This is a genomic window from Variovorax sp. OV329 (genome assembly GCF_900114785.1).
Lineage (GTDB): Bacteria > Pseudomonadota > Gammaproteobacteria > Burkholderiales > Burkholderiaceae_C > Variovorax.
Window position 1 is genome coordinate 282405 of record NZ_FOUG01000003.1, and the last position, 53153, is coordinate 335557.

The 53153-nt window shown below is 67.4% G+C and carries 65 protein-coding genes (1 of these 65 only partly in view); 47 read left to right on the forward strand and 18 right to left on the reverse strand.

From position 1 onward, the window contains the following. From BM345_RS06430 to hisA, 17 genes are all read left to right on the forward strand, one after another. Positions 1-656, forward strand: the 3' portion of a protein-coding gene (locus BM345_RS06430) for an ABC transporter ATP-binding protein (protein WP_093376806.1). 169 nt of this gene lie to the left of the window's left edge; the window shows 656 of its 825 coding nt (coding positions 170-825); the start codon falls outside the window, past its left edge; the stop codon is at positions 654-656. Positions 657-717: 61 nt separating this feature from the next. Then, on the forward strand, positions 718-1500 hold the full coding sequence (mlaE, locus tag BM345_RS06435; protein WP_093376809.1) for a lipid asymmetry maintenance ABC transporter permease subunit MlaE: 783 nt from the start codon (positions 718-720) through the stop codon (positions 1498-1500). 20 nt (positions 1501-1520) lie between these two features. Further along, a complete protein-coding gene (mlaD, locus tag BM345_RS06440) occupies positions 1521-2009 on the forward strand; it encodes an outer membrane lipid asymmetry maintenance protein MlaD (RefSeq protein WP_093376812.1) in 489 nt (162 codons plus the stop codon). Continuing rightward, positions 2006-2755 (forward strand): MlaA family lipoprotein, encoded by a 750-nt coding sequence (locus tag BM345_RS06445; protein WP_093376814.1) that lies wholly within the window; start codon positions 2006-2008, stop codon positions 2753-2755. The genes mlaD and BM345_RS06445 overlap by 4 nt, the downstream gene beginning before the upstream one ends. Positions 2756-2863: 108 nt before the next feature. Continuing rightward, entirely contained in the window at positions 2864-3541 is a 678-nt protein-coding gene (locus BM345_RS06450; RefSeq protein ID WP_093376817.1) for an MlaC/ttg2D family ABC transporter substrate-binding protein, read from the forward strand. Between the two features lie 17 nt (positions 3542-3558). After that, entirely contained in the window at positions 3559-3831 is a 273-nt protein-coding gene (locus BM345_RS06455) for an STAS domain-containing protein (protein ID WP_093377337.1), read from the forward strand. A 73-nt stretch (positions 3832-3904) separates the two neighbouring features. Then, positions 3905-4852, forward strand: a complete 948-nt coding sequence (locus tag BM345_RS06460) for an ABC transporter ATP-binding protein (protein ID WP_093376819.1) — start codon at positions 3905-3907, stop codon at positions 4850-4852. Further along, a complete protein-coding gene (locus tag BM345_RS06465) occupies positions 4852-5616 on the forward strand; it encodes an ABC transporter permease (RefSeq protein WP_093377340.1) in 765 nt (254 codons plus the stop codon). Before BM345_RS06460 ends, BM345_RS06465 begins: the two co-directional genes overlap by 1 nt. Before the next feature lie 118 nt (positions 5617-5734). Then, complete coding sequence (locus tag BM345_RS06470; RefSeq protein WP_093376822.1) at positions 5735-5980, forward strand: BolA family protein; 246 nt, start codon at positions 5735-5737, stop codon at positions 5978-5980. Between the two features lie 8 nt (positions 5981-5988). Continuing rightward, positions 5989-7266: a UDP-N-acetylglucosamine 1-carboxyvinyltransferase gene (gene murA, locus BM345_RS06475; RefSeq protein WP_093377343.1), complete on the forward strand. Its 1278-nt coding sequence runs from the start codon at positions 5989-5991 to the stop codon at positions 7264-7266. Next, a complete protein-coding gene (hisG, locus tag BM345_RS06480) occupies positions 7263-7913 on the forward strand; it encodes an ATP phosphoribosyltransferase (RefSeq protein WP_093376824.1) in 651 nt (216 codons plus the stop codon). Before murA ends, hisG begins: the two co-directional genes overlap by 4 nt. Next, complete coding sequence (gene hisD / locus BM345_RS06485; protein WP_093376827.1) at positions 7910-9235, forward strand: histidinol dehydrogenase; 1326 nt, start codon at positions 7910-7912, stop codon at positions 9233-9235. Before hisG ends, hisD begins: the two co-directional genes overlap by 4 nt. After that, a complete protein-coding gene (locus BM345_RS06490) occupies positions 9232-9591 on the forward strand; it encodes a hypothetical protein (protein WP_254789607.1) in 360 nt (119 codons plus the stop codon). Before hisD ends, BM345_RS06490 begins: the two co-directional genes overlap by 4 nt. A gap of 11 nt (positions 9592-9602) precedes the next feature. Next, positions 9603-10700 (forward strand): histidinol-phosphate transaminase, encoded by a 1098-nt coding sequence (gene hisC, locus BM345_RS06495; protein WP_093376832.1) that lies wholly within the window; start codon positions 9603-9605, stop codon positions 10698-10700. After that, the gene (hisB, locus tag BM345_RS06500) at positions 10697-11335 is read left to right on the forward strand and encodes an imidazoleglycerol-phosphate dehydratase HisB (RefSeq protein ID WP_093376835.1); all 639 of its coding nucleotides are present in this window, start codon (positions 10697-10699) and stop codon (positions 11333-11335) included. The genes hisC and hisB overlap by 4 nt, the downstream gene beginning before the upstream one ends. A 48-nt stretch (positions 11336-11383) precedes the next feature. After that, positions 11384-12031, forward strand: a complete 648-nt coding sequence (hisH, locus tag BM345_RS06505; protein ID WP_093376837.1) for an imidazole glycerol phosphate synthase subunit HisH — start codon at positions 11384-11386, stop codon at positions 12029-12031. Between the two features lie 33 nt (positions 12032-12064). After that, on the forward strand, positions 12065-12805 hold the full coding sequence (gene hisA / locus BM345_RS06510; protein WP_093376840.1) for a 1-(5-phosphoribosyl)-5-[(5-phosphoribosylamino)methylideneamino]imidazole-4-carboxamide isomerase: 741 nt from the start codon (positions 12065-12067) through the stop codon (positions 12803-12805). Positions 12806-12819: 14 nt separating this feature from the next. On the opposite strand, the gene BM345_RS06515 is transcribed toward hisA, so the two are convergent. Both BM345_RS06515 and BM345_RS06520 read right to left on the reverse strand, forming a co-directional pair. Then, positions 12820-13776, reverse strand: coding sequence for an amino acid ABC transporter substrate-binding protein (locus BM345_RS06515; protein ID WP_093376842.1), 957 nt, complete (start codon positions 13774-13776; stop codon positions 12820-12822). Between the two features lie 12 nt (positions 13777-13788). Continuing rightward, on the reverse strand, positions 13789-15093 hold the full coding sequence (locus BM345_RS06520) for a dicarboxylate/amino acid:cation symporter (RefSeq protein WP_093376845.1): 1305 nt from the start codon (positions 15091-15093) through the stop codon (positions 13789-13791). Between the two features lie 126 nt (positions 15094-15219). Here BM345_RS06520 and BM345_RS06525 point away from each other — a divergent pair, with 126 nt between their 5' ends. The 9 genes from BM345_RS06525 (at position 15220) to tatC (ending at position 20108) form a co-directional block, all read left to right on the forward strand. Further along, positions 15220-16056 carry a D-hexose-6-phosphate mutarotase gene (locus tag BM345_RS06525; protein ID WP_093376847.1) on the forward strand — a complete coding sequence of 279 codons (837 nt, stop codon included), beginning with the start codon at positions 15220-15222 and terminating at the stop codon, positions 16054-16056. A gap of 22 nt (positions 16057-16078) precedes the next feature. After that, positions 16079-16879 carry an imidazole glycerol phosphate synthase subunit HisF gene (gene hisF / locus BM345_RS06530; RefSeq protein ID WP_093376849.1) on the forward strand — a complete coding sequence of 267 codons (801 nt, stop codon included), beginning with the start codon at positions 16079-16081 and terminating at the stop codon, positions 16877-16879. Between the two features lie 46 nt (positions 16880-16925). Further along, complete coding sequence (gene hisI, locus BM345_RS06535; protein ID WP_093376852.1) at positions 16926-17315, forward strand: phosphoribosyl-AMP cyclohydrolase; 390 nt, start codon at positions 16926-16928, stop codon at positions 17313-17315. Next, on the forward strand, positions 17315-17695 hold the full coding sequence (locus BM345_RS06540; RefSeq protein WP_139237475.1) for a phosphoribosyl-ATP diphosphatase: 381 nt from the start codon (positions 17315-17317) through the stop codon (positions 17693-17695). The genes hisI and BM345_RS06540 overlap by 1 nt, the downstream gene beginning before the upstream one ends. A gap of 20 nt (positions 17696-17715) precedes the next feature. Next, positions 17716-18105 (forward strand): DUF4870 family protein, encoded by a 390-nt coding sequence (locus BM345_RS06545; RefSeq protein ID WP_093376857.1) that lies wholly within the window; start codon positions 17716-17718, stop codon positions 18103-18105. Continuing rightward, complete coding sequence (locus BM345_RS06550; RefSeq protein ID WP_093376859.1) at positions 18095-18454, forward strand: histidine triad nucleotide-binding protein; 360 nt, start codon at positions 18095-18097, stop codon at positions 18452-18454. The genes BM345_RS06545 and BM345_RS06550 overlap by 11 nt, the downstream gene beginning before the upstream one ends. A 45-nt stretch (positions 18455-18499) precedes the next feature. After that, a complete protein-coding gene (gene tatA / locus BM345_RS06555; protein ID WP_093376861.1) occupies positions 18500-18742 on the forward strand; it encodes a Sec-independent protein translocase subunit TatA in 243 nt (80 codons plus the stop codon). A 19-nt stretch (positions 18743-18761) separates the two neighbouring features. After that, entirely contained in the window at positions 18762-19229 is a 468-nt protein-coding gene (gene tatB, locus BM345_RS06560; protein WP_093376864.1) for a Sec-independent protein translocase protein TatB, read from the forward strand. Positions 19230-19301: 72 nt separating this feature from the next. Beyond that, positions 19302-20108 (forward strand): twin-arginine translocase subunit TatC, encoded by an 807-nt coding sequence (gene tatC / locus BM345_RS06565; RefSeq protein ID WP_093376867.1) that lies wholly within the window; start codon positions 19302-19304, stop codon positions 20106-20108. 42 nt (positions 20109-20150) lie between these two features. Here tatC and BM345_RS06570 read toward each other — a convergent pair whose 3' ends face one another. Continuing rightward, the gene (locus tag BM345_RS06570) at positions 20151-21308 is read right to left on the reverse strand and encodes a S1C family serine protease (RefSeq protein ID WP_093376869.1); all 1158 of its coding nucleotides are present in this window, start codon (positions 21306-21308) and stop codon (positions 20151-20153) included. 266 nt (positions 21309-21574) lie between these two features. Here BM345_RS06570 and BM345_RS06575 point away from each other — a divergent pair, with 266 nt between their 5' ends. From BM345_RS06575 to pdxA, 3 genes are read left to right on the forward strand one after another with little or no spacing between them, the layout of a single operon-like run. Then, a complete protein-coding gene (locus tag BM345_RS06575) occupies positions 21575-22912 on the forward strand; it encodes an MFS transporter (protein WP_093376872.1) in 1338 nt (445 codons plus the stop codon). Further along, positions 22909-23679: a Nif3-like dinuclear metal center hexameric protein gene (locus BM345_RS06580; RefSeq protein ID WP_093376875.1), complete on the forward strand. Its 771-nt coding sequence runs from the start codon at positions 22909-22911 to the stop codon at positions 23677-23679. The genes BM345_RS06575 and BM345_RS06580 overlap by 4 nt, the downstream gene beginning before the upstream one ends. 26 nt (positions 23680-23705) lie before the next feature. Continuing rightward, entirely contained in the window at positions 23706-24722 is a 1017-nt protein-coding gene (gene pdxA / locus BM345_RS06585) for a 4-hydroxythreonine-4-phosphate dehydrogenase PdxA (RefSeq protein WP_093377346.1), read from the forward strand. On the opposite strand, the gene mscL is transcribed toward pdxA, so the two are convergent. Further along, the gene (gene mscL, locus BM345_RS06590; RefSeq protein WP_093376879.1) at positions 24709-25131 is read right to left on the reverse strand and encodes a large conductance mechanosensitive channel protein MscL; all 423 of its coding nucleotides are present in this window, start codon (positions 25129-25131) and stop codon (positions 24709-24711) included. The two genes, pdxA and mscL, sit on opposite strands and share 14 nt — an antisense overlap. A gap of 171 nt (positions 25132-25302) precedes the next feature. Between mscL and petA the strand changes: the two genes are divergently transcribed. The 6 genes from petA to BM345_RS06620 all read left to right on the forward strand — a co-directional run bounded on the left by petA (position 25303) and on the right by BM345_RS06620 (position 30572). Beyond that, positions 25303-25917: a ubiquinol-cytochrome c reductase iron-sulfur subunit gene (petA, locus tag BM345_RS06595; RefSeq protein ID WP_093376881.1), complete on the forward strand. Its 615-nt coding sequence runs from the start codon at positions 25303-25305 to the stop codon at positions 25915-25917. Between the two features lie 10 nt (positions 25918-25927). Further along, entirely contained in the window at positions 25928-27325 is a 1398-nt protein-coding gene (locus BM345_RS06600; protein ID WP_093376884.1) for a cytochrome b, read from the forward strand. Positions 27326-27343: 18 nt separating this feature from the next. Beyond that, entirely contained in the window at positions 27344-28099 is a 756-nt protein-coding gene (locus BM345_RS06605) for a cytochrome c1 (RefSeq protein WP_093376887.1), read from the forward strand. Positions 28100-28196: 97 nt separating this feature from the next. Then, positions 28197-28808, forward strand: coding sequence for a glutathione S-transferase N-terminal domain-containing protein (locus BM345_RS06610; RefSeq protein ID WP_057596959.1), 612 nt, complete (start codon positions 28197-28199; stop codon positions 28806-28808). Positions 28809-28851: 43 nt separating this feature from the next. Continuing rightward, a complete protein-coding gene (locus tag BM345_RS06615; protein WP_093376889.1) occupies positions 28852-29418 on the forward strand; it encodes a ClpXP protease specificity-enhancing factor in 567 nt (188 codons plus the stop codon). A gap of 734 nt (positions 29419-30152) precedes the next feature. Next, positions 30153-30572, forward strand: a complete 420-nt coding sequence (locus BM345_RS06620; RefSeq protein ID WP_093376892.1) for a hypothetical protein — start codon at positions 30153-30155, stop codon at positions 30570-30572. 1 nt (position 30573) lies between these two features. On the opposite strand, the gene BM345_RS06625 is transcribed toward BM345_RS06620, so the two are convergent. After that, complete coding sequence (locus BM345_RS06625; RefSeq protein WP_093376895.1) at positions 30574-31707, reverse strand: thiolase family protein; 1134 nt, start codon at positions 31705-31707, stop codon at positions 30574-30576. Positions 31708-31856: 149 nt separating this feature from the next. Between BM345_RS06625 and BM345_RS06630 the strand changes: the two genes are divergently transcribed. Both BM345_RS06630 and BM345_RS06635 read left to right on the forward strand, forming a co-directional pair. Beyond that, positions 31857-32807 (forward strand): GlxA family transcriptional regulator, encoded by a 951-nt coding sequence (locus tag BM345_RS06630; RefSeq protein ID WP_093376899.1) that lies wholly within the window; start codon positions 31857-31859, stop codon positions 32805-32807. 128 nt (positions 32808-32935) lie between these two features. Then, positions 32936-33769 (forward strand): alpha/beta fold hydrolase, encoded by an 834-nt coding sequence (locus BM345_RS06635; protein WP_093376901.1) that lies wholly within the window; start codon positions 32936-32938, stop codon positions 33767-33769. Here the strand turns inward: BM345_RS06635 and BM345_RS29635 are convergent. The 3 genes from BM345_RS29635 to BM345_RS06645 all read right to left on the reverse strand — a co-directional run bounded on the left by BM345_RS29635 (position 33744) and on the right by BM345_RS06645 (position 34962). Beyond that, positions 33744-33968, reverse strand: a complete 225-nt coding sequence (locus BM345_RS29635; protein WP_139237473.1) for a hypothetical protein — start codon at positions 33966-33968, stop codon at positions 33744-33746. The two genes, BM345_RS06635 and BM345_RS29635, sit on opposite strands and share 26 nt — an antisense overlap. Before the next feature lie 168 nt (positions 33969-34136). Next, positions 34137-34733: a GNAT family N-acetyltransferase gene (locus tag BM345_RS06640; protein WP_175544923.1), complete on the reverse strand. Its 597-nt coding sequence runs from the start codon at positions 34731-34733 to the stop codon at positions 34137-34139. Positions 34734-34752: 19 nt separating this feature from the next. Next, a complete protein-coding gene (locus tag BM345_RS06645) occupies positions 34753-34962 on the reverse strand; it encodes a hypothetical protein (protein WP_093376906.1) in 210 nt (69 codons plus the stop codon). 243 nt (positions 34963-35205) lie between these two features. On the opposite strand from BM345_RS06645, the gene BM345_RS06650 reads away from it, so the two are divergent. From BM345_RS06650 to BM345_RS06660, 3 genes are read left to right on the forward strand one after another with little or no spacing between them, the layout of a single operon-like run. Further along, positions 35206-35661 carry a MaoC family dehydratase gene (locus BM345_RS06650; protein WP_093376909.1) on the forward strand — a complete coding sequence of 152 codons (456 nt, stop codon included), beginning with the start codon at positions 35206-35208 and terminating at the stop codon, positions 35659-35661. 28 nt (positions 35662-35689) lie between these two features. Beyond that, positions 35690-36583, forward strand: a complete 894-nt coding sequence (locus BM345_RS06655; RefSeq protein WP_093376911.1) for an alpha/beta hydrolase — start codon at positions 35690-35692, stop codon at positions 36581-36583. A 48-nt stretch (positions 36584-36631) separates the two neighbouring features. Beyond that, positions 36632-37543, forward strand: coding sequence for a LysR family transcriptional regulator (locus BM345_RS06660; RefSeq protein ID WP_093376914.1), 912 nt, complete (start codon positions 36632-36634; stop codon positions 37541-37543). A 2-nt stretch (positions 37544-37545) separates the two neighbouring features. Here the strand turns inward: BM345_RS06660 and BM345_RS06665 are convergent, their stop codons facing one another. From BM345_RS06665 to BM345_RS06680, 4 genes are all read right to left on the reverse strand, one after another. Further along, positions 37546-38259 (reverse strand): gamma-glutamylcyclotransferase, encoded by a 714-nt coding sequence (locus BM345_RS06665; protein WP_093376917.1) that lies wholly within the window; start codon positions 38257-38259, stop codon positions 37546-37548. A gap of 20 nt (positions 38260-38279) precedes the next feature. Next, positions 38280-39626, reverse strand: a complete 1347-nt coding sequence (locus BM345_RS06670; protein ID WP_093376920.1) for an epoxide hydrolase family protein — start codon at positions 39624-39626, stop codon at positions 38280-38282. 29 nt (positions 39627-39655) lie between these two features. Next, positions 39656-40456, reverse strand: coding sequence for an SDR family NAD(P)-dependent oxidoreductase (locus BM345_RS06675; protein ID WP_093376922.1), 801 nt, complete (start codon positions 40454-40456; stop codon positions 39656-39658). Positions 40457-40530: 74 nt separating this feature from the next. Then, on the reverse strand, positions 40531-40908 hold the full coding sequence (locus tag BM345_RS06680; protein ID WP_093376925.1) for a hypothetical protein: 378 nt from the start codon (positions 40906-40908) through the stop codon (positions 40531-40533). A 280-nt stretch (positions 40909-41188) separates the two neighbouring features. Between BM345_RS06680 and BM345_RS06685 the strand changes: the two genes are divergently transcribed. After that, positions 41189-41443 carry a hypothetical protein gene (locus BM345_RS06685; RefSeq protein ID WP_093376927.1) on the forward strand — a complete coding sequence of 85 codons (255 nt, stop codon included), beginning with the start codon at positions 41189-41191 and terminating at the stop codon, positions 41441-41443. Between the two features lie 62 nt (positions 41444-41505). Here the strand turns inward: BM345_RS06685 and BM345_RS06690 are convergent, their stop codons facing one another. Genes BM345_RS06690 through BM345_RS06705 form a run of 4 tightly spaced genes read right to left on the reverse strand, consistent with a single transcriptional unit; the run spans position 41506 to position 46141 of the window. Next, complete coding sequence (locus BM345_RS06690; RefSeq protein WP_093376929.1) at positions 41506-42951, reverse strand: TolC family protein; 1446 nt, start codon at positions 42949-42951, stop codon at positions 41506-41508. Then, positions 42948-43853, reverse strand: a complete 906-nt coding sequence (locus BM345_RS06695) for an efflux RND transporter periplasmic adaptor subunit (protein ID WP_093376932.1) — start codon at positions 43851-43853, stop codon at positions 42948-42950. The genes BM345_RS06690 and BM345_RS06695 overlap by 4 nt, the downstream gene beginning before the upstream one ends. A gap of 6 nt (positions 43854-43859) precedes the next feature. Next, on the reverse strand, positions 43860-44090 hold the full coding sequence (locus BM345_RS06700; RefSeq protein WP_093376934.1) for a DUF1656 domain-containing protein: 231 nt from the start codon (positions 44088-44090) through the stop codon (positions 43860-43862). Next, entirely contained in the window at positions 44087-46141 is a 2055-nt protein-coding gene (locus BM345_RS06705) for an FUSC family protein (RefSeq protein ID WP_093376937.1), read from the reverse strand. Before BM345_RS06705 ends, BM345_RS06700 begins: the two co-directional genes overlap by 4 nt. A 211-nt stretch (positions 46142-46352) precedes the next feature. On the opposite strand from BM345_RS06705, the gene BM345_RS06710 reads away from it, so the two are divergent. The 5 genes from BM345_RS06710 to BM345_RS06730 all read left to right on the forward strand — a co-directional run bounded on the left by BM345_RS06710 (position 46353) and on the right by BM345_RS06730 (position 50197). Next, complete coding sequence (locus tag BM345_RS06710) at positions 46353-47075, forward strand: hypothetical protein (protein WP_093376940.1); 723 nt, start codon at positions 46353-46355, stop codon at positions 47073-47075. A 126-nt stretch (positions 47076-47201) separates the two neighbouring features. Then, positions 47202-47726 carry a hypothetical protein gene (locus tag BM345_RS06715; protein ID WP_093376942.1) on the forward strand — a complete coding sequence of 175 codons (525 nt, stop codon included), beginning with the start codon at positions 47202-47204 and terminating at the stop codon, positions 47724-47726. A gap of 45 nt (positions 47727-47771) precedes the next feature. Next, complete coding sequence (locus BM345_RS06720; RefSeq protein WP_093376945.1) at positions 47772-48461, forward strand: response regulator transcription factor; 690 nt, start codon at positions 47772-47774, stop codon at positions 48459-48461. A gap of 203 nt (positions 48462-48664) precedes the next feature. Beyond that, entirely contained in the window at positions 48665-49093 is a 429-nt protein-coding gene (locus BM345_RS06725; protein WP_093376947.1) for an Ohr family peroxiredoxin, read from the forward strand. Positions 49094-49117: 24 nt separating this feature from the next. Continuing rightward, positions 49118-50197, forward strand: coding sequence for an alpha/beta fold hydrolase (locus BM345_RS06730; RefSeq protein WP_254789609.1), 1080 nt, complete (start codon positions 49118-49120; stop codon positions 50195-50197). Between the two features lie 14 nt (positions 50198-50211). Here the strand turns inward: BM345_RS06730 and BM345_RS06735 are convergent, their stop codons facing one another. Beyond that, positions 50212-51546, reverse strand: coding sequence for an aminotransferase-like domain-containing protein (locus BM345_RS06735; RefSeq protein WP_093376953.1), 1335 nt, complete (start codon positions 51544-51546; stop codon positions 50212-50214). Between the two features lie 95 nt (positions 51547-51641). On the opposite strand from BM345_RS06735, the gene BM345_RS06740 reads away from it, so the two are divergent. Further along, the gene (locus BM345_RS06740; protein WP_093376955.1) at positions 51642-52259 is read left to right on the forward strand and encodes a DJ-1/PfpI family protein; all 618 of its coding nucleotides are present in this window, start codon (positions 51642-51644) and stop codon (positions 52257-52259) included. 91 nt (positions 52260-52350) lie between these two features. Here the strand turns inward: BM345_RS06740 and BM345_RS06745 are convergent, their stop codons facing one another. Continuing rightward, positions 52351-53088 carry an MgtC/SapB family protein gene (locus BM345_RS06745; RefSeq protein ID WP_139237474.1) on the reverse strand — a complete coding sequence of 246 codons (738 nt, stop codon included), beginning with the start codon at positions 53086-53088 and terminating at the stop codon, positions 52351-52353. Between the last annotated feature and the right edge of the window lie 65 nt (positions 53089-53153).

Below are 53153 nucleotides of genomic sequence, written 5' to 3' on the forward strand. Positions count from 1 at the left end.
GCCAGCTGCGCGCTTCGGGCGGCGAGGTGCTGTTCGACGGCCAGGACGTGGCCCGGCTCGACCAGGCCCAGCTCTACAAGGCGCGCCGGCGCATGGGCATGCTGTTCCAGTTCGGCGCCCTCTTCACCGACATGAGCGTGTTCGACAACGTGGCCTTTCCCTTGCGCGAGCACACGGAACTGCCCGAGGTGCTGGTGCGCGACATCGTGCTGATGAAGCTGGAAGCCGTGGGCCTGCGCGGTGCACGCGCGCTCATGCCCAGCGAGGTGTCCGGCGGCATGGCCCGCCGCATCGCATTGGCGCGCGCCATCGCGCTGGACCCCGAACTGGTGATGTACGACGAGCCCTTCGCCGGGCTGGACCCGATCTCGCTCGGCACCGCCGCGCAGCTGATCCGGCGCCTGAACGATTCGCTGGGCCTGACCAGCATCGTGGTCTCGCACGACCTGGAGGAAACCTTCGGCATCGCCGACCACGTGGTGATCCTGGCCAACGGCAAGGTCGCGGCCGAAGGCCCGCCGGACCAGGTGCACCAGAGTGCCGATCCGCTGGTGCACCAGTTCGTGAACGCGCTGGCCGACGGGCCGGTGCATTTCCACTATCCGGGTGTCAGCGTCACCGACGACTTCGGCAACTCCGCCGGGGGGCGCGCATGAATTCCCGTCCGCTCGGCCTGAAGGATGCTCCCGCCGCAGCAACAAGGGCGGAGGTCCTTCGATGAGTTGGTGGCGTCCGTCCGACGTGGGCTTCGCCGTGCGCACCAAGCTGGCCGGCGTGGGCTGGGGCGCCAAGCTCTTCCTGCGCCTGCTGGCCCATGCGGCAAGCAGCTTCCGCCGCTTCGCCCTGGTGCGCGACCAGATCCATTTCCTGGGCAACTACTCGCTGGCCATCATCGCGGTGTCAGGCCTGTTCGTGGGCTTCGTGCTCGGGCTGCAGGGCTATTACACGCTGCAGCGCTACGGTTCGGCCGATGCGCTGGGCCTGCTGGTGGCGCTGAGCCTGGTGCGTGAACTGGGCCCGGTTGTTGCTGCGCTTCTCTTCGCGGGCCGCGCGGGCACCTCGCTCACGGCCGAGATCGGCCTGATGAAGGCGGGGGAACAGCTCAGCGCCATGGAGATGATGGCCGTTGACCCGGTGCAGCGCATCCTGGCACCGCGCTTCTGGGCCGGCGTCATCACCATGCCGCTGCTGGCTGCGGTGTTCAGCGCCGTCGGCGTGATCGGCGGCTACGTGGTGGGCGTGGTCATGCTGGGCGTGGACCCGGGCGCCTTCTGGGGCCAGATGCAGGGCGGCGTCGACGTGTGGCGCGACGTGGGCAATGGCGTGATCAAGAGCCTGGTGTTCGGCTTCACGGTCACCTTCATCGCGCTGCTGCAGGGCTACGAGGCGCAGCCCACGCCCGAAGGCGTGTCGCGTGCCACCACGCGCACCGTGGTCATGGCATCGCTGGCGGTGCTGGGGCTGGACTTCATGCTCACCGCCATGATGTTCAGCATCTGAAGAAGTAAAGGGATCGAGAGATGCAACGCTCCAAGAACGATGTGTGGGTGGGCCTGTTCGTGCTGATCGGCGCGGCGGCGCTGCTCTTCCTGGCGCTCCAGTCGGCCAACCTGCTGAGCCTGAGTTTCCAGAGCAGCTACAAGGTGACGGCACGCTTCGACAACATCGGCGGGCTCAAGCCCCAGACGGCGGTCAAGAGCGCGGGCGTGGTGGTCGGTCGTGTGGAGTCCATCACCTTTGACGACAAGAGCTTTCAGGCGGACGTAACATTGGCACTGCAAAGCCGTTACAGTTTTCCCAAGGACAGCTCGCTCAAGATCCTGACCAGTGGCCTGCTCGGCGAGCAGTACATCGGCATCGAGGCCGGCGCCGACGACAAGAATCTGCAAGCAGGCGACACCATCTCCGCCACACAATCCGCGGTGGTGCTGGAAAACCTCATCAGCCAGTTCCTCTACAGCAAGGCCGCCGAAGGCAGCCAGGCTGCGGGGGCCAACAACAAGAAATGAAGCTCTTTTCGATTCGCTCCACGCTGAGCCGCGAATCCCGCAAGCCCGCCCGGCGCCTCCTGGCGGCCGCCGCGGTTGCAGCCTGCCTGGGCGGCTGCGCATCGGCCCAGCCGGCCAACAATCCGGCCGACCCGTGGGAATCCTTCAACCGCGGTGTCTTCCGCTTCAACGACGTGGTCGACGACGCAGTGATGCGCCCTGTGGCGGTGGCCTACGAGACCGTGGTGCCGCAACTGATGCGCACCGGAGTCACCAATTTCTTCAACAACCTGGTCGACGTCTGGAGCTTTGCCAACAGCGTGATGCAGCTGCGCGGCGAACAGAGCGCGCAGACCTTCATGCGCGTGAACGTCAACACCTTCTTCGGTCTTGGCGGACTGCTCGACGTGGCCTCGGAAGCCGGCATCGAGCGCCACCGCGAGGACTTCGGCCAGACCCTGGGGCGCTGGGGTGCCGGCCCGGGTCCTTACGTCATGCTGCCGATCCTCGGGCCTTCGACCTTGCGCGACACCGTGGCGCTGCCGGTGGACTACTACGGTGGCCTGATCTCCAACGTCGGCGACATCCCGGTGCGCAACTCGCTCTATGCGATGCGCCTGGTGGATGCGCGGGCCCAGCTTCTGCCGGTGGACCGCTTGCTGCGCGACGCCGCACTGGACCGCTACACGCTCACGCGCGACGTGTTTCTGCAGCGCAGGCGTAACGACGTGTTCGACGGCAATCCGCCGGACGACGAGCAACAATAGCCCTCCCGGCGAGGCCTGGGCCTACGCCGCCAGGGGAACCTGGCGCCAGATGCCGACCCCAAGGGGGACCGGAACATCTTGCGACCGCATCGAACAAGGGAATATCTGATGATGAACAAACAGCCGACCGCTCTTCTCCAACGCCGCGGATTCGCCCGCGTGCTGCTGGCCGGGGCGCTGCTGGTGGGCTCCGCCATCGGGCTGGCGCCGCTGGCCCGTGCGGCCGACGAGGCGCCCGATGCGCTGGTCAAGCGCCTCACCACCGACGTGCTGCAGACGCTCAAGTCGGACAAGTCGATCAAGGCCGGCGACATCCCGAAGATCATGCAGCTGGTCGACACCAAGGTCATGCCCAACGTCAACTTCCAGCGCATGACCGCCTCGGCTGTCGGCCCGAAGTGGCGTGAAGCCACGCCCGAGCAGCAGAAGCGCCTGCAGGACGCCTTCAAGCTGCTGCTGGTGCGCACCTACGCCGGCGCGCTGGACCAGGTCACCGACCAGGAAGTGACCGTGCGTCCCTTCCGCGGCTCGGCCGACGACAAGGAAGTGCTGGTGCGCACCGAAGTGCGGGGCAGCGGCGAGCCGGTGCAGCTGGACTACCGCCTGGAAAAAACGCCGGGTGAAGCCGGCGGCTGGAAGATCTACAACCTGAACGTGCTGGGCATCTGGCTGGTCGACACCTACCGCAGCCAGTTCACGCAGGAAATCAACTCCAAGGGCATCGACGGCCTGATCGCCGCCCTGGAGGCGCGCAACAAGTCCAGCGCCGGCGGCGCCAAGACCTGAGCGGCCGCCTGGCGATGATGCTGGTCCTGCCTGCCCGCCTCACCCACGACGAGGCGCCTGCCTGCATGCGCATGCTGCAGCAGGGCGTGGCGGCCCACACGGGCTCGTCCATCGTGGTGGATGCCGGCGGTCTGCAGCATTTCGATTCCTCCGCGCTGGCCATCCTGCTGGAGTGCCGGCGCGAGGCCACGGCCCTGGGGCGTGGCTTCTCGGTCAAGGGCCTCCCCGTGCGGCTGCGCGAGCTGGGTTCGCTCTACGGCGTGGCCTCGCTGCTGCCCGCAGCGCCCTGAGCGCCGGCCGGGCGGGGCGGCGTTGGCCGCCGCGGGCGGGGAAATTGCCAGCCCCGTAAAATCCCGGGCTCCCATGCCCGCGATCTCCTTCCAATCGGTCTCCAAGACTTTCCCCCCATCTCGCCAGCAGCGGGCCCAAGGCAAGACCGGCCTGCGGGCCCTGGATGGCGTTACGTTCGACATCCAGGAAGGCGAGTTCTTCGGCCTCCTGGGCCCCAACGGTGCTGGCAAGACCACGCTGATCAGCATCCTGGCCGGGCTTTCGCGCCCTACGGCCGGCGCGGTGCACGTCAACGGCTTCGACGTGCAGGCCCAGTTCTCCGACGCCCGCCGCCAGCTGGGTGTGGTGCCGCAGGAGCTGGTCTTCGACCCTTTCTTCAACGTGCGTGAGGCGCTGCGCATCCAGTCGGGCTACTTCGGCATCCGCAACAACGACGACTGGATCGACGAGCTGCTCTCCAGCCTGGGCCTGGCCGACAAGGCCACCGCCAACATGCGCCAGCTCTCGGGCGGCATGAAGCGGCGGGTTCTGGTGGCGCAGGCCCTGGTGCACAAGCCGCCGGTCATCGTGCTGGACGAGCCCACCGCCGGCGTGGACGTCGAGCTTCGCCAGACGCTGTGGCAGTTCGTGGCGCGGCTCAACAAGGAAGGCAGCACCGTGCTGCTCACGACCCACTACCTGGAAGAGGCGGAGGCCCTGTGCAACCGCATCGCCATGCTCAAGCAGGGCCGCGTGATCGCGCTGGACCGCACCAGCGAGCTGCTGCGTTCGGCCGCCAGCAACGTGCTGCGCTTCAAGACCGACGGCCAGCTGCCCTGGGAGATCGCCCGCAACGCCCGCATCACCGGACGCATCGTCCAGCTGCCTGCTCAGAACGCGCACGAGGTCGAGCAGCTGCTGGCCGCCATCCGCCAAGCTGGCTTGGCGGTGGAAGACGTGGAGATGCGCAAGGCCGACCTGGAGGACGTGTTCATCGACCTCATGGCCGGCGAACAGACCCCGTTGGAGGTGGCGCGATGATGATCACGGCCACCGGCTGGCGGGCGCTCCTGTACAAGGAGGTGCTGCGTTTCTGGAAGGTCGGCTTCCAGACCGTGGGCGCCCCCGTGCTCACCGCCGTGCTCTACCTGATGGTCTTCGGCCACGTGCTGGAAGACCACGTGAAGGTGTACGGCAGCGTCAGCTACACCGCCTTCCTCATCCCCGGCCTGGTGATGATGAGCGTGCTGCAGAACGCCTTCGCCAACAGTTCCTCGTCCATCATCCAGAGCAAGATCATGGGCAGCCTGGTCTTCGTGCTGCTCACGCCGCTGTCGCACTGGGGCTGGTTCTTCGCCTACGTGGGCTCGTCCATCGTGCGCGGACTGGTCGTGGGCCTGGGCGTGTTGACCGTGTGCCTGTTCTTCGCCGTGCCCGGCTTGAACGAGCCGCTGTGGGTGCTGGCTTTCGCCTTCCTGGGTGCGGCCATGCTGGGCACGCTGGGCCTGATCGCCGGGCTCTGGTCCGAGAAGTTCGACCAGATGGCGGTGTTCCAGAACTTCCTGATCATGCCCATGACCTTCCTGTCGGGCGTGTTCTATTCCATCCATTCGCTCCCGCCCTTCTGGCAGAAGGTGAGCCACCTCAATCCCTTCTTCTACATGATCGACGGCTTCCGCTACGGCTTCTTCGGCGTGAGCGATGCCTCGCCCTGGCTGAGCCTGGGCATCGTAGGCGGGGCCTGGCTTGCAGTGAGCGCACTGGCCGTACATCTCTTGCGCATCGGCTACAAGATTAGAGGCTAGAAATGTCTGCCCCCCGGCTTTTCACTCGTTTCGCTCCTGTAACGCCACCCCCCGCGGGGGAGGCGCGGCCGGCTTCGGGCGGCCCGGCGCTCGGCCGCAAACTTTCGCTTCGCTCAACATGACCGCCGAAGAACTCCAATCCATCATCGCCGCGGGCCTGCCCTGCGAGCACATCTTGCTCGAGGGCGACGGCCGTCATTGGTACGCGACCATCGTCTCGGCCGAATTCGAGGGCAAGCGCGCCATCGCGCGGCACCAGCGGGTCTACAAGACGCTGGGTGCGAAAATGCACACCGACGAGGTGCACGCGCTCTCGATGAAAACCTTCACGCCGGCCGAGTGGGCCGCCCAACCCAAGGCCTGACCTCCATCATGGACAAACTTCTGATTCGCGGCGGGCGCCAGCTCCGCGGCGAAGTACCCGTTTCCGGCGCCAAGAACGCCGCCCTGCCCGAGCTGTGCGCCGCGCTGCTCACCGACGCCCCCGTGGTGCTGCACAACGTGCCGCGCCTGCAGGACGTGGCCACCATGCTCAAGCTGGTGCGCAACATGGGCGTCAAGGCCGATCGCGACGACAACGGCACCGTGCGCCTGGATGCGCGCGACCTGACCAACCCCGAGGCACCCTACGAGCTGGTGAAGACCATGCGCGCGTCGGTGCTGGCCCTGGGGCCGCTGATCGCGCGATTCGGCCATGCAAAGGTGTCGCTGCCCGGCGGCTGCGCCATCGGATCGCGCCCGGTGGACCAGCACATCAAGGGCCTGCAGGCCATGGGCGCCGAGATCAGCGTCGAGCACGGCTACATGGTGGCGACGCTGCAGCAGGGCAAGAAGCGACTGCACGGCGCGCGCATCACCACCGACATGGTCACCGTCACCGGCACCGAGAACTTCCTCATGGCCGCCGCGCTGGCCGAGGGCGAGACCGTGCTGGAGAACGCCGCACAAGAGCCCGAGATCACCGACCTGGCCGAGATGCTGATCGCCATGGGCGCGAAGATCGAGGGCCAGGGCACCAGCCGCATCCGCATCCAGGGCGTGGAGCGCCTGCACGGCTGCGAGCACAAGGTGGTGGCCGACCGCATCGAGGCCGGCACCTTCCTGTGCGCCGTCGCTGCCGCAGGCGGCGACGTGATGCTGCGCCATGGCCGCGCCGACCATCTCGACGCCGTCATCGAGAAGCTGCGCGAAGCCGGCGCCGAGATCACGCCGGCGCCCGAGGGCATCCACGTGCGCGCGACCGGCCGCCTGAAGGCCCAGAGCTTCCGCACCACCGAATACCCGGGCTTTCCCACCGACATGCAGGCGCAGTTCATGGCGCTCAACGTGATCGCCGAGGGCACCTCGACCGTCACCGAGACCATCTTCGAGAACCGCTTCATGCACGTGAACGAGATGGTGCGCCTGGGCGCCAGGATCCAGACGGACGGCAAGGTCGCGGTCATCAACGGCGTGTCGCAGCTTTCGGGCGCCACCGTGATGGCCACCGACCTGCGCGCCTCCGCCAGCCTGGTCATCGCCGGCCTGGTGGCCGAGGGCGAGACGCTGGTGGACCGCATCTACCACCTGGACCGCGGCTACGACCGCATGGAAAGCAAGCTGCGCGGCATCGGCGCCGACATCGAGCGTGTGACGGGAGCCGCCTCGTGATCACGCTTGCCCTGTCCAAGGGCCGCATCTTCGAGGAGACCCTGCCGCTGCTGGCCGCGGCCGGCATCGAGGTCACCGAGGACCCGGAGAAATCGCGCAAGCTGATCCTGGGCACCACCCGCCCCGACGTGCGCGTGGTGCTGGTGCGCGCTTCCGACGTGCCGACCTACGTGCAGTACGGCGGCGCCGACCTGGGCGTGACCGGCCTGGACGTGCTGCTCGAGCACGGCAACCAGGGCCTGTACCAGCCACTGGACCTGAAGATCGCCGCCTGCCGCCTCAGTGTGGCGGTGCGCGCCGACTATGACTACGCCAACGCCGTGCGCCAGGGTGCGCGCATCAAGGTCGCCACCAAGTACGTGGGCCTCGCGCGCGACTTCTTCGCCAGCAAGGGCGTGCACGTGGACCTGATCAAGCTCTACGGCAGCATGGAGTTGGCGCCGCTGACCGGCCTGGCCGATGCCATCGTCGACCTGGTGTCCACCGGCAACACGCTGCGCGCCAACCAGTTGGTGGAAGTGGAGCGCATCATGGACATCAGCGCGCGACTGGTGGTGAACCAGGCGGCGCTCAAGCTCAAGCGCGAACCCATCCGCCACATCATCGACGCCTTCGCGTCGGCCATCCCCGCGACGACTTCCAAATGACCCTGAAAGCAGCCCCTGCCCGTCTGTCCACGACCTCGGCTTCCTTCGAAGCCGACTTCAAGGCGCGGCTGCATTGGTCCGAGGACGCGGATGCAGCCATCGAGAAGACAGTGGCCGACATCCTGGCCGATGTGCAAAAGCGTGGCGATGCTGCGGTGCTGGAGTACACCAACCGCTTCGACCGGCTGGACGCGAAGTCGATGGCCGGCCTGGAACTCACGAAGGACGAGCTGAAGGCCGCCTTCGAGTCGCTGCCCGCCGTGCAGCGCGAGGCGCTGGAATCCGCCGCCCGCCGTGTGCGCAGCTACCACGAGGCGCAGAAGAAGGCCAGCGGCGAGAGCTGGAGCTACCGCGACGCGGACGGCACGCTGCTGGGCCAGAAGGTCACGCCGCTGGACCGCGTGGGCATCTACGTGCCCGGTGGCAAGGCAGCCTATCCGTCCAGCGTGCTGATGAACGCCATTCCGGCGCACGTGGCTGGCGTGGGCGAGATCATCATGGTGGTGCCCACCCCCGGCGGCGAGAAGAACGCCCTGGTGCTGGCCGCCGCCTTCGTGGCCGGCGTGACGCGCGCCTTCACCATCGGCGGCGCGCAGGCCGTGGCCGCGCTGGCCTACGGCACCGCCACGGTGCCGGCGGTGGACAAGATCACCGGCCCCGGCAACGCCTACGTGGCCGCCGCCAAGCGCCGCGTCTTCGGCACGGTGGGCATCGACATGATCGCCGGCCCCAGCGAGATCCTGGTGCTGGCCGACGGCAGCACGCCGCCGGACTGGGTGGCCATGGACCTGTTCAGCCAGGCCGAGCACGACGAGCTGGCGCAGAGCATCCTGCTGTGCCCCGACGCCGCCTACATCGACAAGGTGCAGGCCGGGATCGACCGCCTGCTGCCCACCATGCCGCGCGCCGGAATCATCGCCGCCTCCCTCAACGGCCGCGGCGCGCTGATCCACACGAAGAACATGGAAGAGGCCTGCGAGATCAGCAACCGCATCGCCCCCGAGCACCTGGAGGTGAGCAGCCGCGAGCCGCAGCGCTGGGAGCCCCTGCTGCGCCACGCGGGCGCGATCTTCCTGGGCGCCTTCACCAGCGAGAGCCTGGGCGACTACTGCGCGGGCCCCAACCACGTGCTGCCCACCAGCGGCACCGCGCGCTTCTCCAGCCCACTGGGCGTGTACGACTTCCAGAAGCGCAGCAGCCTCATCGAGGTGAGCCAGGCCGGCGCGCAGGTGCTGGGTCCCATCGCGGTCACGCTGGCCGAGGGTGAAGGCCTGCAGGCCCACGCCGAGGCGGCGCGCATGCGCCTGGACGGCGGGAAATGAGCATGCGCAAGGCACGCGCCGCGGCAGCTCTCCTTCTTCTGGCTGCCGCAGGTGCGGCCCAGGCCATGAGCATCCGCGAGATGCGCACCCTGGAAGCCAACGAGAAGGACGGGAAGATCTACGCCAGCTACTACCTGGTCGGCGTGATGGAAGGCCTGAAGGAGTCCAGCGACACCGCGCTGCGCAACGGACAGAAGCCGCCTTTCTGCATCGAGGGCCGTCGCTTCGAGCCCGCCATGGCCCGCTCCCTCTACCAGAGCGAACTCAGCCGCAACGCCAGCAGCTACGAGGCCGACATGCCCGTGCAGATGGTGGTGAAGGCGGCGCTGGAAAGCAGCTTCCGCTGCACCCACTGACAGCAACACACATGAACGCCATCGTCGACAACAAGACTTCCTCGCCGCTCCAGCGCATCCGCGCCGACGTGCAGGGCATGCATGCCTACGCGGTGCAGGACTCGCGCGGCATGGTCAAGCTGGACGCCATGGAAAATCCCTTCGGCCTGCCGCCCGAGCTGCAGGCGGAGCTGGGCAAGCGCCTGGGCGCAGTCGCCATCAACCGCTACCCGGGCGAGCGCGTGGCCGAGCTGCAGCGCGCGCTGGCAAGCTACGCCGGCCTGCCGCAGGGCTACGGGCTGATGCTGGGCAACGGCTCGGACGAACTCATCTCGCTGCTGGCCATGGGCTGCGACCTGCCGGGCGCCAGCATCCTGGCGCCCGTGCCGGGCTTCGTGATGTACGCCATGAGCGCGCAGTTGCAGGGCCTGGAATTCGTGGGCGTGCCGCTGACCGCCGACTTCGAGCTGGACGAGGCCGCCATGCTGGCCGCCATTGCGCAGAAGCGCCCGGCCATCGTGTACCTGGCCTATCCGAACAACCCCACCGCCAATCTCTGGGACGACGCCGTCATCGAGCGGATCGTCCAGGCCCAGGGCGAGCAGGGCGGCCTGGTCGTGATGGACGAGGCCTACCAGCCCTTCGCCGCGCGCAGCTACATCGACCGCATCACCCGCCACGGCCACGTGCTGCTGATGCGTACCCTCAGCAAGTTCGGCCTGGCCGGCGCCCGCCTGGGCTACCTGATGGGTCCCGCGGCGATCATCGGCGAGATCGACAAGCTGCGCCCGCCCTACAACATCAGCGTGCTCAACTGCGAGTGCGCGCTGTTCGCGCTGGAACATGCCGAGGTGTTCGCCGGGCAGGCCCGCCAGATCCGTGAGCAGCGCGAGTGGATCATCGAGGCGCTGGCCAGCTTGCCCGGCGTGAAAAGCTGGCCCAGCCAGGCCAACATGATCCTGATCCGCGTGCCCGATGCCAGCAAGGCCTTCGAGGGCATGAAGTCCCGCGGTGTGCTGGTGAAGAACATTTCTAAAATGCACCCATTGCTGGCCAATTGCCTGCGCCTCACGGTCGGAACGCCCGACGAGAACAAGCAGATGCTGGCAGCCCTCGAACAATCGCTATGAACACCCCCACGGCTCCCGAAGCAGTCACCAGCGTCGCCACGGCCGGCGCGCGCACGGCCGAGGTCGAGCGCAACACCGCCGAGACGAAGATCAAGGTCCGCGTGAACCTGGACGGCACCGGCAAGGCGCAGCTGTCCACCGGCATCGGCTTCTTCGACCACATGCTTGACCAGATCGCCCGCCACGGGCTGATCGACCTGGTCATCGACTGCCAGGGCGACCTGCACATCGACGGCCACCACACGGTGGAAGACGTTGGTATTACTTTGGGCCAAGCCGTGGCCAAGGCCGTGGGCGACAAGAAGGGCATCCGCCGCTACGGACATGCCTACGTGCCGCTGGATGAAGCCCTGTCGCGCGTGGTCATCGATTTCTCGGGCCGCCCGGGCCTGGTGATGGACGTGCCCTTCACCAGTGGCATGATCGGCACCTTCGACAGCCAGCTCACCTACGAGTTCTTCCAGGGCTTCGTGAACCACGCCTTCGTCACGCTGCACATCGACAACCTCAAGGGCGTCAATGCGCACCACCAGTGCGAGACCGTCTTCAAGGCCTTCGCGCGGGCGCTGCGTGGCGCGCTCGAGCTCGACCCCCGTTCGGCGGGCGTCATTCCTTCCACCAAGGGATCGCTGTAGTCCTTTCTCGCCTTCCCCTGATGTTCCAGACTTTCGCTAGCAGCACGCATGGCTAATACCGTCGCGGTCGTCGATTACGGCATGGGCAACCTGCGCTCCGTGTCGCAAGCCGTCCAGCACGCCGCCGACGAGGTCGGCGTGCAGGTCTTCGTCACCTCCGACCCGCAGGTGGTGCGCGATGCCACCCGCGTGGTGCTGCCGGGGCAGGGTGCCATGCCCGACTGCATGCGCGAACTGCGCGAGTCGGGCCTGCTCGAATCCGTGCTCGAGGCGGCGGCCAGCAAGCCGCTCTTCGGCGTTTGCGTGGGCATGCAGATGCTGCTTTCCCACAGCGACGAAGGGGGCACCGACGGGCTCGGCCTCATCCCCGGTCGCGTGGTGAAGTTCGAGCTGGAAGGCCGCCTGCAGCCCGACGGCAGCCGCTTCAAGGTGCCGCAGATGGGCTGGAACCAGGTGCAGCAGGCGCAGCCGCATGCCCTGTGGGCAAAGGTGCCCGACCAGGCCTGGTTCTATTTCGTGCACAGCTTCTACGCCCGGCCGACGGATGCGCGCCACAGTGTGGGCGAGGCCGACTACGGGGATCGCTTTACCGCCGCCGTGGCCCGCGATAATATTTTTGCAACCCAGTTCCACCCAGAAAAAAGTGCGGACTTCGGGTTGCAGCTCTATCGAAACTTTCTCCACTGGAACCCCTGAGCTCCCCACCCGGGAGCCTTTTCCTTGCCTGCCATGCTGTTGATTCCCGCAATCGATCTCAAAGACGGCCGCTGCGTTCGCCTCAAACAGGGCGACATGGACCAATCCACCATCTTCAGCGAAGACCCGGCGGCCATGGCACGCAAATGGGCCGACGCCGGCGCGCGGCGCCTGCACCTGGTCGACCTGAACGGCGCCTTTGCCGGCAAGCCGCAGAACCACGCGGCCATCAAGGCCATCCTGCGCGAAGTGGGCGATGACATCCCGGTGCAGCTGGGTGGCGGCATCCGCGACCTGGACACCATCGAGCGCTACATCGACGACGGCCTGCGCTACGTCATCATCGGCACCGCCGCGGTCAAGAACCCGGGCTTCCTCAAGGATGCCTGCAGCGCCTTCGGCGGCCACATCATCGTCGGCCTGGACGCCAAGGACGGCAAGGTCGCCACGGACGGCTGGAGCAAGCTCACCGGCCACGAAGTCGCCGACCTGGGCAAGAAGTTCGAGGACTACGGCGTCGAGTCCATCATCTACACCGACATCGGCCGCGACGGCATGCTCTCGGGCATCAACATCGAGGCGACGGTGAAGCTGGCGCAGGCGCTCACCATTCCGGTGATTGCATCGGGCGGCCTGGCGGGCATCGCCGACATCGAGCAGCTCTGCGCGGTCGAGAAGGACGGCGTGGAAGGCGTGATCTGCGGGCGCGCCATCTACACGGGTGATCTCGACTTCACCTCGGCGCAGGCGCGCGCCGACCAGCTCGCGGCCTGATCTTTCCGGCTGGCCTACTCGGCCGGCTTCACCGCCATCGCCTCGATGATGCTGGTGAGCTGCGCGCTCATCGGCAGATCGATGCTTTCGCCATTGGGCAGCTTGCGCAGGAACCAGCGCTTGTACTGGCGCTCCATCTCGCCGTCCTCGGCCAGGATCTGGAAGGCGTCCTTCACCACCTTGGCCAACTGCGGATCGTTCTTGCGGAACATGATGCCGTAGGGGTCGTAGGACAGCTCGTCCCCCAGCACCGTGAATTCGCTTTTCGCGCCGCGCTGCGCGATCAGGCCGGCGAGCAGCACGTCGTCGGTGGCGAAGGCATCGGCCTGGCCCTTGGCCACCATCTCGAAGGACTGCGAATGCTCGGGCGACACGATGATGGCCATGCCCAGCTTGAAGCGCGCATCCAGGTCGCGCAGCGCCTTTTCGTTGGTGGTGCCGGCCGTCACCACCACCTTCTTGCCCGCCAGGTCGCGGAAGGAGGTGACGGGCGAGCCCTTCCTGACCATGAGCCGCGTGCCCGAGACGAAGATGGTGGGCGAGAAGGCCACGCGCTTCTGGCGTTCCAGGTTGCTGGTGGTCGAGCCGCACTCCAGGTCGACCTGCCCGCTTTCCACCGCGTCGATGCGCGAGGCCGCTGTGACGGGCACCCAGCGCATCGTCAGGCTCTTGTTGATCGCGTCCTCGATCGAGGCCACCAAGGCCCTGCACAGCTCCACCGAGTAGCCGATGGGCTCCTTGCGCGGCGAGAGGAAGGAGAAGGGCACGGAGGACTCGCGGTAGCCGAGCGTGACGGTGCCGCTGTTGCGCAGCTTTGCCAGCGTGCCCGACAGCTGGGCGGGCGCGGATGACACGGTCGGTGCGGTCGCATCTTGTGCCCGCCCCGCGGACGCCGCCAGCAGCAGCGCGACCGTCACGAACGCGACCCGGCTTACGCGGCCGGCCAACGGTGGATGCGCCTGAACCTTCATGCCTGCACCTGTTCAACCGTGCGCCGGCTGTGCCAGCGTTGCGGCCGCTTCCTTGTCCAGCTGCCGCGCGTTGGCATCGGCTTCGCTTTCGGGCAGCAGCTCGCCTTCCCACTTGGCGACCACCGCGGTGGCGATGGAGTTGCCCACCGCGTTGGTGGCCGAGCGGCCCATGTCCAGGAAGGTGTCCACGCCCAGGATCAGCAGCAGGCCCGCCTCGGGGATGTTGAACTGGTTGAGCGTGGCCGCAATCACCACCAGCGAGGCGCGCGGCACGCCGGCCATGCCCTTGGAGGTGAGCATGAGGATCAGCAGCATGGTGATCTGCGTGCCGATCGACAGCTCGATGCCGTAGGCCTGCGCGATGAAGAGCACGGCGAAGGTGCAATACATCATCGAGCCGTCCAGGTTGAAGGAGTAGCCCATGGGCATCACGAAGCTGGAGATCTTGCGCTTGACGCCGAAGCGGTCCAGCGCGTCCAGGATCTTCGGATAGGCCGCCTCCGAGCTGGCCGTGGCGAAGGAAAGCAGGAAGGCCTCCTTGATGAGCACCAGCAGCTTGAACACGCGCCGCCCCAGGAATGCGAAGCCGGCCAGCACCAGCAGGCCCCACAGCAGGAACAGGCTCAGGTAGAAGTCGCCCATGAACACGGCGAACTTCAGCAGGATGCCCAGGCCGTTCACCGCCACCGTGGCGGCCATGGCGGCCAGCACGGCCAGGGGCGCCAGCTTCATCACGTAGCCGGTGATCTTGAGCATGGCGTGCGAGAGCTCGTCGATGGCGCTGATGAGCGTGCGGGCCTTCTCGCCCAGCGAGGCCAGGGCCACGCCGAAGAACATCGAGAACACGACGATCTGCAGGATCTCGTTGTTGGCCATGGACTCGGCGAAGGACCGGGGCACCAGGTGGCTGACGAAGTCCTTCAGCGTGAACTTGGAGGTGGCCAGGTTCGCCGAGCTGCCGATGTCGGGCAGCGGCAGGCCCAGGTTGTGGCCGGGCTGCAGCAGGTTGGCCATGATCATGCCCAGGATCAGCGAAACCAGCGAAGCCGTGATGAACCACCCCAGCGCCTTGCCGAACACGCGGCCCACCGAGGCCGCGTCGCCCATGTGCGCAATGCCCACCACCAGCGTGGAGAACACCAGCGGGCCGATCAGCATCTTGATCAGCCGCAGGAACACGTCGGAGAACAGCGAGATGTAGCCGGCGATCTGGGCCGCGACCTTGGGGTCGGGAAAGCTGATGTTGACCAGATGGCCCAGGATGATCCCGATCACCATGGCGATCAGGATCCAGCCCGCGGGTGGCAGCTTCTTCATGAGTCGATTCCTCGTCGAGTTGCTTCTTTTCGAGCCTGCGCGCCGCGCCTGGCCGGCGGGCCACCGCATTTCATGCCATTTTTCAGCCGGCCGCAATGGCGAGCCGCGCATCCATAGAATCGAGGCATGTCGATCCAAGCCCTTGAATTCCGCGGCCTGCCGGCGCTTCGCCTGGCGCTGCCGGAAGGCGACGCCGTGGTGGTGGCGCTGCATGGCGCGCAGGTGCTGTCCTGGACCAGCGGCGGCGCCGAGCGGCTTTACCTGAGCCCGCAGGCGCTGATGGACGGGCACAGCGCCATCCGCGGCGGCGTGCCCATCTGCTTTCCCCAGTTCAACCAGCGCGGGTTGCTGCCCAAGCACGGCTTCGTGCGCAACCTGGCCTGGCAGCCAGAGAAAGGCCGCGAACCGGCGCCCAACGAGCTGGCGCTGGTGCTGCACGACGGCGACGCCACCCGCGCCGTCTGGCCCCATGCCTTCCGCGCCGAACTGCGGGTGGCGCTCAAGCCGCGCAGCCTGCGCATGAGCTTCACCGTCGACAACACCGGCTCCGCCCCCTGGGCCTTCGCCGCCGCGCTGCACACCTACCTGCGCGTGGACGAGATCGCCGATGTGCGACTGGAGGGGCTGCAGGGCGCCAACCGCTGGGACGCGGTGCGCGACGACCGGCACGTGGAGATGGCGCCGGCCCTGCGCTTCGACAGCGAGTTCGACAGCGTCTACGCCGCGCCCGCCCACGGCCTGCGCCTGGTGCAGCCATCCGGCACGCTGGGCATCACGCAAAGCGCCAGCTGCACCGAGACCGTGGTGTGGAACCCCGGTGCGCAACTGAGCGCCAAGCTGGCCGACCTGCCCGACGACGGCTATCGCCACATGCTGTGCGTGGAAGCCGCCCGCATCGACGAGCCGGTGCAACTGCAGGGCGGCGCCCAGTGGAAGTGCTGGCAAGAACTCAGCCTCGCCTGAACCCGATTTCCTTCAACTCATCATGCTTGCCAAGCGAATCATTCCCTGCCTGGACGTCACCGGTGGCCGTGTCGTCAAGGGCGTCAACTTCGTCGAACTGCGCGACGCCGGCGATCCGGTCGAGATCGCGGCCCGCTACAACGGGCAGGGCGCGGACGAACTCACCTTCCTGGACATCACCGCCACCAGCGACGGCCGCGACCTGATCCTGCCGATCATCGAGGCGGTGGCCTCGCAGGTCTTCATTCCCCTCACCGTGGGCGGCGGCGTGCGCACCGTGGCCGACGTGCGGCGGCTGCTCAACGCGGGGGCCGACAAGACCAGCTTCAATTCGGCGGCCATTGCCGACCCGCAGGTCATCTCCGATGCCTCGGCCAAGTACGGCGCGCAGTGCATCGTGGTGGCCATCGACGCCAAGCGCCGCAAGACCGAGGATGAACAGCGCCCCGGCGCCGACGGCCAGCCCGTGGGCCCCGGCTGGGACGTCTACAGCCACGGTGGGCGCAAGAACACCGGCCTGGATGCGGTGAAATGGGCGGTGGAGATGGCGCGGCGCGGCGCCGGCGAGATCCTGCTCACCAGCATGGACCGCGACGGCACCAAGAGCGGCTTCGACCTGGCCTTGACCCGCGCCGTGAGCGACGCGGTCAGCGTGCCGGTGATCGCCTCCGGCGGCGTGGGCAACTTGGACCACCTGGCCGACGGCGTGCAGCAGGGCGGGGCGGATGCGGTGCTGGCCGCCAGCATCTTCCACTACGGCGAATACACCGTCGGCCAGGCCAAGGAATGCATGGCCGGCCGCGGCATTCCGATCCGCCGGTGAAATCCCCGCGGCGGGCCGTGGCGCCCGCGGATGGGACAATGGCGCCATGACCTGGCTCGATGATGTGAAGTGGGACGCGAACGGCCTGGTGCCGGTGATCGCGCAGGAAGCGGGCAGCGGCGACGTGCTGATGTTCGCCTGGATGAACCGCGAGGCCCTGGCCAAGACGGCCGAGCTCGGCCGCGCCGTGTACTTCAGCCGCTCGCGGAGCAAGCTGTGGTTCAAGGGCGAGGAATCGGGCCACGTGCAGACGGTGCACGAGATCCGCATCGACTGCGACAACGACGTGGTGCTGCTCAAGGTGACCCAGCTGGGCCACGAGCCCGGCATCGCCTGCCACACCGGCCGCCACAGCTGCTTCTTCAGCAAGTACGAGAATGGCCAGTGGGTCGCGACCGAGCCGGTCCTCAAAGACCCCGAAAGCATCTACAAGTAATCAAGCATCGAATGAGCAGCAACGATTCCCTGGCCCGCCTGGCCGCCGTCATCGAAAGCCGCCTGCCCGCGCAGGGCGGCGACCCCGACAAGAGCTATGTCGCCCGCCTGCTGCACAAGGGCCCCGACGCCTTCCTCAAGAAGATCGGCGAGGAAGCCACCGAGGTGGTCATGGCCGCCAAGGACGCGGACCACGGCGGCGACCGCCAGAAGGTGGTCAACGAGGTGGCCGACCTGTGGTTCCACAGCATGATCGCGCTGGCCCACTACGGCCTGGCGCCGGCCGACGTGCTGGCCGAGCTGGAGCGCCGCGCCGGCACCAGCGGCATCGAGGAAAAGGCCCTGCGCAAGGCGCAGAACCGCGAAGCTTCCAACGACTGACACCGAGGAGGACGCCCACCATGGCCAACGAGATCGTTCCCGTGCCCGCCGACGGATCCCTCAAGACCTGGGGCTGGGTGAGCTACGTGATGCACCTGGTGGTGGCCGTGGGTGCGGTGCTGCCGGGCGCGCAGGCTTCCATCGCGCTGCTGCTGGTGGCGCTGGTGATCGACCTGGTCAAGCGCGACGACGCGGCCGGCACCTGGCAGGCCTCGCACTTCAGCTGGCGCATCCGTTCGGTGCTGTGGGCGGGCGTGGCCTACGTGCTGACTTCGCCGCTGTGGCTGCTGTTTCTCGTCCCCGGCTGGATCGCCTGGGGCATCGTCTCGCTCTGGTTTCTCTACCGCATCGTCAAGGGGATGGTGCGCATGAATGCCGGCCAACCCATGGAGCCCGCCAATGTCGTCTGACCCGAACTGCATCTTCTGCAAGATCATCGAGGGCAAGATTCCCTCGAAGAAGGTCTACGAAGACGAGGAACTTTTCGGCTTCCACGACATCGCTCCCTGGGCACCGGTTCACTTCATGCTCGTGCCCAAGCGCCATATTCCGTCCATGGCCCAGCTGACGCCGGAGGATTCGGCGCTCATGGGCAGGATCATGACCCTGGCGCCCAGGCTGGCTTTGGAGAACGGCTGCCGTCCCTATCCGGAGGGCGGCTTCCGTGTCGTGGTCAATACCGGTGCGGAAGGCGGCCAGGAAGTGCAACATCTCCATGTTCATGTCATGGGCGGTCCACGCCCCTGGGCGCGGGGCTGACATCTTCCCCCGTCTAAAATTGCAGCAAATCTTCAGGAGCTTTCCATGGGTTCGTTTTCTATCTGGCACTGGCTCATCGTGCTGCTCATCGTCGTCATGGTGTTCGGCACCAAGAAACTCAAGAACATGGGCTCCGACCTGGGCGGCGCCGTGAAGGGTTTCAAGGACGGCATGAAGGACGGTTCGGGTTCCGCGACCGACCCGGCTGCCACGCCGACCCAGCAGGTGACTTCGTCCACCGCTGCCGACAAGCCGACCATCGACGTCGAAGCGCGTCAGAAGTCCTGATTTCCAGGCTGACGCGCACGTGCTCGAACTCGGCATTTCCAAGCTGGCGCTGATCGGCGCGGTGGCGCTGGTCGTCATCGGCCCGGAAAGACTGCCACGCGTCGCCCGCACCGTCGGCACCTTGCTGGGCAAGGCGCAGCGCTACGTCAACGACGTCAAGGCCGAGGTCAACCGGTCGATGGAGTTGGACGAGCTGCGCAAGATGAAGGACACCGTCGAGAGCGCTGCCCGCGACGTGGAACAGAACATCCGCACCGGCGCCGAAGAGGTGCAGCACAACCTCGAGGGCACCGACACCTCCGCCGGCGTGCCCTTCACGCCGCTGGAGACGCCCGAGAGCTATCCGCAGTACAAGCATCCACGCAAGAACTGGCGCCTGAAGCAGGGCGCCACGCCCCAGTGGTACAAGGCGCGCAACGGCGTGCGCACCAAGGCGCTTTCCGGCGCCGCGCGGGTGGCCCGCTACCGTCCCCACAAGATCAACTAGCAACCCAGCGCGCGCCGCGCACGTCCAACTTCGCGTCCCGACGCGTTCCGGATACCGGCCGACCCACGACCCATGGCTGATTCCGACAAGAACAAAGACGACGAACTCGCCGGCACCGAGCAGCCTTTCGTCGCGCACCTCATGGAGCTGCGCGACCGGCTGCTCTACTGCGTCTACGGCCTGGCGGTGGCGGGCGTGCTGCTTTCCATCTGGCCCGGGCCGGCCGGGCTGATCGACCTGATCGCAGTGCCCATCAAGGCGCACATGCCGCCCGACGCCAAGCTGATCGCCGTGGGCGTGTTCTCTCCCTTCTTCGTGCCGCTGAAGGTGCTCCTGATGGCCGCGGTGCTGCTGGCGCTGCCCTGGCTCATGTACCAGGCCTGGATGTTCGTGGCACCCGGCCTGTACAGCCACGAGAAGCGCTTCGCGCTGCCGCTGATCTTCTTCGGCAGCTTCCTGGCCTACGCCGGCATCGCCTTCGTGCAGTTCTTCGTGCTGGACAAGATGTTCGGCTTCATCCAGCGCTTCACGCCGGCGAGCGTGGCGGCCACGCCGGACATCGCGTCCTATGTGGAGTCCATCCTTTCGCTCTACATCGCCTTCGGAGTGGCCTTCCAGGTGCCCATCGTGGTGATGCTGCTGGTGCGCTTCGAAATGGTCACGGTGGAGAAGCTGCGCAGCTTCCGCGGCTACTTCGTCGTGGCTGCCTTCGTCGTCGCCGCGGTGCTGACGCCGCCGGACGTGATCTCGCAGCTGGCGCTGGCGGTGCCCATGTGCATTCTTTACGAGGTGGGCATCGTCGCAGCGCAGTACTTCGTGAGGATCTCGAAGGCGCCCGAGGAAGAGGGCGAGGCCTCCGAGAAGGCCGACTCGGCCTGACGCCAACCGGGAAAAACGAAAGGGCCTCCACGGGCCCTTTTCTCATTCCTTCTCGGGGGCGCGCCTCAGCGGCGCCTTGGGTCGCAGGCCCGCGGTCACATCGAGCTCCATCCGGTCGCCGCCGCGCTGCAGCGAAAAGCGGGTGGCGGCGCCAGGCTTCAGGCCGGCCACCGCGGTCAGCAGCTCCTGCACGTTGTCGATCTTGTTCTCGCCCACGTTGGTGATCACGTCGCCCGGCCGGATGCCGGCGCGCGCCGCCGGTCCGTTCTGCAGCACGCCGGTGATGATCACGCCGCTCTTGGCCTTGACGCCGAAGGTCTCGGCCAACTCGGGCGAGAGGTCGTTGGGCTCCACGCCGATCCAGCCGCGCGTGACCTTGCCTTCCTTCACGATGTCCTCCAGCACCTGCTTGGCGGTGGAGACCGGGATGGCGAAGCCGATGCCCATGCTGCCGCCCGAGCGCGAGTAGATCGCGGTGTTGATGCCTTCCAGGTTGCCGTTGCCGTCCACCAGCGCGCCGCCGGAGTTGCCCGGGTTGATGGCGGCATCGGTCTGGATGAAGTTCTCGAAGGTGTTGATGCCCAGCTGGTTGCGGCCCAGCGCCGAGACGATGCCGCTGGTCACCGTCTGGCCCACGCCGAAGGGATTGCCGATGGCCAGCACCTGGTCACCCACCTGCAGCGTGTCGGAATTGCCCAGAACGATCGTGGGCAGCTTGTCCAGGTCGATCTTGAGCACCGCCAGGTCGGTGTCGGGGTCGGTGCCGATCACCTTGGCCTGGGCTTGCCGGCTGTCGTTCAGGGTCACCGCGATCTCGTCGGCACCTTCCACCACGTGGTTGTTGGTGAGGATGTAGCCCTCGGGGCTGACGATCACGCCGCTGCCCAGGCCCACCTGCGGCTGGTCGTCCTGGTCGCCGAAGAAAAAGCGGAACCAGGGGTCGTTGCTGCGCGGATGGCGCGGCGCCGCCTTGCTGGTGTTGATGCTCACGACGGCCGGTGCCGCGCGCTTCGCGGCGGCGCTGAGGCTGCCGGGCGCGACCGCCTGCGGCCCGGCCACCGGCGCCTCGATCACCGAGACCACGCCGCCCAGGCTGGTCGGCCGCTGGCGGATCCACTCGGGCTTGAGGGTGGCGATCACGAAATAGCCCGCCAGGAAGACCGTGACGGTCTGGGAAAAGAGCAGCCAGAAACGCTTCATTTGAGATGGAGGAGGTGAGGGCGAGGATTGTCCCTCAGCCTGCATGCCCGGAAATCCCGACGCGAGGGTCGAGAATGTGGGCACTCGCCAGCACGACCAAGGGATAACCCTTAGCATTTCGTTTGTGGCCCCACCCAGGCTGCGCTTTCCGGCCTGGCGAGGCGACTACCCGTCATCTTCGGCCCGGCACTCCGCCCGACGCGCCTGATCCCTCCCCGCACCCGGAGGGGCGGCAGCAGCGTGGCCCCGAGATCGACCGACACGCCATGACCACCCCAGCCCCCACCCTCACGTCGCCGGCGCCGCAGCGCCTGCTGAATTCGCGCGACTACAAGACCCTGGCGCTTTCCGCGCTCGGCGGCACGCTCGAGTTCTACGACTTCGTCATCTACGTCTTCTTCGCCACGGTGCTGGGGGGCCTGTTCTTCCCGGCCGACATGCCCGACTGGCTGCGCCAGCTGCAGACCTTCGGCATCTTCGCCGCCGGCTACCTCGCCCGTCCCCTCGGCGGCATCGTGATTGCGCACTTCGGCGACAAGCTGGGCCGCAAGCGCATGTTCAGCCTGAGCATCTTCCTGATGGCCGTGCCCACCCTGGTGATCGGCCTGCTGCCCACCTACGCCGCGATCGGCGTGGCGGCGCCGTTGCTGCTGCTGGCCATGCGCGTGCTTCAGGGTGCGGCCATCGGTGGCGAGATGCCGGGTGCCTGGGTCTTCGTGGGCGAGCACGTGCCGGCGCGGCGCTACGGCCTGGGCGTGGGCACGCTCACCGCGGGCATCACCGGCGGCATCCTGCTGGGCTCGTTGGTGGCGGTGGCCATCAACACCCACTACTCGGCGGCCGACATCCACGACTGGGCCTGGCGCGCGCCCTTCATCCTGGGCGGCGTATTCGGCCTGGTGTCGGTGTACCTGCGGCGCTTTCTGCACGAGACGCCGGTGTTCAAGGAACTGGCGCAGCGCCGCAGCCAGGACGCCGAGCTGCCCCTGAAGACCGTGCTGCGCGAGCATCGCCTGGCCTGCGTCTACGTGGCGCTGCAGACCTGGGTGCTGTCGGCCGCCATCGTCGTGGTGGTGCTCTACACGCCCACCTACTTGCAGAAGGTGCACCACGTGCCAGCCGCGCTGGCGCTGCAGGCCAACTGCCTGGCCACCCTGACCCTGACGCTGGGCTGCGTGCTCGTGGGCTGGGCCAGCGACCGCTTCGGCACGCGTGCGGTGATGCTGGTGGGGTGGACGGGCCTGTTCGCAAGCTCCTACCTCTTCTACACGAGCCTGCCGTCGGCCCCGTCGACGCTGGTGTGGCAGTACGGCCTGGTGGGCCTGTTCGTGGGCACCATCGCGACCGTGCCGATCGCCGGTGTGCGCGCCTTCCCGGCGGCGGTGCGGTTCTCGGGGCTGTCCTTCGCCTACAACATGTCCTATGCGGTCTTCGGCGGCCTGACGCCGGTGATCCTCACCCTGTGGCTGCAGCGGGATCCGCTGGCGCCGGCGCACTATGTAGGCGCGCTGGCCATCCTGGGCGTGCTGCTCGCGCTGATGCCGCTGGCCCGGCGTGGGCATGGGATGCGAGACGGCGCGGCGAGGGCGACAATGGTGCGATGAGCACCACGCGCCACGAACTCCTCACCGCCTTCGACCTGCTGCTCGCACCCGAGCGCTTCAAGGACTACGGACCCAACGGCCTGCAGGTGGAGGGCCGCACCACCATCCGCAAGATCGTCTCCGGCGTGACGGCCAGCCGCGCGTTGATCGAGGCGGCGATCCACGCCGATGCGGACGCCATCTTCGTGCACCACGGCCTGTTCTGGCGCGGGCAGGACGGCCGGGTCACCGGCTGGATGCGCCAGCGCCTGGGGCTGCTGCTGGGCGACGACGTCAATCTCTTCGCCTACCACTTGCCGCTGGATGCGCACCCTGAGCTGGGTAACAACGCGCAACTCGGCTTGCAGCTGGGTCTGGTGGCGCACGCCGGCTCGGCCGGCCGCTTCGGCGAACAGGAGATCGGCTTTCTGGGCGCGCCTGAAGACGGTGCTACCTTTACCAGCGGCAAGAAGCTGGCCGCGCACGTGGAGCGTGTGCTCAAGCGGCCGGTCACCTTGATCGAAGGTCAGCGCCCGATCAAGAACGTCGCCTGGTGCACCGGCGGTGCACAGGGCTATTTCGAAGCCGCCATCGCGGCCGGCGCCGATGCCTTCATCACCGGCGAGATCTCCGAGCCGCAGGCGCACTACGCGCGCGAGACCGGCGTGAGCTTTCTGGCTTGCGGGCACCATGCCACCGAGCGCTATGGCGCGCCGGCCGTCGCGGCGCACGTCGCCGCGCAACTGGGCCTGGCGCACGAATTCATCGACATCGACAACCCCGCGTGACGGCATCCGATTCCAAGGGTCTGCGCATGCCGCTGGCCATTACCATGGGCGATCCCGCCGGGATCGGCCCTGAAATCGTCGTCAAGGCCTTCCGCGAACAGGCGGATCTGACGCGCGGTGCCTTCGTGGCCGGCGACGTCGGCTGCATGCGGCGCGCTGCTGCCCTGCTGGCCCGGCCAGGCGAGCCGGCGATGCCTGTCGCGGTCCTCGACGCTCCCTCGGAGGCCCTGGACGCACCGCCGGGCAGCGTGCCCGTGTTGCAGGTGGTGGATGCGATGCCCGAACTGGTGCTTGGCCAGGTCAGCGCGGCCGCGGGCCGTGCGGCGGGCGATGCGGTCACGTGGGCCGCGCGCGCGGCGCTGGCGGGCGAGGTGTCGGCCATCGTCACCGCACCGCTGCACAAGGAGGCGCTCTCCGCCGCGGGCTTCGACTTTCCGGGGCACACCGAGCTCCTGCAGCACGAGGCCGCGCGCCACCTGGGTCGTCCGGTGGAGCAGGTGCCGGTGCGCATGTTGCTGGCCAACGACGAGCTTCGCACCGTGCTGGTCAGCATCCATGTCTCCTTGCGCCAGGCCATCGAGGCGGTGAGCTTCGATGGCGTGCTGCAGACGCTGCGCATCACGCATGAGGCGCTGTCCAGGGCCATCGGTCACGCGCCGCGCATCGCGGTGGCGGGGCTCAATCCGCACGCGGGGGAGGGCGGGCTCTTCGGTTCCGAGGAGCAGGCGGTCATCGTGCCCGCCATCGAGGCGGCGCTCGCCGAAGGCATCGTCTGTAGTGGCCCCTACGCGCCCGACACCGTCTTCATGCGCGCCCGCAAGGGCGAGTTCGATGCGGTGATCGCGATGTACCACGACCAGGGACTGATCCCGGTGAAGTACCTCGGGGTGGAAAAGGGCGTGAACGTCACCTTGGGGCTGCCGCTGGTGCGCACCAGTCCCGACCATGGCACCGCCTTCGACCTGGCGGGCACCGGCAGGGCCGATGCCGCCAGCCTGATCGAGGCGATCCGCGTCGCGCGCTCGCTGCTCAGGCCCGCTTGAGGCTGTCGCGGATCTCGCGCAGCAGCGCGACTTCTTCCGGCGGCGCCGGCGGCGCCGGCGGCTGCGCATTGCGCAAGCGGTTGATCTGCTTGACCATCAGGAAGATCACGAAGGCCAGGATCACGAAGTTGACGGCGATGGTGATGAAGTTGCCATAGGCCAGCACCGGTACGCCGGCCTTCTTCAGGTCCGCGAGGTTGTTGGCCACGCCCGCCGGTATCGTCCCGAGCACCACATACATGTTGGAGAAGTCCAGCTTGCCGAACACCAGGCCCACGATGGGCATGATGATGTCGCTCACCAGCGAATCAACGATCTTGCCGAAGGCCCCGCCGATGATCACGCCGACCGCCAGGTCGACCACATTGCCCTTGACCGCGAACTCCCGAAACTCGCTGATGAAGCTCATGTAGTTCCCCGCTGCCTGTTGTTGATGGAGGCACGCAGTATAGGGAGGCGTGGGCGCAACACAGGGTGCAAACCCGCCCCGTCTTCGCGTTGAGTTCGCCATTTACGCTCCGCTACAATGATTCGTTGACCCCTGCAAGCACCCCAACGAAGAAGATTGAGGACCCCATAAATGAGTGAGACCACCGTCGGCCAGCCCCGGGTCGACAGCAGCAAAAGGACCTGGTTGATCGCATCCAGTTGTGCCGGTGTGGTGGGCGGCGCAGCAGTCGCCGTCCCATTCGTGAGTACGTTCCAGCCTTCCGAGAAGGCCAAGGCTGCGGGGGCACCGGTCGAGGTGGACATCAGCGGCCTCAAGTCCGGCGAGAAGATGACCGTCGAATGGCGCGGCAAGCCGGTCTGGATCCTCAAGCGCACCCCAGAGCAGGTCGCCGAGCTTCCCAAGCTCGACCCTCAGCTGGCCGATCCGCTGTCCAAGCGCAATCCCGACGAATTCACCCCCAAGTACGCGCAGAACGAGCACCGCTCGATCAAGCCCGAACTGCTGGTGGTGGTGGGCATCTGCACCCACCTGGGCTGCTCGCCCATCGACAGGTTCCAGACCGGGCCGCAGCCATCGCTGCCCGACAACTGGGAGGGCGGCTTCCTCTGCCCCTGCCACGGCTCGACCTTCGACCTGGCCGGCCGGGTCTTCAAGAACAAGCCCGCGCCCGACAATCTTCCTGTTCCACCGCACATGTATCTTTCCGACACGCGCCTTCTGATCGGCGACGACAAGAAGGCCTGAGGAAAAGAACATGGCAGAACTCAAGGAAATCTCCCCCAACGCGGCGTACAGCGAGAAGCTTCTGAACTGGGTGGACAACCGCTTCCCCCTCAGCAAGCTCTACAACGACCACTTGGGCGACTACTACGCGCCGAAGAACTTCAACTTCTGGTACATCTTCGGCTCGCTGGCCCTGCTGGTGCTGGTGATCCAGATCGTCACCGGCATCTTCCTGGTGATGCACTACAAGCCCGACGCGAACCTGGCGTTTGCATCGGTCGAGTACATCATGCGGGACGTGCCCTGGGGCTGGCTGATCCGCTACATGCACTCCACGGGCGCGTCCGCCTTCTTCGTGGTGGTGTACCTGCACATGTTCCGCGGCCTGCTCTACGGCAGCTACCGCAAGCCGCGCGAGCTGGTGTGGGTCTTCGGCTGCGCGATCTTCCTGTGCCTGATGGCCGAGGCCTTCATGGGCTACCTGCTGCCCTGGGGCCAGATGAGCTACTGGGGCGCCCAGGTGATCGTCAACCTGTTCGCGGCCATCCCCTTCGTCGGCCCGGACCTGGCCCTGTTGATCCGCGGCGACTACGTGGTGAGCGACGCCACCCTGAACCGCTTCTTCAGCTTCCACGTCATCGCCGTGCCGCTGGTGCTGCTGGGCCTGGTGGTGGCGCACATCATCGCGCTGCACGAAGTGGGCTCCAACAACCCCGACGGCATCGAGATCAAGAGCAAGCTGGACGACAAGGGCCATCCCCTGGACGGCATTCCCTTCCACCCCTACTACACGGTGCACGACATCCTGGGCGTGGTGGTGTTCCTGCTGATCTTCTCGGCGGTGATCTTCTTCGCACCCGAGGCCGGCGGCTACTTCCTGGAGTACAACAACTTCATCCCGGCCGACTCGCTCAAGACGCCCAACCACATCGCGCCGGTCTGGTACTTCACGCCCTTCTATTCGATGCTGCGCGCCATCACCAGCGAGATGATGTATGCGCTGATCGCCTGCGTGATCGCAGGTGCCGTGTTCGGCGTGTGGAAGACGCGCCTGATCACCCCGATCAAGGCCGTCATCGTGATCGTCGCCGTGGCGGTTGCCGCCGCCATGCTGTCGATCGACGCCAAGTTCTGGGGCGTGATCGTGATGGGCGGCGCCGTGATCATCCTGTTCTTCCTGCCCTGGCTGGACCACAGCCCGGTGAAGTCGATCCGCTACCGCCCGAGCTGGCACAAGTGGGTCTACGGCGTGTTCGTCGTCAACTTCGTCGTGCTGGCCTACCTGGGTGTGCAGCCGCCGTCGCCCACGGGCGAGCGTGTCTCGCAGGTCGGCACCCTGTTCTATTTCGGATTCTTCCTGCTGATGCCCTGGTGGAGCCGGCTTGGCGAATTCAAGCAGCCGCCTGAACGCGTGACCTACGCCCACTGAGCAGGAGACAACAAGAAAATGAAGAAGATCATCCTCACGCTGATCGCCGCCCTGGGTATCGCGGCGGGTGCCCATGCCGCGGAAGGCGGCATCGTCTGGGACAAGGCGCCCAACAAGACGACCGACATGGCCTCGCTGCAGAACGGCGCCAAGCTCTTCGTCAACTACTGCCTCAACTGCCACTCGGCCGCCTTCATGCGTTACAACCGCCTGCAGGACATCGGCATCAGCGAGCAGCAGATCAAGGACAACCTGCTGTTCACCACCGACAAGGTGGGCGAGACCATGCAGGCCAACATCAATGCGCGCCAGGCCAAGGAGTGGTTCGGCACCGTCCCGCCCGACCTCACGCTGGTGGCGCGCTCGCGTGCCGGCCACGGCGGCACGGGCCCGGATTACCTCTACACCTACCTGCGTACTTTCTACCGCGACGAGAGCAAGGCCACGGGATGGGATAATCTGGCTTTCCCGAGCGTGGCCATGCCCAACGTCCTGTGGGAACTGCAGGGCGAGCGCCGCCCGGTCTACAAGGAAGTCGAGCAGCACGGGCACAAGGTGCGCGTGGTGTCCGGCTTCGAGCAGATCACTCCCGGCAGCATGACGCCCACGCAGTTCGATCAGGCCATTGGCGATCTGGTCAACTACATGCAGTGGATGGCCGAACCGGCGCAGAACACGCGGATCCGGGTCGGCGTCTGGGTGCTGCTGTTCCTGGCGCTGGCCTTTGTTTTCGTGTGGCGCTTGAACGCCGCCTATTGGAAAGACGTCAAGTAGTTCCAGATGCACAGGGGGTGGCCAGCCGCCCCTCGGTCCCGCAGAGTGGGTTGCCAGAACGCAACCCACTCTTTTTGATTTTTAGGAGTCTCTCGCCATGATGGTGCTTTATTCAGGAACCACCTGCCCCTTTTCCCACCGCTGCCGCTTCGTGCTGTTTGAAAAGGGCATGGACTTCGAGATCCGCGACGTCGATCTCTACAACAAGCCCGAAGACATCAGCGTGATGAATCCCTACGGCCAGGTGCCCATCCTGGTCGAGCGCGACCTCATCCTGTACGAGTCGAACATCATCAACGAGTACATCGACGAGCGCTTCCCGCATCCGCAGCTGATGCCCGGCGACCCGGTGGACCGCGCCCGCGTGCGCCTGTTCCTGCTCAATTTCGAGAAGGAGCTCTTCGTGCACGTCTCCACGCTGGAGAACCGCACCGCCAAGGGCAACGAGAAGGCGCTGGAAAAGGCCCGCTCGCACATCCGCGACCGCCTCACGCAGCTGGCCCCGGTGTTCCTGAAGAACAAGTACATGCTGGGCGACAACTTCTCCATGCTCGACGTCGCCATCGCCCCGCTGCTGTGGCGCCTGGACTACTACGGCATCGACCTGAGCAAGAACGCCGCGCCGCTGCTGAAGTACGCCGAGCGCATCTTCTCGCGCCCCGCCTACATCGAGGCATTGACCCCGTCCGAGAAGGTGATGCGCAAGTAAGCTGTAGAGTTGCGATCAGGCAACATTTGCAGCACGAGTACCGATGATCAGCGCGATCGAATCCTCTTCCACCCGCCCGTACCTCATCCGGGCCCTGTACGAATGGTGCACCGACAACGGCTTCACGCCCTACATCGCGGTGCAGGTCGACGATGGCGTGCAGGTGCCGCGCGAGTATGTGAAGAACGGCGAGATCGTGCTGAACATCAGCTTCGATGCCACCAGTTCGCTCAAGCTGGGCAATGACTTCATCGAGTTCAAGGCCCGCTTCGCCGGCAGCGCGCGCGAGATCATCGTGCCCGTGGGCCGCGTGATCGCCATCTACGCGCGCGAAAACGGCCAGGGCATGGCCTTCCCGGCACCTGCTGCCGGCAGCCAGGCGTCCACGCCGGCGCCTGTGCCGGTAGTTCCAGTGACGTCTTCGGGCGCCAAGAGCACGTCGCGGCAAACAGCCGAGACGGATCCGGCGCGCGTCGTGCACCTGGTCACCGGCGATGCCGAGGCCGGCGCAGCGACGCCAGTGGCTTCCGGCCCCGCCGGCGACGACGAACCGCCCAAGCCCCCGGCCAGCAGCGGTGGCGCGCGGCCCTCGCTCAAGCGGGTCAAGTAGGCCCCATTTCGCCGGCAGTGCGGCGCCCGGAGCCCTCCGGAAGCGCTCGCGCAAGGCGACTTGCGCGCCGCGACGGTTTTCGCCGACCGCATCGTCGTTGACGTGTTCGTTGGGAGCGAGGTATGTGTTTGGTGCCGAGTGTCCGAATCGAACGGACGACCTACCGCTTACCGTACCACTTCGGCTTTCGCCGCCAGTTGTTCGTGGTCTGGACTATCCCTTGACCATAGCGAAGGCGCTTTAGGTCCCCCCCGTCTAGTCTCTACACCTTCCCTTGCAAGGGCTTGGCTCGGGATCAGCTTGGCCTGGATAAGGGGCTTTAGCCTTCCCCGAATTTGAGGGGTTCTGCACCCGCCGTTTCCAACGGGGCACTCGCATCTGACGATTCAAGGCGGTTGCTCTACCAACTGAGCTAACCCGGCACTCGGGCAAGAGTATACCTAGCCGTCGTTGCTGCTGCCCCTCGGCGTCGAGGCCGTCATCCTGCCGACCGACCGCCGCCCGCAAGCCCCATCACAACAGTGGATTTCGCGGTAACGCAGGTGCCTCGCGGGCTGCCGACCTGCCGACTTCGTCTCGACGAAGCTCCATCCTGCTGCGCAAGGACCCGGGCGCACGAATGTTTCAAAAGCGCCAAAGCGGCATTGTCGCGTTGCAGCTTTTTCAAGATCGCGGCGGCTCCTAGAGTGCAGTCGTCGTCCAGTGCGACGCTTCGCAACTTCCAAGGAGTCAACATGCATCCGCTTCGAGAACTACGGGAATCCGGCAAGGCCACGGCCGAGCAGGTCGGCAAGCTGCTCGCCGACAACGTGGTGTTCAACAGTCCCATCCTCGTGCGCCCGATCGCGGGACGCGAGCACGTCGCCGCGATCTTTGCCCAGTCGAGCGCCACCCGCGGCGACGGCAGCTACACGGCCGAATTCAAGCTCGACGAGCGCACCACCTTCCTGCGCTGGGTGGGCACGGTCAACGGCCGAAAGCTGGAAAGCCTGGAGGTCATCGTGGACGACGAGCAGGGCCTGATCGTGGAACGCACGATCGCCCTGCGTCCGTACCCGGCGCTCAAGCTCTTCCGCGACGCCATGTATTCGTCGCTCAAGGACAAGCTGCCGCCCGATGTCTGGGAATACCCGGACTCGGGCGCCGCAGCCTGAATCAGAGCCGCTCCAGCACCGTTGCAATCCCTTGGCCGCCACCGATGCACTGCGTGGACAGTGCATAGCGGCCGTTTTCCCGGACCAGCACGGAAGCCGCCTTGCCGGTGATGCGCGCGCCCGTGGCGCCAAGGGGGTGGCCGATGGACAGACCGCCACCGTCGAGGTTGACCGTGGCCATGTCCAGGCCCAGGTCGCGGATGCAGGCCAGCGCCTGCGACGAGAAGGCCTCGTTGATCTCCACCACGTCCAGGTCGCCGACGGTCAGGCCGGCGCGCTTCAATGCCTTCTGCGTCGCCGGGATCGGGCCGATGCCCATGATGGCCGGATCGACGCCCACGGTGGCAAAGCTGCGGATCCGGGCCAGCGGTGCGAGGCCATGGCGGGCGGCAAATTCGTCGCTCGTGACCAGCACCACCGCCGCGCCGTCCGTGAGCGGCGAGGAGGTGCCGGCGGTCACCACGCCATCGGCACGGAAGGCGGGCTTCAGCGCAGCAAGGGCTTCCAGGGTGGTTGCGGGGCGGATGCAGCCATCGGCATCGACCACCTCGCCGCTGGCGAGCGTGATCGGCACGATCTCTCCCGCCAGGCGGCCCTGCTCGCGTGCCGCAGCCGCTTTCTGGTGAGACTGCAGGGCCAGCAGGTCCTGGTCTGCACGGCTGACATTCCAGCGCTGCGCCACGTTCTCGGCCGTCTCGCCCATGGACAGGTAGGCGGCGGTGCTGGCCTTCAACTCCGGATTGGGCGAGAAGTTGAAGCCGCCCTGCGGAACCATGCTCATCGACTCCACCCCGACGCAGAGGAAGGCCTCGCCCATGCCGGCCTCGATCTGCGCGGCGGCGATGTGCACCGCCTGCATCGAGGACCCGCAGAAGCGGTTCACGGTCATGCCGCCGACCGACTCCGGCAGGCCGGCCAACAGGCCGACGATGCGCGCCAGGTTGTTGCCCTGCGCGCCTTCCGGGTAGGCACAGCCGAGGATCACATCCTCGATCAGTGCCGGGTCGAGGTCGGTGCGCTGCAGCACGCCCTTGACCACCTGCGCGGCGAGCGTGTCGGGCCGCACCTCGGCCAGGCGGCCCTTGCGGGCGAAATGAAACGGCGAACGGGCATAGGCGCTGATCAGTGCTTTCATGGGAGGTTCTCCTTGGGTCGCGACGCACTGCGAATGAAGCACGTCCGGCGATCCTGATGTGGTGATGAGGTCAATGTTGCGCCTGCACCTCGATGGCGTAAAGGACGTATATCGTCATGGTTCAGGACATCGGACAAGCGAAACCAAGCATGCACCGCATCGGCTATGTATTCCCGGACGGCTTCCAGGTCATGGCCTTCAGCACGCAGGCCGTGTTCGAGTTCGCCAACCTGCTGGCGGGCAGGCCGGTCTACGCGATCGAGAACTACGCGCTGGGCGGCGGTGCGGTGCGCGCTTCGGTCGGATTGAGCGTGCAAGCCCGTCCGCTGACGGTGCGCAGCAGTGCCGACACCTGGATGGTGGCCGGCGTGGTCACGCCCATCGCGCAGCCGACCGATCCGGAACTTCTGCGCCTGATCGCCAGGCTGGGCGCCCGCGCGCGGCGCACTGCCGGCCTGTGCACCGGCGCCTTCCTTCTGGCGGACGCCGGCCTTCTCGATGGCCATCGCGCCACGACCCACTGGGCCTGGGCCGATGCGCTCCAGCGGCGCCATCCTGCGATCCAGGTCGAGGCAGACCGCATCTATGTCAACGACGGGCCGCTGTGGACCTCCGCGGGGATGACGGCCGAACTCGACCTGGCACTGGGACTGGTCGAGAACGACCTCGGTGCCGAGCTCGCCCGCTCGGTGGCGCACAGGCTGGTGATGAATCAGCGTCGCTCGGGCGGCCAGTCGCAGCACTCCGAGATGCTCAAGCTCGCCCCCAAGTCCGATCGCATCCAGCAGGTGCTCGAACATGCAAGGCAGCGCCTGGCCCAGTCCCTGAGCGTCGAGGAACTGGCCGAGGTTGCGCACCTGAGCCCCCGCCAGTTCAGCCGCGTGTTCATTGCCGAGACGGGCCAATCGCCGGCCAAGGCGATCGAGGGGCTGAGGCTGGAAGCGGCCCGCGTCATGCTGGAGAGCGGGCGGCATCCGCTCGAAGTGGTCGCGAGGGAAGCGGGCTTTCGCGACCGGCGTCATCTGCGCGAAGTCTTCGTTCGTGGCTTCGGCGTGCCGCCGCAGGCGGTGCGCCGGGAGGCGCGGTTGCCACGGGCCTGATTCCCGATCTTTGCGATCGCGACAAAGCACTGGTGCCGCGCGGCGGGTTTTTCCATGGCGCCGCCGACCCCAAACTTCCTCTTGACCGGCCGGTCGTTCCATCCACACCCGTCAAAGGAAACCTGCAAATGAACCCATTGAGCCCAAGCGCTTCGCGTGCCTCCAAGGCGCTGCGCATTCTCCAGTCGACCGGCGTCTCGCTGGCACTTGCCGTCCTGTCCGTGCTTCATGCGCCGGTGCATGCGGCCACTGCGGCAGCGCAGAAGCCGACCATCCTGCTGGTGCACGGCGCATTCGCCGAGTCGCTCAGCTGGGAGGCGGTCATCGAGCGCCTGCTGGCGGACGGCTATCCGGTCGTCGCGGCTGCCAATCCCCTGCGTGGGCTGACCAGCGATTCGGCGTACGTCGCGAACCTGGTGGACACGATTCCCGGACCCGTCGTCATGGTGGGCCACTCGTACGGAGGCGCCGTGATCTCGAACGCTGCGCTCGGCAAGCCCCGGGTGAAGGGGTTGGTCTTCGTGGCGGCTTTCGCGCCGGACAGCGGCGAGGCACTCGGCGAGCTGGGCGAGAAGTTTCCCGGCAGCACGCTGGGCTCCGCGCTGGCACCGCCAGTGAAATTGCCCGACGGTCATGTGGACCTCTATGTGCAGCAGGCGAAGTACCGGGACCAGATCGCCGCGGACGTGCCCGAACGCGTCGCGGCCCTGCTGGCGAGCACCCAGCGCCCGGTTGCCGCAGACGCCTTCAGCGACAAGGCAGGCAGCCCGGCGTGGAAGCAGATCCCGTCGCGATTCATCTATGGCACGGCCGACAAGGCCATCGCGCCGCCGCTGCTCGAGTTCATGGCACGGCGCGCGGGCTCGCGGCACACCGTCGCGGTCCAGGGCGCATCTCACGCGGTCCTGGCATCGCATGCCGCGGAGGTTGCCCAGCTCATCGAGGAAGCGGCGGCCAACTGAGGCCGGGCCTTGGCGACCGAACCGATGGAGCACTCGCAATGCCGGTATTGCCCATGTCCCTCGCGAAGCGTTCACGAGCGATGACAAGAGAGCGCTTGCCGATGCGCTGAACCTTGCCCTGCACGAAGCGCTCGCCACGCCCATGGACGACCGCTTCATCGTCATCAGCGAACACGGCGAAGACGAACTGTTCATCCACCCGGGCTTTCCTGGCCTGCAGCCCTCGCCGCCTCGTGCTGCGGGGGCTGCGCCTTGTGGCCTTGCGACGATGCGATGGATGCCGGTCACCGCAAGCTGACCGCATCGTGCACGGTGTATCGCGTCCGCTGCCAGGGCGGTGCGGGGCGCATGAGCGGGGCCGCAGCCCCTAGCACTCGGGTTGCAGCGAGAGGCTCAGCAGGGTGTAGATGGCGGCGCCGGGCTCCCGCGACGGCCTGAAGCCGAAGCTTCGGCCCAGCGCGATCATTCCCTTGTTCTCCGACATGGTGGTGCCGACCAGCTTCCTGACGCCGGACTGCCTGGCCAGGTCCACGAGCGCAGTCAGCAACTGCCTGCCCAGCCCCATGCCCTGCCATTCGTCGGCGACGACGATCGCGAAATCGGCCTGCGCGTCCGGCTGGTCGATGAAGTAGCGCGCCACACCCACCTGCCGTTCAAAGCCGTCGATGTCGACCGTCGCGACCACCGCCCCCTCGCGCGAGCGGTCGACGTCCGTCCAGCGCCGCAGTTCTTCGGCGCTGGGGGTCCGGGCCGACATCAGGCGCTGGTAGCGGGTGCGCGGTGACAGGCCGTGCACGAACTCGCGCTCACGCTCCAGGTCGCCGGGGGCGATCATCCGCAGGTGGACGGCCATGCCGTTCGCGACGAGGTGCACATCCGGCCATGCCGCGATGGCGCCGCTGGTTGCAGGCGGGGCGTAAGGGGTAGGGGCAGCGGTGGCCTGAAGCTGTGCCGGACGAAGCATGGTGCTCTCCTGGATGCGGTCAGACGGTGCCGATGTCCGGCAATGCGAATTCGCGGCCCACCATCGCCCGGGCGAAAAGGTAGTTGCAGCGGCCGCGCTCCGAGAGGGCATGCAGGTCGACTTGCCCGGTGGCGTCGCAAGGAAATGCAAAGCCGCGGCCGTGGTGGAACAGCGATCGGAAGCGGATCTGGAACTGGCCGCCCGACGAGACCGAAATGCGCTGGGACATGGTGGCTACCTCCGGTGGGTTGGCATGCCTCCAATCTAGCCACGCGGTGATGCCGGAGAAAGGCGTTCCACGACAACGCGCCATTGCCGCCGCCGCAACAATGCGTGGTCATCGTCCACCTGCGGCAGTGCGGTCCGCTGTTGACGAATCCGCAAAAGGCTTCTGCGGGCCAGGTGCTTACCAAGGCGGTCTGCCCTGCCTAGAGTCATGTCATCTTCTTCCCTCGCGCAAAAGGATGGCGATATGACCCAGCAGCCTCTCTACTTCGACGACCTCAGGATCGGTGACCGGTTCCAGAGCCCCACCTACGCGCTGGATGCCGAGGACATCAAGCGCTTTGCGGCCGAGTTCGATCCCCAGCCTTTCCACCTGGACGAAGAGGCCGCCCGCGGCACGATCTTCGGTGGCCTGGCCGCCAGCGGCTGGCATACCGCGGCCATCACGATGCGCCTGCTCGTCACCGGCGGCCCGAAGCTGGCCAACGGCATCGTGGGCGCCGGCGGCGACATCGAGTGGAAGACGCCCGCCCGTCCCGGCGACGTGCTGCACGTGGACAGCGAAGTGGTGGAACTGATTCCCTCGCGCTCCCGGCCGGATCGCGGCCTGGCGGTGCTGCGTGCCACCACGCTCAACCAGCGCGGCGACACGGTGCAGGTCGTGAACGCCAAGCTGATGGTGAGCAGGCAGTCCGCTGCGTGAAGCTTGCGCAACAACCCAGGAGAAGCGCATGGTCCAACGCAGGAATGTGGAGTTCGAGGTCGACGGTGGCGTGAAGCTGCGCGGCTGGCTCTTCGTGCCGACGGGCTCGGCGCCGCGGCCCGCCATCACGATGGCGCACGGCTATGCCGGTGTGAAGGAGCATGCGCTCGAGCCTTTCGCCAAGGCCTTCGCGGAGGCTGGCTTCGTGGTGCTGCTGCACGACCACCGCGGCTTCGGCGCGAGCGACGGCCTGCCTCGACATGATGTGGACCCCTGGCGGCAGGTGGCGGACTGGCGGCGGGCCATCAGCTACCTGGAGAGCCTGGACATCGTCGATCCCCTGCGCATCGGCCTGTGGGGCACCAGTTATGCGGGTGGCCATGCCATCGTGCTGGGCGCGACAGACCGGCGGCTGCGCTGCGTGGTGGCGCAGGTGCCCACCATCAGCGGCTTCGAGCAGAGCCTGCGACGCGTCGCGCCGGAGAACGTCAGGCTTTTCGAGGAACTGCTTGCAGACGACGACCGCGCACAGTTGCGCGGCGAAGCCCCGCGGCGCCAGGCGGTGGCCAGCGCCGACCCTTCCCAGCCGGCCTCCTACCGCGCCAGGGATGCCGTCGACTTCTACCTGCAGCCGCTGTCCGGTGGCGTGTGGGAGAACAGCGTGACGGTGCGCTCCACGCGAGCCGCGCGCATGTACGAGCCCGGCCACTGGATCGCCCGCGTGTCGCCGACGCCGCTGCTGATGGTGGTGGCGACGCACGACACGATCACCCTGACCGACCTGGAGCTGGCCGCCTACGAACGCGCCCTGGAACCCAAGCGCCTCGTCAGCATCGAAGGTGGCCACTTCGACCCCTACGTGAGCGGCTTCAGCCGGTCGAGCAGGGCAGCCGTCGAGTGGTTCACCCAGCATCTGGGGTGAGCGTGCCGGGTCTATGATGCCCCTCCGCATCCGAAACGGAGGAGCACCATGGACCGCATTTCGGCGATGAATGCCTTTGTCCGTGTGGTCGAGGCAGGCACCTTCACCAAGGCCGCCGATACGCTGGACGTGCCCAACGCCACCGTCACGCGCCTCATCCAGAGCCTGGAAGAAGACCTGAAGGTGCGGCTCCTGCATCGCACCACCCGCTCCGTCACCGTCACGCCCGAGGGAGCCACGTACTACGAACGCGTCGTTCGACTATTGGCCGACCTGTCGGACATCGAGTCCTCGACGCGGATGTCGCAAGGCAAGCCGGCAGGGCGGGTGCGCGTGGAGGCTGCCGCCGCCATCGGGGCCATGATCATCGTGCCCTCGCTGTCAGACTTCTATCGCCAGTATCCGGAGGTCGAGGTGGACCTCGGGGTGAGCAACCGGCGCACCGACGTGGTGGCCGATGGCATCGACTGCGCCATCCGCGCCGGCGAGGTCAGTGACCAGCAGATGGTGGCACGGCGGATCGGCGTGTTCGACTTCACCACCTGTGCATCCCCTGAATTCCTCAAGGCCTGCCGGGCGCCCCTGGCGCCCCAGGACCTGGCGAAGTGCCCGACCATCGGCCTGGCCTCGACCCGCACGGGGCGCGCCCTGACCTATCAATTCCTGGACGCAGATTCTGGGATCGAGCTGAACCTGGAGCACAAGCTGGTCGTGGACGATACGAACTCGTACGTGGCTGCCGGCGTGTCGGGCCTGGGCATCATCCAGTCGCCCAGCTACGCGGTCGCAGGCGCCATCCGGGCGGGGCAGCTGGTGCCGCTGCTGCAGGACTGGCGCACGCCCACCAAGCCCCTGAGCGTGCTCTACGCGCCCAACCGGTACCTGAGCGCGAAAGTCCGTGTCTTCATCGACTGGACCATCGCGCTCTTCGAGCGGCATCCCGACATGCGCCGGGACTGAATTCAGCCCGCGCCGAGCGCCTGCTGCGCCTGCAGGACGGCCGTGCGCAGGCGCGCCATGCCGGCGTCCCGGATGCCGTGCTGGTCCAGCGCCCGGACCATGGCGTCGTAGTAGGCGCGGGATGTGCCGATGACGCCCCGGCCGGTGCAGATCAGCCGGGCGACGTCGGCTGCCGGGTGGCCACCGATGTAGCGCTCGTGCTTGCGGTTGACCACGAAGGCCAGGGCCTTCGGCCCATGCGGCGCATCGTCGACCGCCACCCACCGCGCGTCGTAGGCGCCGGCAAACATCTCGCGCCGCCAGAGCAGCTGCAATTCCGCACGCGCCTTGCGCGCCTCGATGCGGAACAGGAGCCCGCGGCAGGCGCCGCCCCGGTCCAGGCCCAGCATGGCCCCAGGCTCCTGCGGTGTTCCCCGGCCGATGAAGGTGCGCAGGCAGAAGCTGCGATGCCAGCCGCGTACCCGGGCCGGGCGCACTTCCGCCGCGTCCATGGCCGGGTTCCACATGAGCGAGCCATAGCCGAAGACGTGGACGTCCTGCGTCGGGTCATGCTCGCTGAGCGCTTCCTCCAGCGTCTGCTGCAACTGCTCGTCGCTGCGCACCCTCACGCCCGGAGATGGGTTGGCGCGCAGCGTGTCGACCAGCGTTCCGAGGGCCAGCCGCTGGCGCGTCAGTTGCTGCTCACTGGCGTCGAAGCCGGACAGCGGGATGTCCATAGGCAAGTCCTCGGGCGCGTTCACGCCGCCGCACCTTGCGCGGAGCGCAAGGACCTGAAACTCGCGCGAAGCTCCTCCGTGAAGACCTTGGGTTGCTCCCACGCCGCGAAGTGGCCGCCCTTGGCCAGCTTGTTGAAGTGAATCAGATTGGGGTAGGCCTTCTGCGTCCAGCTGCGAGGTGCCGCGTAGATCTCGTCCGGAAAGACGCTGACCGCCACCGGGATGGTGACCTTCTTCACCGCGAAGAATTCCAGCTTGTTCTCCCAGTACAGGCGGCCGGAGGACACGGCTGTCCTGGTCAACCAGTAAAGGGTGATGTTGTCCAGGATGTCGTCACGCGTGAGCCCTTCTGTCTTGCCGTCGAACACGCGGGCGATGAGCGCCTGGCTTGCCGCGTCATGGTCGAGCATCCAGGCGGCCAGGCCGATGGGCGAATCCTCCAGCGCGTAGAGCGACTGCGGCCGGTTCGACATCTCGATGGCGTAGCCCAGGCCATGCTTGTAGAACGAATCCAGCTGGCCGTAGGCATGCAGCTCGTCGGCGGCGAGGCCCGCGGGCGCCGGCTTGCCCAGCTTGAGTGCCAGTGCAATATCGTCCGGCACGGTGGCGGGCATGTTGACGTGGATGCCCAGCAGCTCCGGCGGCGCCAGCAGCGCGAGCTGTTCCGACACGGCGTCGCCCCAGTCGCCGCCCTGCGCCACGTAGCGCGTGTAGCCAATGCGCCGCATCAGCACGGACCAGGCGCGCGCCACGCGCACGGGGTCCCAGCCGGTGCCCGTCGGCTTGCCGGAGAAGCCATGGCCAGGAATCGAGGGAATGACCACGTCGAAGGCGTCCTCCGCACGTCCGCCGTGGGCCGTCGGGTCGGTCAGCGGGCCGATCACCTTGAGCTGCTCGATGATGGAACCTGGCCAGCCATGTGTGATGATGACCGGCAGTGCATTCGCATGCCTGGAGCGCACGTGGATGAAATGGATGTCGACGCCGTCGATCTCCGTGAGGAATTGCGGCAGGGCGTTCAGTTTCGCCTCGGCCTTGCGCCAGTCGTGGTCCGAGGTCCAGTACTCGGCCAGGCGCTGCATGGTGGCCAGTTGCACGCCTTGCGATTCGTCCGTCACCGTCTCGCGCGTGGGCCAACGGGTCGAGAGAATGCGCCAGCGCAGGTCGATGAGCGCCGTTTCCGGAAAGGACACGCGAAAGGGCCGCAGCGCATCGCCGAAGCCGGCCGGCGTGCTGTTCGCAGGCAAGGCGGACGCGAGACCCGGCACGGCCATCAGCCCGAGGCCGGCGGCGCCGACACCCAGGAGGCTGCGCCGGCTGAGAAGTCGCTGCCCTTCATGCCGGGCGATGGATTCAGAGGAAGACATGACGAGTACTCCGTGTTCTTGATGCGTGTTCAGCTGCGATAGCGCGGCGCCGCATTGGCGTGCGAGAGGTTGGGAGCCAGCGCCTGCCGGGCCGCCTCGAAGCGGGCCCAGTCGCTTGCATCGGGCAGCGCGGGGATGGTGACCAGTTCCTTCTGGTCGAAGCCGGCCAGCGCCGCGTCGACCATGTCCTCGGCACTCATCACGATCTCGCCCGGCAGCGCTTCGACCGGCACGCCGGCCAGGGCCCAGAAATCGGTGCGGGTGGCGCCCGGCAGCACGGCCTGCGCCTGGATGCCGTGGGGGCCCAGTTCGCTTGCCAGCGATTGCGTGAAGGCCAGCACGAAGGCCTTGCTGCCGCCGTAGGTGCCGTTGAGCCGTTCGGGCGTGATCGCGACGATGGACGCGATGTTGATGATCGCGCCCTGGCCGCGTTGGACCATGCCAGGCGCGACCGCACGGGTCAGGCGCGTCAGGGCCGTCACGTTGAGCTGGATCATGTCGTCCAGCCGTTCGGGGTCGGAATCGACCAGGGTGCTGGTCGCCCCGAGCCCGGCGTTGTTCACGAGCACGCGGATGCGCTCGTCGGACTGCAGCACCTTCTCGACGCGCAGCACGTCGGTGCGCACGAGCAGGTCGGCAGGCAGCACCTCGACCTTTCGGCCGGTCTCGGCACGCAGGCGCTGCGCCAGGGCCTCGAGCTTGTCGGCGCTGCGCGCCACCAGGATCAGGTCGTGGCCGCGGCGTGCCAGCCGGTCGGCGTAGATGGCGCCGATGCCGGTGGATGCGCCCGTCACCAGGGCCACGCCTTTGGAGTTGTCAATCGTTGTCATGGGAAAGTTCTTTCAGTTTTGGGGGCGGTGCGGCAGCCGGAAGCTGCCGCTGAAGTGCTGTGTTTGGTGGAGGCTCAGAACGGGTCCTGCGGCGAACGTGCGGCCAGGCGGGCGTCGGCGCGCACCTTGGCGCGATCGACGAAGCCGGGCGACACGACGGCAACGCCCTGGCCGTAGCTGTCGGAGTAGCGGTCCGGGCCGTGCGAAGTGGCCACGGCTTCGTTGCGCACGCCGCCACGGTCCGCGGGCGAGGAGGGCAGCGCGGTCACCCGCGACTGGGCCAAGTCCGAGTAGGGGTCCTCGCTGTGCGCGGCGATGACGGCCTCGGCGCGCACTGCTGCGCGGGAGTTGGCCGACACGGAGGGCGTGACGCCTTCGTAGGTTTCGGCATGTGCGCCGATGGCGGCCAGGAGCGACAGGGCTGCGGCGGCGACGATCTTCGAGCTGTTCATTTCGGTTTCCTTGGATGGTTGAGTGAGCGATACAGAACGTCGAATGACTGCCCTGTGGGACCAAGTTTGTGGGCTGCCATCGCAAAGAAAAACCACCCGATCCGGAGAGGCGCGTTGTCGAGATCGCAACAATGGCTGCGCATGGCTGGCACCAGCCGATATTTGCGAAGTGCGCAACAACGCATTGACGATTGCCGTCTTTTTCCGCAGCCCGCAGCTTCCTAGAGTGCTGTCCAAGAGGTCCTCTCTTCGAGTGGCCTCGATGAAACGGAGACCCGCCATGTCCATCTCGATCAAGGCAAGCGCCACTACCTCCAGGACCCACCAGGGCCAGCGCTTCGGATGGCTCATCAAGCTCGCGCAGGCGGTGGTCATCGTCCTGGGCATCTGCAGCGGGTATTCGATGGCCGTCAGCCACCAGGAAGCGCTGAAGGCGGCCGATGCCAGGAAGCCGGCGGTCTCCAAGCCTGTGCGTGCGTTGCGGATGGCGTCGGCCGAGCAAAGCGGCCCCGTCGTGCGGCCGATCACTCACTAACGCGTCAAGACAAGAGGCCTCGCCGGAATCACTCCGGCGAGGCCTCTTGCCTTGCGTGCCCGCTACGACCGCTGCGCAACGTCGCCCCAGCCACCCCCCAGGGCCAGGAACAGACTGACCTGGTCCGCGGCGACGCGGGTCTGCGCGGCAGCCACGCTCTGCTCGACCGTCGCCAGCGTGCGAAGCGCATCCAGCACCGCGAGATAGCCGATGCGTCCGGACTCGTACAGGCGCTGCGTGTCCTGCGCGGCCTGCTGCGCCTGCGTGCGGGCGGCCTGCAGGGTGGCCCAGCGCTCCTGGTCGCGTGCATAGACCTCCAGCGCGCTCTCGGTCTCCTTGAGCGCAGACAGCACGACGCCGTCGAATCGCGCAAGGGCGGCTTCACGTTCGGCCTCGGCCGTATGGATGCGCGCATGCGCACGCGTCCTGTCCGGGAACTCCCAGGTGATCAGCGGGCCCAGCGAGAACTTGAAGCTGTCGTCGCGGAAGGCGTGCTCCAGGGTGCCGACCGAGGCGATGGATGCGCCCAGGGCCACCTTGGGATAGAGGTCTGCCTTCGCGACGCCGATCCGGTCGCCAGCGGACAAGGCTTCGAATTCGGCGCGCCGGATGTCCGGGCGGCGCTTGAGCAGGCTGGCACCATCGCCCACGGGAAGCGGCTTGCCAAGCAGCGGTTCCTGCACGCAATCCTCCAGCTGCCGGGGCAGCTCCTGCGGTGCCTTGCCGGTCAGCGCTGCCAGGCGGATCCAGGCCACGCGCTTTTGCGCGAGCAGGGTGGGGATCGTGGCGCGGATCTGTTCTTCCTGCGCGGACGAACGCGCCACGTCCACCGACGAAGCGCGGCCGTTGGTGGCGAGGCGCCGGGTGAGCCCCGTGCTCTGCGCCTGCAGGTCGACCTGGCTCCTGGCGATGAGGATCTCGCGGCCGGCGGAACACATCTCCAGGTAGGCGCGCGTGGTCTCCGCGACCACCGTGACGCGGACGGCGTCGCGCGCGCCGGTCGCGGCGCCCACGTCGGCTTCCGCCGCATCGAAGCTGCGCTGGATCTGCCCGAACAGGTCCAGCTGGTAGGACACGCCGAAGCCCGCGCCATAGACCCACTTGCTGGGCAGCGGCTTGCCAGGGTGCAGCTCTTCCTGCGCCGAGCGGCGGGCAAAGCCGGTGTTGGCGCTCAGGCTGGTGGTGGGTTCCTGGGCGGCGCCCGCCAGGTCGAGCGCTGCCTGGGCCTTCTGCAGGTTGGCGGCGGCCACGCGCAGGTCGGTGTTGGCTGCAAGCGCCTGCTGCACCAGCTCGTCGAGCGCGCGGCTGTCGTACAGGTGCCACCAGTCGTTCGGAACAGGTTCCTGTGCGACGTTCGCGTGGTGCTCGTCCATGAAGGCACCATGCGCCGCCGGCTTGTTCACGGCCGCGTCGTCCGGCATGGCCGGCGGCGCGCTGACGCTGGTACAGGCGGCCAGCAAGGCCGCGGCAACGAGGCCGAGCCACCGGAGCCAGGGACGGGATGTCATGGCTGCACTCCTTCATGTTCGTTTGCCGCAGGCCGGCTGGAAGCCACCACGTCGACGCTCACCGTGCGGCCCATGATGAGGCGCCGGTCGTCGGGCAGGGTGTCCAGGCGCACGCGAACCGGGATGCGTTGCGCGAGGCGCACCCAGTTGAAAGTCGGGTTGACGTTGGCCAGCAGGTTCGAGCTCGCGCTGCGCTCCCGGTCCTCGATGCCGGCGGCAATGCCTTCGACGTGGCCGGTCAGCGCATTCGCCTCGCCGATGAGCCGCACGCGCACCGTGTCGCCGACGCGCACGCGGGCGATCTTGGTTTCCTCGAAATAGCCCACGACGTGGATCGAGTCCTTGTCGACCAGGGCCATGGTCGGCCGCCCGGTGGTGGCGTAGGTGCCGGGGCGCAGGTCCAGGTTGGTGACCCAGCCATCCACTGGCGCCACCACCTGCGTGCGTGCCAGGTTGACCTTGGCGTTGTCGACGGAAGCGGCCGCCTGCGCCAGCGCGGCGTTGAGCTGCTCCAGCTTCTGCGAGCTCTGCTCGCTCACCTCGGCGGGCACCAGTTCGCCCAGGGCCCGGTTGCGCCGGTTCTCGCGCTGCGCCTGGGCAATCTGCGAGCGCAGGCCGCGCACCGAGGCTTCCGCCTGGTCCAGCGCGATGCGCGGGCGCACCGGGTCGATGGAAAAGAGCAGGTCGCCCTTGTGTACTTCCTGGTTGTCGTGCACCGCGATCTTCTCCACGATGCCCGACACGTCGGGCGCGATCTGCACCACGTCCGCGCGCACGCGGCCGTCGCGCGTCCACGGTGCCTCCCGGTAGTGATGCCACAGCGCGACGCTCGCCCAGGCGCCGGCGGCGACGAGGACGGTGGTGATGCCTACCTTCACAATCTTCTGAACGGGAATGGTCATGGTTCTTTACCCCAGCAGGTGGCCCAGGGAGTACTGGAATTGCGCCGCCGCAGAGGCCAGGGCCAGCCAGAGCACGGCAAACAGCGCGAGATTGAACAGCGGCGGATGCCAGATCCACCGGTAGCCCCCGGCCGCGGCCAGGAGGCGATGAAGGACCCCCAGGACCACGGCGGCCAGGAGCGCCGTGGCGAGCGCCACGTCGATGAACATGCCAAAGAGATTGATGTCGGCGATCACGATGCGGCTCCTTGTGCAGCGGTGGCCACGGCGGCGTTGCCCGGCGGAAAAAGACCCAGCCGCAGGCCTGCGGCGGCGGCCAGCGCCTGTGCCCGGCGGGGACTGGGCGCGGCGGCGATCAGCTGCGAGATGGCGCGGTCGATCGAGTCCTGTGCGGCCGGCGCGGGCAGGGCGTCGGGGCGGGTGAGCCGCTGCCGGAAATGCGCGGCCACCTCCTTGAGCGCGGCGTCGATGGCCGAGCGCATGGATGCATCTGACTGCGAGGCGACATCGCGAAGGTCGAGCACGTTGACTCCCATCCTCAGGTCGTCCATGGCACGCTCGGCCCTCGCACGGATCACGCCTCGCGCTCCGGCCATGCGGGGCAGCAGCAGGCCGATCCGATCCATCATGCGGCTGCCCCATTGGAAGCGCAGGGTCGCCGAGCGCCCCTCGGCCATGGCCGCCAGGTCCTGCCACGCCGCATGCATGAGCCGGCGCACGCTGGTTTCGGCGCTGATGACACGGGTGAGCGAGGTGACGACGAGTGCGATGACGACACCGAGCTCCGTGCCGATGGCGGTGGACACGAAGCTGCTGAAATCGCCGGCTTGCTGCGGCTGGACCGAGATCAGGGTGACAGCCACCAGTTCGAAGCCGATGGCCGGCACCGCCCACTTGGGCATCGAGAGGAAGAAGGCGTCGATGAACAGCAGCGGGGTCAGCGCCAGGGCGAGCGAGAGGTAGCCATCCAGGGCCGGCAGAATCGCGAACACATACAGCGCCGCCACCGGCACGGCGGCAGTGCCCGCCATCAGCATCAGCTTCTGGAAGGGCCGCGGATCGTCGATGAAGGCGAACAGACAGCACCCGACCGCGGCGATGCCCATGGTCACCGTGCCCTGGTCCCACCCCAGCAGCCAGCACAGCGCGCCGGCTGAGGTCACTGCGCCTGCGGCGGCCAATCCGGAGATCGCCGCCACGCCGCGATCGACGTGCAGCACGCGATGGGACGCCTGGGAAAGGAGCGCACGAACCATCTCGTCCGGCGCGGCTGCGGGGTCTTCCAGGTGGTGCATCAGCGCCAGGCATTCGTCCCACACCTGCACGAGTTCGGCCAGCCGCTCCATGGCGCCGAGCACCAGCAGGTCGCGGTCCTGCAGGTCGGGCCGCGCGGTGTCGACAAACGCGCGCAGGCCGGCGATCAGGCGCTTGCCTTCCTCCGCATCGAAGGGCTGCGCCAGATGGCGGCGCACGCCTTCGAGATGCGCTTCGATGCCGGCCAGCGTGCGTTCGTCCGCGGGGCCGACGGCAGCAAGGCGGTCTTCCACGCCGGCCAGCAGCGGCAGCAGGGCGAGCAGGCGTTCTTCCAGGGCAGTGGCCAGCCCCAGCTCCTGCGGCGTGATGCCCGGCTCGAAGCGCAGCACGGCGGCCAGGGTGCGGGCTTCGGCGAGGTCGGCCCCCAGGCGTGCCCGGGCCTTGGCGGCCAGGCCGTCTGCCGCGTTGGCGCCCAGCCCCTGGATGATCCAGTGCCTTGCATCCACGATGGTGGCCTTGAACCTGGCGGCAAGCACCGGCTTGACGCCGCGGGGCGCAGCGATGGAATGCACCACCATCGAGATGACCGCTCCGAGGGCGACCTCTTCGACGCGCCACAGCGACAGATCGAAGGCCGACTGCGGCGAGTTGGCCAAGGGCATGCCGATCAGCGGCAGGGTGTAGGCGGCCAGCAGGAACACGTAGCTGCGCGGGCTGCGGTCCAGCAGCGACGCATAGAGAAGCAGCGCGACCCACGCGGCGACCCCGAGGATGAGCACTTCCGGTGCCACGTTCAGGACCGGGATGAGCAACAGGATGCCGAAAGCCGCCAGCAGCGTGCCCAGCACCCGGTAGGTGGAGCGGGAGATGACCGAGCCGGAGACGGCACCCAGCTGCTGGCTGGTGAGGAACACGGTCAGCGCCGCCCAGCCGGGGTTGGGCAGGTTCAGCCAAAGCGCGGCCAGCATGGCGGCAAGCGCCGCACCTGCGGTCTTGGACGCAAAGACGAGGCTGCGTCTGTGGGTGGGAAGCATCGGGTTGTCTCCGCCTGGGTCATCCAGGCATGCCGAGACTCTAGGAGGCGCCGTCCTTTGGAGTTAGAGGCCTGGCGGCAAAGGGCTCTTCTTCCGGTTGCAACAATCCGCGGCCGCCGCCGCAGTGAAATGCAGTTTTGACGCGAACGCCGTGGCGGACCGGTCCGGCCGCGACTACCTTGGATGGGTCACCCATTCGAAAGGACGCGAAATGAACAATCTTCTGCAGGACGTGCTGGAGGCACATGGCGGCCTGCGCCGCTGGAACGAAATGAACACCGTGCGGGCACGGATCGCCACCGGCGGTGGCCTGTGGGCGCTCAAGGGCCTGGTCCAGGATGCCGCGCCGCGGCAGATGCAGGTGTCGCTGCACGAGGAGTTCGCCTCGGTCGCACCCTTCGGCCAGCCCGACTGGCGCACCAGCTTCAGGCCCGGTCGCGTGGCCATCGAGACGACCGCGGGCGAGGTGGTGCGCGAGCTGGCCGATCCACGTGCGTCCTTTGCGGGCCACACCATGAATTCCCCCTGGAATCCGCTGCACCGCGCCTATTTCAACGGCTACGCCATGTGGACCTACCTCACCACGCCCTTCTTCATGGCGATGCCGGGCTTCGAGGTGAGCGAGATCGAGCCGATCGCGGAGGGCGAGGAAACCTGGCGCGGCCTTCGCGCGAAGTTTCCCAGGCACCTTGCCAGCCACAGCGACGAGCAGGATTTCTACTTCGGCGACAAGGACTTCCTGCTGCGCCGCCACGACTACCACGTGGACGTGGCCGGCGCCTTCCCGGCGGCACAGTATGTCGACGGCATGGTGGAGGTCCAGGGCTTCAGGATGCCCACGCGCCGGCGTGCCTATGTGCGCGGGCCCGACATGAAGCCGGTGCGCGACCTCCTGATGGTTGCCATCGACCTGAGCGGCTACCGCTTCTCCTGAGCGCGTGCGCCTGCGGACCGCGGCTGTTCATTTTCAGATGCAGCAATAGAACGTTTCGCGGAGCGCTCTTTTTCCAGGCGAGCAGCTTCCCTACATTCGAATCAACCGATTCAACCAGGAACTGACATGAACACCGATCCGATCCAAGAGGCTGGCCGAAGGGCCCCGGTCGGGTCGGCGTTTCACCTGCTGCCCACCGCCGATGCGCTGGACGCGCTGTACGGCATCTTCTTCTCGCTGGGCTGGTGGTGCACGAAGACAATCATCGCCAGCCAGCCGTCACTTCTGGGCAGCCTGCTGATCGGAATGCTCCCCCTGGCTCGTTCGGCTGCGCAAACAGCCGCCCGTCGCGTCGACTGGCGTGCTCGCGCTACGGGTTCGAGAAAAGCGCCGTCCGGACGCGCGGCGGGCCACGCCGAACTGGTGCCCGGCCTGCTTGCCCTGCGCTACCTGGCGTTCAGCCTGCCTGCCTTCGCCGCATGCCTTCTGGGCGGCTATTTCGGACTGCAGGCGATCTCCATCGGCTATGGCCTGGCCACCGCGTCCCTCGCCCTGACCACCGCGTGCCCCAAGGGGCAGGGCGCTCCGGCCGGCGCCGGCACGCGCTCGCCGGCCCGGATTCCATGCGCCTGCGCGCGGCTTCATGCCTGAGCGGGCCCACCTTCTTCACAGACAACAGCGACTCCAGGAGCCCGCATGAACTCCCAAGCCCCACGCACCAACGTGCTGATCCATCACCCGGACCCAATCCTGTCTGCAGGCCTGGTGGCCGCATTGCGCCAGCACGGCATGTTCGAGGTGTTCGTCCACGGCGTCGACAACCTGGGGGCCGACGGGCCCGTCATCGACGTCGTCATTGCCGACTACGAGGGCGCCATGCGGCATCTCGAGTCTCCCGGGCCCCGGTCCATGAGCCTCTGGAGCAGGGCCCGGGTCCTCGCGCTGACGGCCAACGATCGCGAGAACGACATCCGGCGCGCCATCGAAGCGGGAATCCACGGCTACGTGCTCGTCGGCGGCGCGATCGACGAGCTGGTCGACGCGGTCAGCCATGCGGCCGGCGGTTTGCGTTTCATGAGCCATTCCGTGGCCCAGCGCATGGCGGACAGCCTCACGCGGGCCGTGCTGACGGCCCGCGAGATCGAGGTGCTGACGCTGGTTGCGTCGGGGCAGCCGAACAAGTCCATCGCGCGCACCCTGTCCATCGAGCTGACGACGGTGAAGTCCCACATCAGTGCCATCCTGGGCAAGCTGGGCGCCACCACGCGCACGCAGGCCGCACGAATCGCCGCCTCGCGCGGGCTGGTCGGCGACTACGCACTGGCGTCGCCGCTTGCAGCCTTGCCGCTGGGTGTGCCTCACCACGGGTCGGCACTGGCGGTGTAGCCGCGAACCAAGCGTGATTCGCCGGGCCCCGCGCGAACGTATGTCGCGCGGGGCCTTCGTTCGTCTGCACGCTTGCTGCGGCGCTCCCCCTTCCGGCGTAGATGCGGCCCCTGCATCTGCCCGTGCCGCCGGATGCCTTGCGCCTCTACGCTGGAGCCGGATCCCGATCCTTCCTCTTTTTTCTTCAGATCCCAGGAAACATCATGACCACAGCACTTCATTCGAAGAAGGTTCTCTACACCGCGCGTGTCCATACCGCCGGCAACCGCGACGGCGGCGTTTCGCGCAGCGATGACGGCCGCCTCGACATCACGCACACCGCGCCGGGCAAGGCCGCCCCGGGCACCAATCCCGAGCAGTTGCTGGCCGCCGGCTGGTCGGCATGCTTCCAGGGAGCCATGGCACTTGCGGGTGCGCAGCTGAAGGTGGCACTGCCGGCGCAGACCGCCGTCGATGCCGAGGTGGACCTGGTCCTTGGCGAAGACGGCTATGCCCTGCAGGCGCGCCTGAAGGTCAGCCTGCCCGGCCTGGATCGACAGGTGGCCCAGGCCCTGATCGATTCGGCGCAGAAGACCTGCCCGTATTCGAAGGCCGTGCATGGCAACGTGCCGGTGGAGTACACGCTCGCCTGAGGGCGCGGCGCACGGAGGCCCGGCATGAACCACCATGAACCAGACGAGAGCGCAGTGGCGGAGCGGCGCCGCTTCTTCGGTCACGCGGCGGCCGTTCTCCTGACGACGCAAGTCGGCGTCAGGAGCGCGATGGCGAGTCCGAAAGACGACGGCAGCGTGGCCGCGAGGCCGGTGGGGAAGGCTGCGTCGCAGGCTTCGTTCGGCCGGTTGAAGCAGATCGATGCGGGCGATCTCAATGTCGGCTATGCCGAGCTCGGACCGGCCAAGGGGCCGGTCGCGCTGCTGCTGCACGGCTGGCCCTACGACATCCACACCTATGCCGACGTGGCGCCCCTGCTCGCGGCCAAGGGGTACCGGGTCATCGTGCCCTTCGTGCGGGGCTACGGCACCACGCGCTTCCTGTCGGCCGATACGGTGCGCAACGGGCAGCCCGCGGCGCTGGCGCTCGACACCATCGCCTTGATGGATGCCCTGCGCATCGAGCAGGCCGTCGTCGGCGGCTGCGACTGGGGTGCACGAACCGCCGGCGTCATGGCCGCGCTGTGGCCCGAGCGGGTCAAGGCCCTGGTGTCGGTCAGCGGCTACCTGGTCACCAGCCGCGAGGCCAACAAGGCGCCCCTGCCGCCCAAGGCCGAGCTGGCGTGGTGGTACCAGTACTACTTCGCCACCGAACGCGGACGCCAGGGCTACGAGAAGTACCGCCGCGAGTTCGCGAGGCTGATCTGGCAGACGGCCTCGCCGCAGTGGCGGTTCGACGATGCGACTTTCGAGCGCAGTGCCGCGGCCTTCGACAACCCGGACCACGTGGCGATCGCGATCCACAACTACCGCTGGCGCATCGGCGCGGCCGACGGCGAGTCGCGCTACGACGAGGTGGAGGGCAGGCTGGCGAAGTTTCCCGCCATCCGTGTTCCCACCATCACCATGGAAGGCGACGCCAATGGCGCGCCGCACCCGGAGCCCGAGGCCTACGCGAAGAAGTTCACCGGCCCCTACGAGCATCGGCTGATCCCCGGTGGCATCGGCCACAACCTGCCGCAGGAAGCGCCCCAGGCTTTTGCGCAGGCCATCGTCGACGCGGATCGGCTCTCCTCGCGGGGGTGAGCACGCGCGCGCGGTCAGTACGCCTGGTCGTCGATGACGCGCCGTACGGCCTGGAGCGCTGCCCGCAGCGCCTCCATGCCGACGGAACCCAGTGCCAGCCGAAGCGCATGCGGCACATGCGCGGTGGTGGCATAGGGTTCGGCGGTGGAAACCGACACATGTTCGGACATCAGGGTCCTGGCGACCCGGTCGGCCCGCACCTCCTCCGGCAGCCAGACCCACACGAAATAGGAGGCCGGGTGACGGGTGCATCGCCGCCCGGAAAGAACGTCGCCCGCGACCGCCTGGCGGCTGATCGCATCCTGGCGCTTCTCGGCCTCGAGCCTGGCGACGGTCCCGTCGTCGATCCATGAGCAGGCCATGGACGTGAGGATGGCCGGGGTGTTCCAGGTCGTGGCGCGGATGGCCCGCTCGATCTTCGGCAGCCATGCGGCCGGTGCAGCGACGAAGCCCACCCGCAGGCCCGTGGCCACGCTCTTGGAAAGTCCAGACACGTAGACCGTCAGCTCCGGTGCCAGCGCGGCCAGGGGCGGGGGCGGGTCCGCCTCGAGAAAGGCGTAGGCCGCATCCTCGATCAGGACCAGCCCATGGCGCCGGGCCACCGCCACCAGCTGCCGCCGCCGGCTGGCGCTCATCACCCATCCGAGCGGGTTGTGAAGCGTGGGCATGACGTACACGGCCTTGACGCGCCGGCGCTTGCACAGCGCTTCGAGCGCATCCACGTCGGGCCCCGCGCCTGCGGCCGGAAGCGCTGCGATCTCGAGATGCTGGGTCTCGGCGACCAGCTTGAAGCCTGGGTAGGTCAGTGCATCGACCGCGACCACGTCGCCCGGCTGGAGCAGCGCCATGGCCGTCGTCGCGAGGCCGTGCTGCGTGCCGTTCACGATGGCCACCTGGTCCGCGCCGATCGCTAGACCCCGGCTGCCCAGGTGGCGCGCCACGGAAGCCCGCTCGGGCGCGCGGCCACCGTGTGGCTGGTAGCGCAGGAGCGCCTCCAGGTCGCCGCCGCCGGCCAGCCGGCGCAGCGACGCGCGCAGCATGTCGGCCTGGCCGGGGAGCGATGGGTAGTTGAAGCTCAGGTCCGTCATGTCCACCGCGGTGGCGTAGGCATCCATGCCCGGATTGCGCGGCAGCAGGGTTTCGCGCACGAAGGTGCCGCGGCCCTTTTCCCCGCTCACGAGGCCCATGGCCTCGAGCTCCGCATACACGCGGGTGGCCGTGACGAGGGCCAACCCTTCGCGCGCGGCCAGCTTGCGGTGCGTGGGCAGGCGAGTGCCCGGGGTCAGCCGGCCCTCGCGGATGTCAGCCGCGAGCCGGTCGACCAGTTCCTTGTATCGGGCGAGGGCCATGGGGCAGTGTATTCATGACAATTATTTGATTGTATTGGGATGGCGTCCTACCATGCAACGCATCGACCAGCCAGCCAACGCCACCGGAGATCGCCATGCACATCGCCATTCTCACTTTCGAAGGCTTCAACGAACTCGACTCGATCATCGCCCTGGGAATCCTGAACCGGGTCAAGCGGCCGGATTGGCGGGTGTCCCTGGCGTGTCCCGCGCCGCGCGTGCGCTCCATGAACGGCGTCGTGCTCGAAGCGCAGGCAAGCCTGAGCGAGGCACGGTCGGCCGACGCAGTCATCGTGGGCAGCGGACGGCTGACGCGCGACGTCGTGGCGGATGCCGGGCTGATGGCGCAACTGCGCTTCGACCCGGAGCGGCAGTTGCTGGGTGCCCAGTGCTCCGGAACGCTGGTGCTGGCCAAGCTCGGCCTGCTGGACGGCGCCCCGGCCTGCACGGACCTCACGACCAAGCCCTGGGTGCAGGAGGCGGGAGTCGACGTGGTCGATCAGCCCTTCTTCGCCAAGGGCAACATCGCCACGGCCGGCGGCTGCCTGTCATCGCAGTACCTCGCGGCTTGGGTCATCGCTCGGCTGGAAAGTGTCGACGCTGCGGTCGAGGCCATGCACTACGTCGCACCGGTGGGCGAGAAGGAAATCTATGTCGAGCGTGCGATGCGCAACATCGCGCCGTACCTTCAGCCAAGCCTGGTGGCCGTGTAAGCGTTCCGCGGCCCCTTCGGGCGCGCTTTGGCTTGGGAAACATCGAGTTCGACTCAACGCGTCGCCTGTGGTGCGTCGAAGCTTCTGTCTTTCATGCCCGGCTCGAATGCGTAAGGCTGAAGCCCTCGACATCTTCAAGTTGGGACAGGTCTTCCCCGATGGCGCTCAGCGCGCTGCCGCGCGAGCTCGAACTCGAACTCGCGAAGATCAGGCACTGGATCTCGAAATGCGTGCCGTCGAAGCTGATGGAGACACTCTCGGGTGGAACCCGAAGTCCGCGTTTGACCAGGAAGCGATGGACTTCTTCGGGCTCGGGTCGGTGGCCCTTGCGAAACCGGAACGTTCCCGTCATTGCCGCGTGGGCAGGCAGGCGATGCTCGACGCGGGGCACGATGGCCGTGCAGACCACGAACAACGCCGTCAGCCCGATGGCCGGTACGTAGAACCCCACACCGACCAGGATGCCGATCGCCGAGGACCCCCAGATGGATGCAGCGGTCGTCAGCCCACGCACGTTGTGACCGCTCTTCACGATGAGCCCGGCACCAAGAAAACCAATGCCCGTCAGGATGGCGCCGATGACTTTCGTGGGGTCGGCTGCAATGACAGTGTCGTGGCTGCCCCAGTACCAGATCGAGGGATAGCCAGCCACCAAGGTGACGGCACAGGAGGTCGCGCAGACCAGGCAATAGACCTGGCTGCCCGCAGCGCGTCCGCTGAAATAACGCTCGTAGCCGACAAACCAGCCCAGTAGCAGCGCACCCGCCATGTTCAACACCATCCACACGCCAGCGCCATGCCAGCTGTTGATCATGCCAAGTTGGGACACATCCCCTCCTTGCTGCCATGAAGGCACTGGGCCGGAAGTCGTGCTCTCATGTCGGATGGATTGGC

Excerpts from the sequence above, each read along its gene's own strand:
- BM345_RS06665 (WP_093376917.1), bottom strand. The coding sequence starts at position 38,259 with ATGGACATCCCGCTGTCCGGCTTCGACGCCAGTGAGCAGCAACTGACG.
- mscL (WP_093376879.1), bottom strand. The coding sequence starts at position 25,131 with ATGAGCTTCATCAGCGAGTTTCGGGAGTTCGCGGTCAAGGGCAATGTG.
- BM345_RS06720 (WP_093376945.1), top strand. The coding sequence starts at position 47,772 with ATGAACTCCCAAGCCCCACGCACCAACGTGCTGATCCATCACCCGGAC.
- hisB (WP_093376835.1), top strand. The coding sequence starts at position 10,697 with ATGAACACCCCCACGGCTCCCGAAGCAGTCACCAGCGTCGCCACGGCC.
- BM345_RS06525 (WP_093376847.1), top strand. The coding sequence starts at position 15,220 with ATGTCGATCCAAGCCCTTGAATTCCGCGGCCTGCCGGCGCTTCGCCTG.
- BM345_RS06660 (WP_093376914.1), top strand. The coding sequence starts at position 36,632 with ATGGACCGCATTTCGGCGATGAATGCCTTTGTCCGTGTGGTCGAGGCA.
- BM345_RS06640 (WP_175544923.1), bottom strand. The coding sequence starts at position 34,733 with ATGCTTCGTCCGGCACAGCTTCAGGCCACCGCTGCCCCTACCCCTTAC.
- tatC (WP_093376867.1), top strand. The coding sequence starts at position 19,302 with ATGGCTGATTCCGACAAGAACAAAGACGACGAACTCGCCGGCACCGAG.
- BM345_RS06725 (WP_093376947.1), top strand. The coding sequence starts at position 48,665 with ATGACCACAGCACTTCATTCGAAGAAGGTTCTCTACACCGCGCGTGTC.
- BM345_RS06730 (WP_254789609.1), top strand. The coding sequence starts at position 49,118 with ATGAACCACCATGAACCAGACGAGAGCGCAGTGGCGGAGCGGCGCCGC.
- BM345_RS06470 (WP_093376822.1), top strand. The coding sequence starts at position 5,735 with ATGACCGCCGAAGAACTCCAATCCATCATCGCCGCGGGCCTGCCCTGC.
- BM345_RS06705 (WP_093376937.1), bottom strand. The coding sequence starts at position 46,141 with ATGCTTCCCACCCACAGACGCAGCCTCGTCTTTGCGTCCAAGACCGCA.
- BM345_RS06460 (WP_093376819.1), top strand. The coding sequence starts at position 3,905 with ATGCCCGCGATCTCCTTCCAATCGGTCTCCAAGACTTTCCCCCCATCT.
- petA (WP_093376881.1), top strand. The coding sequence starts at position 25,303 with ATGAGTGAGACCACCGTCGGCCAGCCCCGGGTCGACAGCAGCAAAAGG.
- BM345_RS06620 (WP_093376892.1), top strand. The coding sequence starts at position 30,153 with ATGCATCCGCTTCGAGAACTACGGGAATCCGGCAAGGCCACGGCCGAG.
- BM345_RS06455 (WP_093377337.1), top strand. The coding sequence starts at position 3,559 with ATGCTGGTCCTGCCTGCCCGCCTCACCCACGACGAGGCGCCTGCCTGC.
- BM345_RS06615 (WP_093376889.1), top strand. The coding sequence starts at position 28,852 with ATGATCAGCGCGATCGAATCCTCTTCCACCCGCCCGTACCTCATCCGG.
- BM345_RS06715 (WP_093376942.1), top strand. The coding sequence starts at position 47,202 with ATGAACACCGATCCGATCCAAGAGGCTGGCCGAAGGGCCCCGGTCGGG.
- BM345_RS06655 (WP_093376911.1), top strand. The coding sequence starts at position 35,690 with ATGGTCCAACGCAGGAATGTGGAGTTCGAGGTCGACGGTGGCGTGAAG.
- BM345_RS06645 (WP_093376906.1), bottom strand. The coding sequence starts at position 34,962 with ATGTCCCAGCGCATTTCGGTCTCGTCGGGCGGCCAGTTCCAGATCCGC.
- BM345_RS06625 (WP_093376895.1), bottom strand. The coding sequence starts at position 31,707 with ATGAAAGCACTGATCAGCGCCTATGCCCGTTCGCCGTTTCATTTCGCC.
- BM345_RS06575 (WP_093376872.1), top strand. The coding sequence starts at position 21,575 with ATGACCACCCCAGCCCCCACCCTCACGTCGCCGGCGCCGCAGCGCCTG.
- BM345_RS06695 (WP_093376932.1), bottom strand. The coding sequence starts at position 43,853 with ATGACCATTCCCGTTCAGAAGATTGTGAAGGTAGGCATCACCACCGTC.
- BM345_RS06635 (WP_093376901.1), top strand. The coding sequence starts at position 32,936 with ATGAACCCATTGAGCCCAAGCGCTTCGCGTGCCTCCAAGGCGCTGCGC.
- BM345_RS06710 (WP_093376940.1), top strand. The coding sequence starts at position 46,353 with ATGAACAATCTTCTGCAGGACGTGCTGGAGGCACATGGCGGCCTGCGC.
- hisA (WP_093376840.1), top strand. The coding sequence starts at position 12,065 with ATGCTGTTGATTCCCGCAATCGATCTCAAAGACGGCCGCTGCGTTCGC.
- hisH (WP_093376837.1), top strand. The coding sequence starts at position 11,384 with ATGGCTAATACCGTCGCGGTCGTCGATTACGGCATGGGCAACCTGCGC.
- BM345_RS06490 (WP_254789607.1), top strand. The coding sequence starts at position 9,232 with ATGAGCATGCGCAAGGCACGCGCCGCGGCAGCTCTCCTTCTTCTGGCT.
- BM345_RS06520 (WP_093376845.1), bottom strand. The coding sequence starts at position 15,093 with ATGAAGAAGCTGCCACCCGCGGGCTGGATCCTGATCGCCATGGTGATC.
- BM345_RS06690 (WP_093376929.1), bottom strand. The coding sequence starts at position 42,951 with ATGACATCCCGTCCCTGGCTCCGGTGGCTCGGCCTCGTTGCCGCGGCC.
- BM345_RS06465 (WP_093377340.1), top strand. The coding sequence starts at position 4,852 with ATGATCACGGCCACCGGCTGGCGGGCGCTCCTGTACAAGGAGGTGCTG.
- BM345_RS06685 (WP_093376927.1), top strand. The coding sequence starts at position 41,189 with ATGTCCATCTCGATCAAGGCAAGCGCCACTACCTCCAGGACCCACCAG.
- BM345_RS06570 (WP_093376869.1), bottom strand. The coding sequence starts at position 21,308 with ATGAAGCGTTTCTGGCTGCTCTTTTCCCAGACCGTCACGGTCTTCCTG.
- hisI (WP_093376852.1), top strand. The coding sequence starts at position 16,926 with ATGACCTGGCTCGATGATGTGAAGTGGGACGCGAACGGCCTGGTGCCG.
- mlaD (WP_093376812.1), top strand. The coding sequence starts at position 1,521 with ATGCAACGCTCCAAGAACGATGTGTGGGTGGGCCTGTTCGTGCTGATC.
- BM345_RS06735 (WP_093376953.1), bottom strand. The coding sequence starts at position 51,546 with ATGGCCCTCGCCCGATACAAGGAACTGGTCGACCGGCTCGCGGCTGAC.
- pdxA (WP_093377346.1), top strand. The coding sequence starts at position 23,706 with ATGCCGCTGGCCATTACCATGGGCGATCCCGCCGGGATCGGCCCTGAA.
- BM345_RS06605 (WP_093376887.1), top strand. The coding sequence starts at position 27,344 with ATGAAGAAGATCATCCTCACGCTGATCGCCGCCCTGGGTATCGCGGCG.
- BM345_RS06515 (WP_093376842.1), bottom strand. The coding sequence starts at position 13,776 with ATGAAGGTTCAGGCGCATCCACCGTTGGCCGGCCGCGTAAGCCGGGTC.
- BM345_RS06740 (WP_093376955.1), top strand. The coding sequence starts at position 51,642 with ATGCACATCGCCATTCTCACTTTCGAAGGCTTCAACGAACTCGACTCG.
- BM345_RS06650 (WP_093376909.1), top strand. The coding sequence starts at position 35,206 with ATGACCCAGCAGCCTCTCTACTTCGACGACCTCAGGATCGGTGACCGG.
- tatA (WP_093376861.1), top strand. The coding sequence starts at position 18,500 with ATGGGTTCGTTTTCTATCTGGCACTGGCTCATCGTGCTGCTCATCGTC.
- BM345_RS06675 (WP_093376922.1), bottom strand. The coding sequence starts at position 40,456 with ATGACAACGATTGACAACTCCAAAGGCGTGGCCCTGGTGACGGGCGCA.
- BM345_RS06680 (WP_093376925.1), bottom strand. The coding sequence starts at position 40,908 with ATGAACAGCTCGAAGATCGTCGCCGCCGCAGCCCTGTCGCTCCTGGCC.
- BM345_RS06550 (WP_093376859.1), top strand. The coding sequence starts at position 18,095 with ATGTCGTCTGACCCGAACTGCATCTTCTGCAAGATCATCGAGGGCAAG.
- mlaE (WP_093376809.1), top strand. The coding sequence starts at position 718 with ATGAGTTGGTGGCGTCCGTCCGACGTGGGCTTCGCCGTGCGCACCAAG.
- BM345_RS06670 (WP_093376920.1), bottom strand. The coding sequence starts at position 39,626 with ATGTCTTCCTCTGAATCCATCGCCCGGCATGAAGGGCAGCGACTTCTC.
- hisF (WP_093376849.1), top strand. The coding sequence starts at position 16,079 with ATGCTTGCCAAGCGAATCATTCCCTGCCTGGACGTCACCGGTGGCCGT.
- hisD (WP_093376827.1), top strand. The coding sequence starts at position 7,910 with ATGACCCTGAAAGCAGCCCCTGCCCGTCTGTCCACGACCTCGGCTTCC.
- BM345_RS06545 (WP_093376857.1), top strand. The coding sequence starts at position 17,716 with ATGGCCAACGAGATCGTTCCCGTGCCCGCCGACGGATCCCTCAAGACC.
- BM345_RS06630 (WP_093376899.1), top strand. The coding sequence starts at position 31,857 with ATGCACCGCATCGGCTATGTATTCCCGGACGGCTTCCAGGTCATGGCC.
- BM345_RS06610 (WP_057596959.1), top strand. The coding sequence starts at position 28,197 with ATGATGGTGCTTTATTCAGGAACCACCTGCCCCTTTTCCCACCGCTGC.
- hisC (WP_093376832.1), top strand. The coding sequence starts at position 9,603 with ATGAACGCCATCGTCGACAACAAGACTTCCTCGCCGCTCCAGCGCATC.
- BM345_RS06600 (WP_093376884.1), top strand. The coding sequence starts at position 25,928 with ATGGCAGAACTCAAGGAAATCTCCCCCAACGCGGCGTACAGCGAGAAG.
- murA (WP_093377343.1), top strand. The coding sequence starts at position 5,989 with ATGGACAAACTTCTGATTCGCGGCGGGCGCCAGCTCCGCGGCGAAGTA.
- BM345_RS06450 (WP_093376817.1), top strand. The coding sequence starts at position 2,864 with ATGATGAACAAACAGCCGACCGCTCTTCTCCAACGCCGCGGATTCGCC.
- BM345_RS06445 (WP_093376814.1), top strand. The coding sequence starts at position 2,006 with ATGAAGCTCTTTTCGATTCGCTCCACGCTGAGCCGCGAATCCCGCAAG.
- BM345_RS06580 (WP_093376875.1), top strand. The coding sequence starts at position 22,909 with ATGAGCACCACGCGCCACGAACTCCTCACCGCCTTCGACCTGCTGCTC.